Source organism: Acidisarcina sp., assembly GCA_035539175.1.
Classification (GTDB): Bacteria; Acidobacteriota; Terriglobia; order Terriglobales; family Acidobacteriaceae; genus JANXZS01.
This window is the reverse complement of sequence record DATLIY010000006.1, coordinates 173,015-230,685: the sequence shown is the minus strand read 5'-3', so window position 1 is coordinate 230,685 and position 57,671 is coordinate 173,015. Positions and strand designations below refer to the sequence as shown.

Genomic DNA, 57,671 nt, shown 5'->3' with positions numbered 1-57,671 from the left:
AGACAACTCCACCAATAGCAGAACCGAGAAAACGAAAGATCAGCTTCTGATTAAATGCTCCCGCGGAGGTCAGTCCTGCAACCAGCACCGTAATGACAGCGGTCGAAATGCCCTGCCATGCGATGGCGTTGTAGATGACATGGCAGATGACGGCACACAGCATAATCTTGGTAGCAAAGCTTGTGTACTCGAGGTTGGTGAAAGCATCGGGCAGCAACCAGGCTGTTTGTTTCGGCTCATTGGGCGTTTCGGGCTGAAGCACTTCGTCAGGTTCGGAAGCCTCTTCAGAAAAGCTGGCCGTCAGAGCCTCCAGTCCTGCTTCCAGTAAATCCAGGTCTCTGGTTGGTAACTGCGTTGATAATTCCAGAGACTGACGAGCCTGCTGCCACTTTCCCTCTCGAATGTCAGCAAGGCATTGCCGGATGCGATCCAGTTGTTCTCGGTTCGCTGAGGACGGCAAGAAGGCGTTATGAACGGCAAAGGCCGCAGCCTGATCCAGCACTCGAGCCAACATTGGAATCAGCGCTGAGATATCGACATGGGGGAAGATGTCCTTCTCCATGTGCCGCCCTTTGACCTCTTGCAATAAGCCTTGCATCTTCGCTTGCCCCGCGAAGGCGAAGCGCTTGACTTGAGATATCTGGGCCTTGAGTTGTATCGGATCCTGTTCCATCGAAGCATAGGAGGAAAACATCTGCTCCAAAGCAAGGAGGCGAGCTTCGATCTCGCGACGGAGTGCGTATACAGGATCGCGCCGGGTGAATGTGTACTCGACTGCAAGCTTGGAGCCTACAGCAAGGAACCCCGTAGCGATAGGCCACATGGATAGATGAACGGCCCGCTCTGCTGGCGTGCCGTACTCAAAGTAAGCGAGACATCCGATCCCAAAGACCGCGAAGTCAGTGACCGGAAAATAACGGATGGACGTGCGGCGAATAAATGCCGCGATGAAGCTAAAAAATGCGACTCCCAGGACTCTCGCTAGGGGATCGTTGTTAGTTGCGGCAATCAGCAGGAACGCAGCAGCGACCCCGCTGCATTGACATGCCAGCATTCCCAAATAACGCGTAAAGGTCAGGTAAGGGGTGTCATAGGAGATGAGGAAGATGAGATACATCCCCAGACCCATGACTGGCGTTCGAAGCGTCAGCATGAGGAGCGCTGCGATCGAAGCCGCAAGAGCGGTTCTTAGGGAGCCGGCCATACGTCCATGGCTCGGCTCAAGCTCCTGCCGGAACAGCTCAAGCCATGAAAGCGATCCTGTGCTCGACGAGGACAAAGGCTTATCTCACGACGCTTATTGCCGTTTCACCGATGCGGAAGACACGCGGATCAGGATTCTGAACGCGAATGCGAACGGGAAAGCGAGCAGCCAGGTGAACCCAGTTCAACGAGTGTTCTATCTGCGGAAGTCCATTGCTCAAGCCGCTGTCGTCCGGTGAGACGCCATAGCCGACGCTTTCCACCACACCATCAAACCGTCGAGAAGGATTGCTCATCAGGTAGAGATCCACGTGCTTGCCAGGCCAGATTGCTTTCAGATCGGATTCGCGGTAATTGGCGATGACATACCAATTGCGCTGATCGATGAGGGTAAAGATCGGCACACCAGGCTTTGCATATTCCCCTTCGGAGATGTTGAGGTTGGTGACGTAGCCGTCGAATGGAGCAATGACCGTGCAGCGCTCTAGATCCAGCCTTGCCGCTGCGACTCTTGCAGCACGCGCGGTTCGCTGAGCCAACAGGCTATCCAGCGTATCCACGGAATGGATGCTCTCATGCAGGCGCGCCTCCGAGCCCGCAACTGCAATGTGCGACTCCTCCTGAAGGGACTGTGCTCTTCTCTGCTGAGCGATCGCCTCCTGAAGCGATGCCTGTGCCTCCACGTAGGCATGTTCGGCGATTCGCGCCCTGGTTCGGGCTGTATCTACCTGTTCGGCGGTGACATATTGTTTTTCCAGCAAGGGCTCAATGCGGTTGAGATCGCTGATCGCCAGTTTCTTTTGAGCATCTGCTGAGTTCAAGGCAGCCTGAGCGCGTTGCACTGCCGCACTGGCTGCCTGCACACCACTGGCTACCGTGTGGGTTTGCGTTTGAGACGCGCTCAACCTGGCGCGGGCGGCTTCTACCGTGCTGGACTGAGCAGCGATCTTCCGCCGCTCATCCACAATCTGTTTCTCCAGCAGTTCCTGATCGGAGAGCGCCTGCTGCAGCGCGTATTCATACGAGCGAGAATCGATCGCGAATAATACGCTGCCCTGCTTTACAAAGGAATTGTCTTTCACCGCGAGGGATATGACTCGTCCGCTTACTTCTGGCGCGAACTGTACATAATTTGCCCGGACGCTGGCGTCATCCGTACGTGGATTGCGATTCATCTGCCAGAGAACGACCAGCGCGAGCACCACTGCAAATGCAGCCATGCCCACGGAGATGCCGGCACCCTTGGAAACTACAGTGTCACTTGACCGTTCCAAACATTCACCTCTTGCTCAGCGAAAGAACGCCAGCCACACCATGCATGCGACCACAACCACTAGGCTCGGATAGAAAAGAACCAGAAAAGAGACTCTCTTCTCCAGCCTGTAGTGGACAAGCAGCCAACGGACAAGTCCGGCTGCGGCTACGCCCAGGGAAATGCAGAGCATCCATGAGGGGAGGAAGGATCCCAGAACATCCACCGAAGGCGCTCGTGAGCACCCGCTGCAACAAATCGATACGACACCGGCGAGTGGCAGATATCTCTTGTTCCGAAGCACAGATCTCTTTCTTACCGGCACCATGGACGCTCCATACACGAGGCGCGATCAAGCTCCCCAGATACGTTGGAGCAAGAGGGAATATGCGCCAGGCAGCACTGCGTGAGTTTCGTTTTGTCGAAATGAGATTCCATGGGAGGCATGCACAGTTTTGTTACATTGTATATTATGTTTACGCTGTATACGTTAATCAAAAGACAGGTATCATTCGCGGGATACCGGACGAAACAAGAGCCGCTTTCCGGGCAACTATAGCATGGCCTACACGATGAAGAACCCAAGAAAACATACGAAACTGGAGCCGCAAAAATTCAAGGCCGGGGCAGAACTACGGCGGAAGGTTCTGGAGGCTGCGGGCCGGCTGCTCGACGAAGGTGGATACGAGAATGTATCGATCCGTCGAATCGCCGACGAGGTAGGATGCTCACAGATGGCGATGTACCGGCATTTCCCGGATAAAGATGCCCTGCTGCAACAACTCTGCGTCAATCTGTACCAGCAATTCACTCTACAGCTTGACAAGGAGCGGCTTGAGGATCCCCGGGAGCGATTGCGACAGGCGATGCGCCGGTTTATCAAGTTGTCCGTAAAAAATCCCCATCACTACAGGCTTGCCTTTTTAACCCAGGCACGGAGCGCACAGGGACGGGAGTTGCGCATCAAGGTGGCAAATCCAGCACTCGACTATTTTCGAAAAAATATGCAGTTAACACTTCCGCCCGGCACGCCGCTCTCAGTGGTTGAAGAGCGACTGCATCAGATTCTGGCCTGTCTGCACGGAATGTCGGTGCTGTTGATTACGCATCCTCACGTGTACGGTATAACCAAGGAATCGGCCCTCCGCGAACTGGAATGCGTCTTCGACATGCTGCTTACAGATAAGTGCCCGAACAAGGAAGCATATGAAAAGAGTGTTTCAGCTTAGCAGGAAGAATCGACTGTCTAAGGCGAGCTCACGACGGACCCAGTGCTCCTCACAGATTATATTGGCCAGGAAGAAACTCTTCTCCATGACGTCAAGTGACGTTCATCACAGAACCAGCTGCTTCGACGAGAATAGGCTACACTTGTAACGTCATGAGGCATCTCGCCAAACTCGTTGCAGTGGTTCTGCTGCTCTCTCTGGGGGCGCTCCCTGGATTCGCGGCAGTTCAGTGCCTCGGAATGGCGCCGTCTCCCATGCATTGCGGAGCAGCATGCCCCATGATGGCGAGAATGACAAAGACCTGTGCTACTGCTGAGATTGGATCAGCCGACACCAGCCGATCCTGCTGCACAGCCGCGCCAACCATCCCCGTATCCTTACAGGCATCAACTCAGGATCGAATCCAGGACGCAGTTCTAGTACACCATGCGACCACGAGTTCCTCAGTTACCCTGCCTCCTTATGTCGCGGAAGATCACCGGTTACCCGACCGATACTTGCGCACGAACTCGCAATCCGTCCTCTGCACCTTCCTGATCTGATTCTCCTCTTCTGATTGAGATGACTCAGGCCCTAACAGGCCTATGGCAGCTTCTATTTCAGACCCTTCAGGGGAGTAATTCCAATGAGAGCGATATGGCTCATGGCGGTGCTTTTGCTACCGCCAAGTGCGACCATGCTGGCGGAGGATTCCGGACCCGGTTCCGTAACAGCGGCACGAACAACAACGACCAGCCCGGAACCGACGCACGAGGTCCTGCTCTTAGATGATCTTGTCCGCGAGACACTGGAGAAGAGTCCGGAAGTGCAGAGCGCTCTGCATGCTGTCGGCGCTCTGGAGCGGCGCGTACCACAGGCAAAGACGCTGCCAGACCCGATGGCTTCCGTGGGGTGGATGGGCAACATCACGCCGTTTAGCGTGCAGCAAGGCGACCCGTCGAGTTATCGTTCGCTTGCGGTATCCGAGCAATTTCCCTATCCAGGCAAGCTGAAGTTGCGCGGAGAGATGGCAAGCAAAGACGCGGAGGCCGCGCACGCTGACTATGAAGCCGTGCGTCGAAAAGTAACCGCGGACGTGAAGGCTGCATATTACGACTACTTCTACTTTGACAAGGCAATCCAGACCACCACTCGGAACAAGGAGCTTTTGGAAAAGCTCTCGAAAATATCCGAAGCACGATATCGAGTTGGAAAGGCAATGCAGCAGGATGTGCTGAGGTCCCAGGTGGAAATCTCGCTGCTGTTGCAGAAGCTGACCGTCCTTGAACAACAGCGCGCCACAGCACAGGCAAGGATCAATACGTTTCTGCTTCGTGCTCCGGAATCGCCCTTACCACCCACCGCCGATGTGGAACCTGCAAGTCTCCGCTACTCGCTGGATGAGCTGTATGCTCTGGCCGCGGCGAATGACACCGCCGCTCTCCGCAATCAAAAGCTTGTCGAGAAGAACCGCCTGGGAGTTGCTCTGGCACAAAAGGAATACCGGCCAGACTTCGGTGTGGGCTACATGTATCAGCAGCGCCCCGCCATGATGGACATGCATGGCATCACTGTCAGCGTAAATCTTCCCATCTTCTACAAGTCGAAGCAACGGCAGGGTGTGGCGGAAGCAAGCGAGGATCTGCTAAGTGCCGAAAAGGGGAGGGACAGTCGCCTGAACGAGATTCGCTTTGAGCTAAAGCAGCAGTATCTTCAGGCTAAGGCATCGGAGCAACTGTTAAGTCTCTACACCAAGGCGATAGTTCCACAATCGTCGCTGGCCTTGGAGTCTTCCATGGCCTCCTATCAAGTAGGAAACATCGATTTCCTCTCGCTGCTTGCTAACTTCACAACCTTGTGGAGTTATGAGACGGACTACTACCGGCAACTTGCTGACTATCACACTTCTCTGGCGCGTATCGAAGTTCTGACAGGCTCGGAGGTAACCGATTCTGCAAAACCTGCGCTGCCAGTCTCCGACCATGAATCAGCGAAAGGAGACAACTAGATGCGCATGCAAACAAAGAAATGGATCAGCGGTGTTTTTCTTCTGCTGACGCTGGGATTGTTGTATCTTGCCTCAACTCATCATTGGTTCCGGCGTGTAGGTGGAGACACTTCCGCACCTGCGGGCGCGCATGATGCGAAGAAGGTTCTCTACTGGTACGACGCGATGAACCCGCAACATCACTATGATCGTCCGGGGAAGGCTCCAGACGGCATGGATCTCGTACCGTTCTATGACGAGCAACCATCATCGCCGACCAGCCAGGGAAACACCGTGATCCCCTCTGACGGCGGCAATGCACCCACAATGTCCAGCAAAGAGACTACTACGGAAGCACGCAAAGTCCTTTATTGGTATGACCCTATGCATCCGAAATACAGGGCAGATAAGCCAGGAATAGCTCCTGATTGCGGTATGACCCTTGTGCCGAAATATGCCGATGAGGAGAGCCTCTCCCAGATGCCAATGGGCACCGTGAAGATATCCGACGACAAGCAGATACTCGCCGGGGTGAGAACCACTCTAGTCGAACGCAAGCCGCTCATGCGCGACATACACACTACGGCACAGATCGTTGCCGATGAAACGAAGATTGCGCGTATCCATGTTAAGGTGTCTGGCTATATCGATCAGGTGTTCGTTGATTTTGTGGGACAACTCGTAAAGAAGGGCCAGCCACTCTTCACCATCTACAGTCCCGACCTGGTATCAACTCAGGAAGAATATCTGATTGCAAAGCGAGGAGAGACCACGCTGGGGAGCGCGCCCTTCGCGGATGTGGCAGATGGAGCCAAATCATTGTTGCGCTCCACCCGCGAACGCCTGAAGTTATGGGACATATCCGATGACCAGATTCGGCAACTGGATAAAACAGGAAAGGTCAACAGAACTCTTACCTTCTACTCTCCGGTCACTGGCTTTGTTACGGATCGCAAGGTATTCCCCCAAACATCGGTTACGCCGGACACAGAACTCTATACTGTCTCCGATCTATCCACGGTATGGGCTGAAGCCTCGATCTATGAATACGAGGTTCCGTACGTGCACCTTGGCCAGAAGATGACGCTTAGTTTGAGTTATTTCCCAGGGAAGACTTACACGGGAACGATCACCTATATATATCCAACCGTAGATCCGCAGACTCGAACGGTAAAGGTTCGCATGGAACTTCGCAATCCTGGATTTGCGCTGAAGCCCCAGATGTTCGCGGATGCCCAACTGCAAGTGAATTACGGGACGAAGATACTGGTTCCGCAAGAGGCAGTCCTCGATTCGGGCACTGAGCAGACTGTGTTTGTGGTGCATCCAGGTGGACTCTTCGAGCCTCGCAAAGTGACGCTTGGACCCATTCTGGACGGAAACGTCGCCATACTATCCGGTCTACAGGCTGGGGAAACAGTCGTAACATCGGGCAATTTTCTTATCGACTCCGAGAGCAGGTTAAAGAGTTCGATGAGTGGAATGAAGCACTAAAAGGCGGATTGCTATGAACGTCTCGCGCATTGCTCTCGCTGGATTTCTTCTCGTCGCGTCTATCGCAGCAGCCTTTGGCTGGTACCGGTTCGTGGGTCATCCTGCACCCGTCGCCTGCGGCTACTGTAATCGACCGCTTCACGCCAATTTGACTGTCACAGCGGAGATTGCAGGAAAGACCGCGCAAGTCTGTTGTGTACGCTGTGCGATTTCGGAGGCAAATCAGCAGCACAAGGCTGTTCGTCTGGTTTCCGTGCACGACTACAGTTCCGGTCGCATGATCGCGCCCGCAAACGCGTGGTTTGTAGAGGGGAGCCACGCGATGGCCTGCGACCACGATGCCATGCGAATGGATGAGATGAAGGGGAGTCAGGAGTTGGCATTTGATCGATGCTCCCCTGGAACCTTTGCCTTTGCCGACAGGCAGAACGCTGAAGCCTTCACCTTGCAAAACGGAGGTGTCGTGATTTCATACGCGCAACTGATGAGTGAGGCACACTTCCAATGATTAACAAGATCATCGATTTCAGCGACAAGAACAGGTACTTGATTTTCCTCTTTGTCGCGGTCGCGATTCTTCTGGGCTGGCGCTCCCTGACGAACACGAAGCTGGATGCCATACCCGATCTCTCGGACACGCAGGTTATCGTTTATGCCAAGTGGGACCGTAGCCCCGACATTATGGAGGACCAGGTCTCATACCCGATTACTTCGGCCTTACTTGGACTACCCAAGGTAAAAGATATTCGCGCCTTTTCGGACTTTGGTTACTCCTACATTTACATCATCTTTGACGAAGGCACGGACATCTACTGGGCACGCTCCCGCACGCTTGAGTATCTGAACTCCATCACTCCAAAACTGCCAAAGGGCGTAAGCGTTGAACTGGCGAAGGATGTGACATCGGTTGGCTGGGTATATCAATACGCGCTGGTGGATACGACAGGAACCTATAGTATCGAGCAACTGCGTTCCTACCAGGACTGGTACTTGCGCTATGCGCTGCAGACAGTACCCGGTGTTGCCGAGGTGGCCCCGGTTGGCGGCTTCGTGCGGCAGTATCAAGTCAACGTCGATCCCAACAAGCTGCTTGCTTACAAGATACCCATCAATGCAGTCAGCGATGCAATCCAGAAGTCGAACAATGATGTGGGTGGCAGGGTCGTCGAATTCACTGGGCGTGAATATATGGTTCGCGGTCGCGGATACATTCGCTCTCTGGACGACATCGGCAAAACCGTAATCATGAACAATGCACAGACCGGCACTCCGGTGCTCGTCCGTGATGTGGCCACCGTGACCTTTGGTCCGGACATGCGACGCGGCGCGGCAGATCTGGATGGAAAGGGAGAAGCCGTCGGCGGCGTTGTGATCATGCGCTACGGAGAGAATGCCCAGAAGGTCATTGACCGTACGAAGGCAAAACTTCACGAGTTGGAGCCGACCTTACCTCCCGGCGTCAAGCTGATTACGACCTATGACCGCTCCGAGCTTATCGACCGCGCAGTCGATAATCTAAAACACACGCTGCTGGAAGAACTCGTGATCGTCAGCATTGTGATCCTGATCTTTCTGTGGCACATACGCAGCGCGATTGTTCCTATCATCATCATTCCAGCAACCGTCATTCTTGCATTTATTCCGATGCAGATGATGGGGATGACAGCCAACATCATGTCCCTTGGCGGCATTGCCGTGGCAATTGGGGCGCTGGTGGACGCAACCGTGGTGGTAGTAGAACAGACGCACAAGAAGCTGGAGCACTGGGAAGCAGAAGGCCGGGTTGGACCGCCTCACTCGGTAGTGATTGCGGCGGTCAAGGAGGTTGGTGGTCCAAGCTTCTTCGCCCTGCTGGTGATTGCTGTCGGCTTCCTTCCCATCTTCAGCCTGGAGGGACAGGAGGGGCGCCTCTTCAAGCCGCTGGCATTTACCAAGAACTTCTCCATGGCAATCGCAGCATTACTCTCCATCACGCTGGCCCCGGCGGCGATGCGAGTGTTGTTTTCAAACATGGACAATTACAAATTCCGTCCTCGCTGGCTCGCGAGAATTGTGAATGCGCTTGTCGTCGGAACAATTCATAGCGAGGACGACCATCCAATTAGTCGTCCAATGATGAAGGTCTACCACCCTGTCGTGGAGTTTGTTCTGGATCACAAGTGGCTGACAATTGGCGTTGCATTGGCAGCGATGGCGCTAACCGTACCGGTGTACTTCAAGCTGGGGTCGGAGTTTATGCCTTCGATGGACGAAGGTACGGTTATGTACATGCCGTCAACCTTGCCCGGCATCTCAGTTGCAGAATCCAGTCAGCTGCTGCAGACACAGGACAGGATCATCCGCGGATTTCCAGAAGTAGAGCGCGTCTTCGGTAAGACAGGTCGCGCAGAGAGTTCGACCGACCCTGCGCCCTATTCGATGATGGAAACAACAATCGTGCTCAAGCCGCAGGATCAGTGGCCAAAGGTAGATCGCTGGTACTCAAAGGCCGCACCACCCAGAGTTCAATCCATTCTGCGAAGATTCTGGCCAGACCATCTTTCTACACAGGATCTCATCTATGGGCCGGGCGGATTGAATGAGGCTCTGCAGATACCAGGGGTCTCGAATGCGTGGACTATGCCGATCAAGGCGCGAACCGACATGCTCACCACGGGAATCCGCACGCCGCTCGGCATCAAGGTGCTTGGATCCGATCTAAACCAGATTCAACAGCTAGGCGAGCAGATAGAAACGGCGCTAAAAGATGTGCCAGGCACAACCAGTGTATTCGCGGAGAGGACGAGTGGAGGATACTTCCTGGACTTTGATCTCAAGCGCGAGGAGTTGGCTCGCTATGGCCTGACCATCGACGATGCGGAGAATGTTTTGATGTCCGCGGTTGGAGGCGACCAAGTCTCAACGACGATTGAGGGCCGCGAACGCTATTCGGTGAATGTTCGCTACCTGCGTGATTATCGCAGCGATATTTCGGCGCTCCAGAGGGTCCTTGTGACAACGCCTTCCGGGGTACAGATCCCCATGGGTGAGATCGCGAATATTCGCATGAAGACTGGCCCCGGCATGATTCGAGACGAGAATGGCCGGCTGAGTGGCTATGTCTACGTGGATGTCTCCGGACGCGACATTGGGAGTTATGTTCGCGATGCAAAGAAGGCGGTTGCCGAGCGAGTCAAGGTCCCAGCCGGCTATGAGCTCGAATGGAGCGGCCAATATGAGTTTATGCAGGAGGTTGCGCAGCGTCTGAAGCTGGTCGTACCTATCACGCTCTTTATCGTGTTCCTTCTGCTGTACTTCAATACCGGCTCGGCAATCAAAACATGCATCATTCTACTGGCCGTACCGTTTTCTGCGATAGGTGCAGTGTGGCTGCTCTATCTGCTGCATTACAACATGAGCATTGCCGTTTGGGTAGGGCTCATAGCGCTGCTGGGCGTCGATGCAGAGACCGCTGTCTTCATGCTTTTGTATCTGGACCTTGCCTACCATGAAGCATTGCAGAAGGGTGGCATCCATTCCTGGGATCAGCTAAGGGAGGCAATCGTTCATGGCGCGGTCAAGCGCCTGCGCCCCAAGGTGATGACTGTATCCTGCATGCTGTTTGGGCTGCTTCCTATTATGTGGTCGAACGGCTCGGGTGCCGATGTTATGAAGCGCATCGCCGCGCCAATGCTCGGTGGCATCCTTACTTCCTTCCTGATGGAGCTTGTGGTTTACCCGCCAATCTTTGCAATCTGGAAGTGGAATGCTGAAGTGAAGCCCGCCTTGAAGAATGAATCGAACTTAGTGACGGAGGGAAATCATGTATAGATCGCAACATGAACTAGCGATGGTTTGCAGACTATATATCCCACTGACGCTTGCTCTGTTAGCTGCGCCTGGTTTAGCGCAAAGCCAGATCTCCGTCACGCCGCTTTCCGCCGGTTCGGATGCCGATCGGCAATTCGCCGGCATTGGCGAATCTTTGGCGAGCACGGCGGATGCGTGGCTTGTCTCCGGCGGGCAGGATACAGGTGCCGTTTTTCTCCATACACCTGTTGAAAAGGAGAAGGCAGTTCTTTCGATGGATAGCCAAGAGACAAGCATGCCTGAAGGTCGAGGCAGAGCGTTTGCAGCACTGGCGAGGTTGGCCGTGCTGCGACCGGCTGTAGAACCCATTCTGCAAGAGGAAGGAGTACCAGCAGAATTAGCCGCCGTGATCCTGATCGAAAGCGGCGGACGCCCAATGGCCGTTTCGGCCAAGGGTGCGCGAGGACTATGGCAGTTAATGCCGGATACGGCTCGTCGTTATGGCCTCCGTGTAGATGCGGTAGAGGATCAGCGCCTCGACCTGATGCGATCGACTCGTGCGGCTGCCCGGTATTTGCATGAGCTTTATGTGCGGTTCGGTGACTGGAAACTCGCATTGGCAGCTTACAACGCGGGGGAAGCCAACATAAGTGCGGCGATGCTACGAGCCCGTACGCAGAACTTCGACCGCCTGGCATACCTGCGCCTGCTGCCGGCTGAAACGATGAATTATGTTCCCAATGTTTTTACTACGATGCTGTTGTTATCCCGCGAGAAATCATCTCGCAATTTCTTCTCGGCACCAGACAAGAGAGCCGGTCAAACATTGTTTGCATCTGCTGCATCTTCTGGAAATTAGCTGAGATGAATCCGCACCCACAATCACAAGCAAAACAGGAGGAAGTTCCATGCCCTTATCGAAATCGTTGCTACTGTCCACTCTCGCACTTATGACCGCGACCGCATTTGCACAATCCGACACCGTGGTAAAAGGTGTAGTTACTGACTCTATGTGCGGCATGCATCATATGATCCAGAACGTCACCCCAGCCGAATGCACGCGCCGCTGCGTGAAGGATGGATCTACATATGCCCTGGCAGTCAACGGCAAGGTATATGCACTCAAAGCTCAGGGTACAAATGTCTCGTTCGATAAATTCGCCGGACAAACAGCGACGGTCAAGGGTCAGGTAAACGGGACAACGATCCTTGTTAAATCAATCACCGCCGGCAAATCCTAGCCTTGTCTTTAGAATCGGTGGACACAGAACGCCGCGGCCGATTGATCCAATTAGGGCCACCGCGGCTGTAACTTCCCGGCGCGGGTCGGGTGCGGAGTGTGACGTGGGAGCAATGGGAGGAGATTCGCTCCGTCAATAGCCCCTACTTAGGCTCTATCGCTCTCTCGCAACCGGGCCACGCCGGCGGACGTGCCAGATGGAAAGTCCTAAGCGCTGGCGCTACGCCCGGCCCTCTTCAATGATTTGTAGAACAATTGCCTCGACCTGGTTTGCCAGATCCTCAATGTGCGCATTGGGATAAAACTGCGAAATAGCACTGGGAAGAAGCGTGCTGATACGTGTTTTTCCCTCTTGTACATAGACGCTGATCGGGCAGGGTAACATCACGGAAATCTTGATGTCCTTCTCAAGTACCTGACTCGCGAACTTAGCATTACAGATTTCGATAATCTTCAAAGGCTCGCGCACAAAACCTTTTTCCCGCAGTGTTGCTGCCACATCGTGCGTATGCAGGACACCAAAACCCTTTTCTGCCGATTTCTTCTCGATCGCAGCGACTGTCTCATCGAACGACTTCTCGGTGGTCACGGTATGCTCAAACGCCTTCATTATGAGTCTCCTCGTGAAAGTTATTCCCTGTTCCGGAAGTAAATGTCAAATACTGATAGATAATCGATTATTGGTCAACCGCTCTTGAGTTCGATATGATATCAATTATTGCGATGCATGCCTTCTCTCCAATTCGGAATGTTAGCAAGTCCTCAGAGGTTTTCAATAAGCTTCGTACCGCGATATGGTCCGGAGAACTCCCCCCGGGAACACCACTCCGCGAAGCTCGTCTCGCAAAACAGCTTCATGTAAGCCAGGTTCCCGTGCGTGAGGCCCTGCTGCGTCTTGAAAATCTAGGTCTTGTTGTTCGGATTGCGGACAAGGGGACTCATGTCACGAAACTGACTCGTGCAGAGATGGTGCAACTGCTGGAGGTACGCTCGCACCTGGAAGATCTCGCCTTTCGTCTGGCCTCAAAAAGGTTGACGCCAGAGATCGAAGCCGAGCTCGTCGAACGACTTGCCGATATAGAAAAGACCGCCCGAGCGAACGATCATTTTGCTGTGGCAAAAGCAGATCTCAAGTTTCACCAGGCCGTTTGGAAGGCCTCGGGAAATCCGCTGCTGGAGAAGACACTGGATCGCCTTTGCGTCTCTGTCTATGCCTTCATCAGCCTGCAGCGTCACACAGCACATGAAAAGCTAGCCACCGCTTCGCACGAACCATTGATGGATGCACTCCGGAAGCACGACGCGAAGATGATTTCGAAGAGCATCCGGGATCATCTCGATCCCGATCTATTTATTCCTGCGAGTATCGCTGATTGAAGTCGCGTTCCGGATGCCGTTGCATTGCTTCAAAGAACAGATAGCGCTCTGCCCGGCATCACGACTTTTTAAGGACACTAGAGAGTCATAAAAAGGGTAGTGGGTGGAGTCCTCCACCCACTGCCCTTTTTATGACAGATCCAGCGCTTATTTATGCTTTTCCTTTACCCATGCAAGGTTAAAGCGGGCAAAGGTGATCCGTTCTTCTTCAGTCGCCTCTCCTCGCTCATACAGGACTCCAATGTTGCCGTCTTTGAGAGGTATCACCGTTGAATAACCAGAGGGCCCGGCATTGATGGTCCGCGACAGGGGCCAGGTTCGCCCACCGTCGTAGCTTACCTTTACAGTTAGATTCTCACGACGTACGTTGCTGGCCGAATTGGTAAAGAGAATCGCGTCGGTTTTCCCAAACCGATATCGAGTGATTCCCGCATTACAGATCGCATCGATGAGAGCTGGGTCATGAGTTACTGGTTCGAAGGTCACGCCTCCATCATGCGATCGGGCAATCGAACGAGTCTTGCCACTCCGCATGTTTTGCAGAATGACGCCGTCCTTCAGCTCCACGTTGTGATTCTCATCCGTACCTACGCCGATAAACTCGCCCACCTTCCAGGTCTTTCCATGATCGTCGCTATATGCATTGACCGAATGGATGACGTGGTGGCCGTCCCGGACCACCAGAGGAACGAGAAAGCGTCCTGTGCTTGTCTGGATATCGGTACCGGAGGCTGCAAACATCGCCTGCCACGCAGGATCTTTCACTTGAGGAGTCAGATCTACCGGCTCAGACCATGTAGCTCCATCATCATCGCTATAGATCGCATGCAGTTGCAATGTTGTAGGCCCGGTTACTGCGCCAGGCAACGCATTGTGAAATCCAATTCCCGGAGGCCCGTAGTTGAAGAAGCACCAGACACGCCCATTCGAACGATCCAACAACAGCGAGGAATCTCCTACGCCGCCTTCCTTTACAGCCTGTAGAGTATGTGCCGGCTCCCAGTCCTTACCGTGGTTAAAGCTGCGCCGAATAACCAGAGAGATGTGAGCCGGCAAATCGTGGTTGTCGTCGGGACGAGCATCGGCCACCGCAAGGAGAACTCCTTTGCGAGTCTCCAGCAGGGCCGGAATGCGGTAGGTATGCACATGGTTCTCCCCCTGGTTAAAGAGATCTTCTTGTGCAAAAAAGCTGCGGTCCGACGACCACGCAGCCATAGGCAGCATGGCCATCCACAACGCTAGAATGCTAAATCTGTGCTTAATCAAGAATGTCTAACCTTCCGTTGTTGAAGTGAATCGTGCGTGACAAACCTCATAGTGCCGTATCTACAACCTTGGAATCTCTCTTCTCGAGAGCGCCCTATTTTGCGCGATCGAATGCCTCCATCTGCTGAAGGCTATAGAGGAGAAAGCGGGGAACGTGAAAGAAGCCTTTATAGTTATTTCCTTTGCAAAGGTTGGTCGGCGTTCCTTGTCTATCACAGTACCCAAACCACTCACCACCTACGGGGTCGTGAAAATGGCGAAATGCATAGGTATCGAGCCGCTCAAGATGAGTGAGCCACCGGCTCTCGCGCGTGAGTGTATATGCAAGGATCACAGCGTATAAAGCCTCTGTATGTGGCCACCATAGTTTCATCGTGGATTCCAACGCCAGAGTTGGACGCTGTTCAATATCCATGAAGTAGAAGAGGCCCCCGTACTCTTTATCCCAGCCGAATTCCAGCGAACTCTCCAGGATGCCGAGCACCTCGCGTTGCAACTTCGAATCTGGCAGCCGTTCGAGGGCTTTCAGAAGAAACCAGGTGACCTCGATTGAGTGCCCCGGATTCAATAACCGGCCGTCCGGCGAATCCAGCAGAAAAGTTCCGTCAGGACTGACCCTTTCGAGCAAAACATTGTGGCGTGGTTCACGATGCTTGAGAGCTGCTGCGATATAGCCTGCCAGCAAGCCCGGATAACGAGGATCGTTATCCACCGCCATCAACTCAAGCACCATCATCATCAGAACCATCACATCTGCAAGGTTGCTGGTGGCAGGCTGCCCCGCAAAAGACGGGCGGTCAAGAAGACTGGGATCTTCGATCCAACTCTTAATCTTCCAGAACAAATCGATGGCTTCATGGCGAAGTTCGGGATCTCCAACTGCCTTGGAGTACTCAAGAAAACCAGCTACGATGAAGACCGCTCCGAACGGCTTTCTCTGGAAAGAGACGGGACGCCCATCTTGTGTCAGGCTGAAATAGCATCGGCCCTTGTCATCAAAGGCGTGGCGCCGCAGAAATTCTACCCCTTGTGCCGCCGCTTCCAGCCACTCCTGCCGCCGCTCCACATCGTTATAGAGTTTGCTCAATGTCCACACCGCACGGCCTTGCAGCCAGATGTATTTTCGAGTGTCATATACATCGCCCTCGCGATCGAGACATGTGAAGTACCCGCCATACTCACGATCGATGGAGTGGTGCAGCCAAAAAGGCACCACCGATCCCAGCAATTCGTTCCGATATCGCTCGCGGTAACTCTCAAACATAATGTTGTTCGACTCCATTTATCTTTCCGCTTCTTATTGAAGCAAAATAGCTTTGGACGTATTTCTCTCGGCGCTCTTCTGGCCCGAAGTAGTGGTTGACAATTTAGACGATAGTATATTATCAATAATCGTGACTGGAAAGCACATTGTGATGATAGCTGGACTTAGCTCTGCTCTCGCCCTTTCTATCGGAATCATGCAGGTTCATGAATTACCTCCTCTTCCGGAAGCGATCGCCGGGCAGCTTGTGGGGACGGTCGGCGACGTGATGGTGGTTGCAGGCGGATCAAGGTGGACAGCACCTCCTGACCAGGGTGGCATCAAAGTATTTGATGACCGCATACTGGCTCTCAGTCCAGACCAGACTCACTGGCAGCAGGTTGCGCGTCTGCCGCAACCTCTGGCTTATGGTGGTGCTGCATCCCTTAAACATTCACTTGTGCTGGCAGGCGGTCTGGACGACGCTAAAGCGTTACGAAGCGTCTGGGCCCTTGAAAATCAGAAGAAGGGCTATCAGTTGACGCGATGGCCGGACCTGCCCACTCCAATGATTAACTTCTCGATGGCAATAGCAGGAGACCGGGTTTACGTCTTCGGTGGTCAGGAATCGAAAGACTCCCCTGCCAGTGCTCATCTTTGGAGTCTTGCTCTCGACGCGGACGAACATCCTACATCTAGCTGGCACGAAGAAGCTCCCCTGCCCGGTGATGGTCGAATTCTTGCCGCAGCGGCTGGCTGCCGGAATCAGCTCTATATTCTCGGGGGAGCCTCGCTCGCCCCATCCTCTGAAGGAACTCTTACGCGGCATTACGTGCGCCAGGCATGGAGCTTCAGCCCAACGAACGGATGGGTGCGGCTTCCGGATTTGCCCGCTGCCTCCGTCGCGGCACCAGCCGTTTGTGACGCGCAGAATAATGTGCTGCTGCTTGGCGGAGATGACGGACACATGGCAGGTGTCGTGCTCAAGCCCGGAGAGAAACATCCGGGATTCAGCCATACCGTATTGCGCTATAACTCGATCACCAAGACATGGGACATCGCAGGACAGTTACCAGTGGGCCTCGTGACCACCGGCGCGGGCGTGTGGAAGCACGGACGAATCGTCATTCCGGGCGGCGAAGACCGGCCAGGAAGCCGCTCCAATAGAGTTCTGGAACTAAGCTTTCATAAATAAATATTTCAAATTGATATTAATTAGGTAGAAGGAGTGTTCTCCCAAATGTCTGAGCTACATGGTATTTTCCCAGCGCTAGTAACTCCCGCCAATGCGGCAGGGGAATTTGAGGTAAAGCCCTTCGAGAAGTTACTGGAGCGCGTGTATCAAGCCGGGGTTCAGGGCGTCTACGTGTGCGGCCAGACAGGTGAAGGATTTCAACTATCGCTCAGCGACAGACAGATTGCGGCTGAGTCTGCGGTCCGGTGTTCGCCCAAGGGAGCTACAGTCATTGTTCACGTGGGCGCTCCTGCTACTCACGATGCAGTTGCACTGACAAAGCACGCGGCCAAGGCGGGTGCTCACCTGGTAAGCAGTCTGCCACCGGTAGGAAACTATTCGTTTGAGGAAATCCGGAGCTACTACACGGCGATTGCTCAGGCTTCAGAACTGCCGCTGATGATCTACTACTTCCCTTCCATGTCGCCGGCCATTCGAACGACAGAGCAGATTCTAGAGCTTTGTGCGATTCCAAACGTAATGGGACTCAAGTTCACCGACTCCGATTTCTTTCGCCTGTGGTCTATACGGCAGACTGGAACCGCAGTATTCAACGGAAGCGATGAGATGTTACTCTCTGGGCTTGTCATGGGCGCGAGTGGCGGAATTGGGAGCACCTACAACCTGATCCCAGAGAGCTTTGTGGAGCTCTATCAGCATGCGTCAGCAGGACGATGGGAAGAGGCACGCCTCGTCCAGAACAAGATCAATGAATTTATTCAGGTGCTACTCAAGTTCCCCATTCACCCAGTCGTCAAGCAGATTCTGCTGTGGACCGGAATTGACTGTGGAACCTGCATATTGCCACGTCGCTCCCTGACACTCGCCGAGCAGAAAGATCTGCGCGAAAGCGTTGCAGAGACCGAGCTCGGCCGTAAGCTGCTGGCATTACCAGCGATGTCAAGGTAACGATGAAGAAATCAATCTACCCCTGGATCGTCGTCGGACTCCTGTGGGTAGTGGCTGCCCTAAACTACCTGGACCGACAGGTTATATTCTCGCTGTTTCCCTTGTTGCGTACCGATCTGCATGTGACGAGCATGCAGTTGGGTTTTCTGGGTACAGCCTTTTTATGGGTGTATGGGGCGGTCAGTCCGTTCGGCGGATATCTGGCGGATCGGTTCAACAGGCGTAATGTCATTCTTGGCAGTTTTGCGATCTGGTCCGCCGTAACCTTTCTAGTTGGCCTGGCACACAGCTATCCCCAACTATTAACCGCGCAGGCATTAATGGGAATCAGTGAGGCGTGCTATCTGCCCGCCGCGCTGGCTCTCATCGCCGACTACCACGGTGAAGCAACGCGTTCGCGAGCCATCGGCCTGCACCAGAGTGGCCTCTACGTCGGTGTCGCGCTGGGTGGAGTCGGAGGTGGATGGATCGGGCAGCACTATGGCTGGCATCGGGTCTTCTACGTGCTCGGAACCATCGGAGTTCTCTACTCCATCGTATTACTCCTCGGATTGAAAGACTCACCAACGCAGCAGAAGAACAAAACAAACAGTGCCAGCATGCTCCCATTTACGCACGCGATCCGCGAGCTTGCATCCAATGGCTCATTCCTGCTGCTGGTGGTGGCAAATTGTTTTGCGGCAATTGCCTTCTGGTGCATCTACACCTGGTTGGCTCTTTTTCTGTTCGAACGCTTTCATGTAAGCCTAACGATGGCAGGCTTCTCTTCCACCTTCTATATCCAGGCTGCATCCTTTGCAGGAATTCTCGGTGGTGGGTGGCTTGCTGATGGCTGGTCGCGCACCAACCGGCATGCACGAGCCTGGACACAGGCAATCGGGTTGATGCTAGCGGGACCCGCACTGTTTCTGGCTGCCAGTACATCTTCGTGGTGGGTGCTCCTTCCCTGCCTGGTATGCTTCGGCATTGGTCGCGGATTCTTCGATTGCAACCTTATGCCTGTGCTGTGCCAGATCATTCCAGCAAGTCTGCGAGCCACGGCGTATGGAATATTCAATTTCACCTCCTGCGTATGTGGTGGAGTAATGGCAATGGCAGCCGGCATGCTCAAAGACCGCGTTGGCCTGGGGACGGCTCTGGAGATTTCCGCCGCGTTTATGGTCGCGGGTTCCATTTGCCTCTTTGCTCTGAGCGTCACAGGGCTTCGTCCTTGCGATCCGCATGCGCTGCAGGCGTCAGAGACCCCTACTTCGATTTAAGTATGCGAGATCTAAAACATAGGAGTGAAACCAGGTGGAAGAACGATTGTTTCCCCATGCCATGCTGCGCGAGATCTATGAACAACCGGAAGCTATAGCGCGTACCCTCAACTTTTTTGCAGAAGAGAATGTGCTGCGGGCAGAGAGATTTTCTGCTGCACTCAATGCCCTGGCTGGCAAAGATGCCATGGTGATTGCGGCGAGCGGCTCCAGCAGACACGCTGGATTAGTTGGCGAAATTCTTATTGAAGACTTCGCTGGCCTTCCAGTAGATGTGGAATACGCCAGCGAATACATCTACCGATCTACGCAGACGGTGCGGTCTCCTTGCTTTCTTGTCCTTTCGCAGTCAGGAGAAACAGCCGACACGCTGCAGGCACTTCGCGAGGCGCGTGTTCGCGGAACTCTGGCCATCGCCATTACAAACCATCAGAAGTCGCCAATGGCGCAGCTTGCGGATTGTTCCCTGCCGACCCAGGCAGGCATTGAAAAAGCTGTGCCAGCCACCAAGAGCTTTACCACGCAACTTCTGGTCTTGAACCTGCTTGCACTCTTCGCCGCCCGTGTTCGCGGACGGATGACTGCAGCAACGATCGAGTCGCACCTCAAGCACCTCGATACGATTCCTTCCTTGTTGCAGCACGCTCTGCCTGCATGGGAGAGCCAGATCTCTGCTCTTACAAAGACGCTGGATCAAGTTGAAACTTATCTGTTCCTGGGCCGGGGAATTCATTATCCCGTCGCTCGAGAAGGTGCACTCAAACTCAAAGAGTCTGCCTATGCACAGGCAGAGGGTTATCCTACCGGGGAATTGAAACATGGACCCAATGCTCTGGTCAGCCGGTCCGCAGTTCTTGTCGCACTTGCCACCAGAGATTCCAATTCCACCGACAGCCTTCTCCGTTATCAGAAGACCGTCCAGTTGCTTCGGGATATGCAACAGCAGGGCGCAAGAATCATCGCCATTGCAACAGAGGGTGATGACGTAGTGCCGTCTCTTGCCCAACATACGATTTTTATTCCTGAGTGCCCGGAACACGTCGCCCCCATGCTCGAGGTTGTTCCTTTGCAGTTACTCGCCTACTTCACAGCGATCGATCGTGGAATCAACGTGGATGCTCCCCGCAACCTCGTCAAAGCTGTTGTCTCTGAATAGGCTATAAAAACGGTACCCGCGGCCAGTTTGAATCCACAAATTTGAACTGGCCGAGGTGGTACTTCAGTAGCCTTCCTCAGTGTCTCCTTCCAAAGTCCTTCCTCCAGCAACTCGGCACGCCACCCTATGGGTCTCGAACGATAGCCTTCCTGAATCCTTTGTTGCAGAATAATTTCGTAATGCTCATTCCGAAGCTATAGTGATCTACGTTGATTTGTTGCAGTGAGTTTGAGCCAATGCCCCTGAAAGTATCGATAGGCCGCACTCCTCATCCAGGCGCCCGTCACCTGCTCTCTGCTGTGCTGTTTGCTTCGCTCCTGCCTGGAATTTCTCTACCTGCGCAGCAACTCAGCGCGCAGCAGATCGTTCAGCGTTCCATCGAACCAAACAATAAGGATTGGGATTCGGCACAGGATTACGACTATTTCCAGCGTAAGCGCGACGGAGGAACGACCAGGACCTACGACGTAATTATGCTGGAGGGATCCAGATACTACCGGTTGGTAGCCATCGACGACAGGCCGCTGTCTCCAGAAGACCAAGCCAGAGAGAAGCACAATTTCGCTGCAGCAATCGCGCAGCGAAAACAGGAAACTGCGAAGGCACGGGAACAGCGGATCGGGCAATACCAGAAAGACCGTGAGCGATATCACGTGCTGATGGGAGAGCTGACCAATGCGTTCGATTTTACCTTGTCGGGAGAGCAGATGCTGGGGTCGCATCGAGTCTACGTATTGAAGGGAAAGCCTCGGCGAGGGTATCACCCTCCGAACAAACTAGCCAAAGCATTGACGGGTATGCAAGGCACGCTATGGATTGATGCTGCTGATTTTCACTGGGTCAAGGGTGAAGTTGAAGTGGTTCACCCGGTTTGGATTGGAGGGCTCATTGCACGGGTAGATCCGGGAACGCGTTTCGAACTTGCACAAGATCCTATTGCGGATGGAGTGTGGATGCCGAGCCACTTTTCCATGGAAACAAGAGCGACCGTCCTTTTGCTGTTTTCCCGCTCTCAGCGCGAAGATAGCACCTACTTCAGCTACCACAAACCAGGCACTATGCCGGAAGACAAATGATTCGATTCCGCAACTGGAACATCAACCCGGCAATCAATCTCGGACAAACCGGAGTTCGACCTAAGGGGCTTTTGACACTGCGCGGAGCAGCTCTGTCCGCTGAGACTGCGGAACTCCGGATGCTATTGGCAGCCTGATCTCGCTTTCCCTTGAAATGGAGGAGTCGCAATCAGCATTGCGGACCGGGGTGTCGACATCGATGCAGCCGAGCAGCCCCTGATCTTTGAGCGTTTTTATCGAGCGCGCTCGCAATCGGATGGCACATCGGGTACTGGCATGGCCCTGGCAATTAGCAGGGCGATCGTCGAAACCCACGGCGGCAACATCACAGTAACCAGCCAGCCGGGCCAGGGTCGGTCTTCACGGTATGGATTCGAGCAACCCTTCCTGAATAGATCGCGGAGTATCTCGATCGAGAGGGTGACCTTAACAAACCTCGTTCTCGAGATCACGAGTGAAGACGACGAGGTTGGGGATTGCTCTGATCCGCTACCAGTTGCCCCATTTGTAAAGCTAGCTTGCACTTCCCTACCTCCGGCGAAAGACAAGTGCGCGTTGCTGTTCGAGCTTTCGCTACTCCTTTATACATACGTTCGCAGGGAGGCCGTACTCTCCTTCCAGATCGAAGGCACCCAGTCGTCGCTGTCCTTCGGAGCCGCCCTTAGTCATTACTAGCGAACTAAGCATTCCCCCTGCAGCGAGTAATAACCTCCGTTCACCATTGAAGCCGTCTATCAGTTATAGATGGGACGGATGAATGATCCCACTCGTGCTCAACAAGATGGAGGTCATGAGGCGACTTACCCAACCACCCTGATCTTCTACCGTGGATTTCCAAGACCCCTTTGTGGCTTACCTCCACGTAGGCCCACAGTGGATCCTGATAAAAAGCCATGTACTTGATCAGCGGATGAAGCTTCTCTGCCGCAGTACCGAAAGAATCGTTATTCACGTTCTTTCCACACCATTGATATGTAGCACTGTTGATCTGAATATAGTGAATCCCATTGATAAGGTTGTAGTAATCACTATGGAAATGACCGGAGAATACTGCTATGACCTTCCCTCGCCCATTTCGACTAGGCGTATTCTCCAGCAAGGTTCGAACTGACTCTCTGTTACGGACTGCAGTGTTATCAAAACCCTGGTGGCAAAAGACTATGGTGGGTAACCGGGTGCTGGATAGATCTTCACTTAGCCACTCCAATTGCTCTAGATCAATCCCTGACGGATAGCGCTCTCCGGGATTCTGGGGATCAGGGTCGTTTCCATCCATGACAACAAAGTGAAAGCCACCTCGATCAAAGCTGTAGTAGCGGCCCGGCATTCCCCAAAAACGAACCACTTGCTCCCGGGAACATTTCTGGTCCATCTCATGGTTACCGATCACGTGATACTTACGCCCATGGAAGTGGTTCCAAATGTCCACAATGGCCGTGTTGTTTTCGACTGGGCAGCAGAAATCCCCTAACTCCAGGATGAAATCAGGCTTGAGTCGATTCATTTCATCAACAAACGCCTGCAGCCGCTTTGGCGCATCGAACGTAAAGTCGTGATGCAGATCGGCAATGATGCCGAATCGAACGCTAGACGATTTATCTTCCGCCGGTTCAATCGAGGCCAGAGTGGAGGCACTAACCTGAGTCACTCCGGACGCTAAAACACTGAGGGAAGCACTGAACAAAAAATCCCGTCTTTTCAATATTTTTCTCCGGTAACATTGCATAAGTTTGGACATAAAAACACATCTCTGGAATTGATTGGCAGAATCAATTGACGGCATCGCAATCGTGAGCACAATGGCACAGGTTCCACCCTCTTCAAGACCGATCCTGAAAGTGAAACCCACCTCGCATTTCATCGGGGGGCCGACCATATCCCGGCAAATCAGCGGAGCGTCAAATCCCCCTGTAAAGGAAGGTGATCGGATGAATTCCCCAGCATAACCGTGAACTTCCCGGGATCGATCCTCCATTCATGATTCGCTTCATTCCAATAAGCAAATGCGCGTTTGTCCAAGGAAAAGCTGACACGCTTTGTTTCTCCAGGCTGGAGATGCACCTTTTGAAAGGACTTCAGTTCTTCAAAAGGACGCTTTACTGTGGCAGAAGGATCGCTTATATATAGCTCTGTCACCTCACTGCCTGCTATTTTTCCGATATTAGTTACATCCAGGGAAACGTGGATCTCATGCCCTTCCTCGGCCGATGCTGGATTTATCACAAGATTGGAGAATCGAAACGTGGTATAGGAAAGCCCAAAGCCAAATGGGAACAGCGGCTTGACCTGAGAACTCGTATAGTAGCGATAGCCGAGAAAGACACCTTCTCCATAGCGAATGTGTGGATTGACCGCATCAATGCCGCTTGTCGGATAATATGTATCGTGGACGGGGTTATCCTTCCATGCATTTTCGATACTTACCGGGAGTTTTCCTTCCGGATTTGTAGAACCGAACACAACATCAGCCAGAGCTGTTCCCCCTTCTTCCCCGGGATACCAAAGATAGACCAACGCTGCGACTTTCTCGATCCACGACGCCATATCCACTCCACCGCCAGCCGTCACCGCCACAATCGTCTTCTTGTTCAGCCGAGTTATCTGCTGAATTAGTTCGTTCTGTCCCCATGGAAGTTCAAATGTCCGGTCGTATCCTTCCCCTTCTGTGTTCTGGTCGTAGCCAACCGCCAGCACAACGGCATCAGCCTTGGCCGCTATTGCTTTTGCACGCTCGGTCACAAGGTCTGAAGTTGCGGCAATACCAACGCCTACCCGTTCGCTGAGGGGGACGTTCAGAAAATCTATTTCCACGTGAACAGATCTTCCCGGGCTGGCGTTGAACTCAGCCCATCGGGAAGATTGATCCATATTTTCCTTGCGTTCGATCAGGACCTTTCCGTCCACGGTCAATTTGTAAGCACCCCGGTGCGAAGCTGCAAGATAGATCAGCTGCGGGCCGCGCTTCGACGGAAGATACTCTCCGCTCCATCGAACACTGACGCGCGAAGTGTCATGACCAGAGAATGAGGAAGCAAGATCCTCCATCGTCAGGTGCTCTCTTTGTGCTTCCTGGACAGGCCTACCCGACAGATCGGGCGCGGCGAAAATTTCTTCCTTGAGCCCCCGCTTCGCGCCGCTGGTGAAATTCGTTTCACGGAAAAACTCGCCCTCGTCCTGAAGACCGCGATCATACAGAACCGACGGGCAACCCTGCTTCTTCTCTGCGCTGTGGGCCACCTCAACGAAATGCGTGAGACCGTTCATAACACTGACAGCGCTATATGGCGACGCGTGCGAGCTGCCTCCTCCGCCTGAAATGGCCGGCCATGCATCCGGCCCGATTACTGCCAACGAGCAAATGGATTTCGCATCGAGCGGCAGTAACGAAGCCTCGTTTTTGAGTAGGACGATGCTCTCGCGTGCCTCCTGCAATGCGATTGATCTTGCCAGACTGCTGTCAAGCGGAATGCGGTTTTCCTGCTGCGGCCTGTCGAGAAAACCAAAGCGCACTGCGGTACGGATGATGCGCCGCACTTTCTCATCGAGAACGGACTTAGGCAGTGCCCCTGATTGAATTGCGGGAAGAAGGTTTTTTGAACTCATATATGCCGCCGAGGGCATCTCCAGGTCCAGTCCATTTTTCGCCGCTGCAAGACCGTTGTAGGTTGCGTGCCAATCGGACATGATGATGCCACCGAAGCCCCACTCGCTTCTCGCAATCTGATTATTAAGCCAGTCGTTCTGGGTTGCATGAACGCCATTGATGAGGTTGTAGGAATCCATAATTGCTCCTACATTCGCCTCTTTGACGGCAGCCTCGAATGGAGGTAGATAGATCTCGCGCAGCGTCCTTTCGTCCAGGTCGGAACTCGTGTTATGGCGGTCATACTCTGAGTTATTTGCAGCATAGTGCTTTACAGTAGCGACGACCCCTGTACTCTGCACACCTTCAATAAACTTCACGGCAATGCGCGAGGCCAGATAAGGATCTTCTCCCATGTACTCAAAGTTGCGTCCATTCATGGGGGCGCGATAAATGTTGACTCCCGGCCCCAGCAAAAAGTGGACACCTCTCGCCCTGGAATCGAAGCCAAGCGATATGCCTACTTGATAGGCCAACTCAGGATCCCAACTGGCAGCCAGAGCAATACTTGCAGGATAGGCAGGCGAAGGTCCCCATGTGCGGACGCCGACGGAAGCGTCAGACATCTTGAGACGCGGCAGCCCGGCAGATGGAACTGCACGAACGTAAAAGCTATCTTCACCGCCGATGAGATCCAGCTCCTGCTGCACAGTGAGCTTCTTCAGAATCGATTCCACCCGGAAATCGACCTCTGCGTTAGGCTTGACTGCGGACATCTCCTGGCCACATAGATTTGCAGTGATCCAGATACATAACAGCAGGCCAACGATTGCAGAACGTTTCCGCATCTCTTCCCTCTCTTCTTGTTTCCTATCCTGACGCTGCTGGTGCTCAAGCTCTTCACTAAAAGCTCGAAATTGCTGCTCAGAGGATCGCCTAAACCGTGGGCGCTCTTCGCCGAACAAGCAGTCGCTTTGGGGATGCCGATCACGCCAGGGCCTAACTCCCGGCGTTGTACCGTGAGCATGGGCCTGACAAGAATAGGTCTTGTTTACGGAGAACGGGCTTCCATAAGGAAGCGCGGCAGATTAGCTTCGCACTGTGCCATGGTTGTTTGTAGCGGATAGGCCGGTACGCGCAGCCTTTCCATCCCCTCATGCGAAAACACCTTGTGGCGGCATCCGCTTCGCCACTGGGGTCAAGCGGATGCCGTTGTTGATAGCCGTTTCAGGCACGAGGCTCGTAACGCGTGAATACTTTGTGCTAGAACCTGACCCTAGCGGCCAGCGACAGGGTACGCGGATCGGTGGCACCAGTCACTTGTCCAAAAGATTGTGAGCTGGTGTTCGCGATTACGCTTGTATAAGACAAGTGATTAGGGAAGTTGAACAGTTCCGCACGCAGGTTGGCGGAGAGGCCATGCTCGAAGTCATAGGATTTCTGTACAGCGACATCCCAGTTTGAGAAGAGCGGGAGATGAGCCGCGTATGCACTCAGATTGCCAAAGGTTCCGGCCACGGGAGCCGTGAAGGAGTTGGCATTGAGCCACTGCTTGCGGTCCGCATGCAGATAGAAGTCGCCCAGGATGCGGTTCGGCCGCTGAGAGCCAGCCGTTCCGATGCCGGCAACATCGTTACTCATCGTGATGTTGATTGGAAGACCACTCTGAATCTTGTCCACACCCGAGACCTGCCACCCGCCAAATGCTCTCTGATACCAGGTCCGGCCGTGGAGCCAGAAGGGAAGCTCGTAGACATAACTGGCAACGAAGATCTGGCTCCTGTTATAGGAAGACGGACCGTAGTCATTCTTGAGGTTGTAACTATCCTGCGGAGTGTAGTTAAAGGAGTTCGCATCCGTCAGGCCTCTTGACCACGTATATGCAAAGTTCAGCGTTCCCTTCCTGGCAAATCTCTTGCGTAACTGGGCCTGCAGAGAATTGTAGTTGAAGGTGGCGCCTGTAGTGTATTCATAGATATTGGTATAACCAGCATATGGACGAAGGGCGTTCACGTTCACTCCTTTATTAGCAGGAAGCGTGAGAGTGCCTGCGCGCAACTGGTTAATGTCCGGCATATATTGAAGGTCCGCGGCTTTTGAACCGATATAGGTGAGATAGAAGACTGCAGAGCTTCCCGCCGCCTGCTGGATTCCGAAGCTATAGTTCATCGTGCGCGGAACCCTTACGTCCAGGCGGTGCGAGGCGTTGATCCCACCGGGAAAACTCTGGAGGGCCCCACCTGTTGGGTTACCTATGTTGCCATAGTACAGAAGAGGCTGCTGAACAAACGGCGGATTTGCGACAGAAGCGATAAAGGTATTCCCCTGTACGCGCTCGTAGAAGATGCCGTATCCACCCTTCAGCACGGTCTGGCCGTTTCCATAAAGATCATAGGCAAAGCCAATGCGCGGCTGCCACGTGGCCCACTGCGTATTGGCCACACCTTTTGGAAGTCCCTTGAATAGGGCCAGCACTGCCGGATCAGTCGCGCCCTGGATGTGGGGTATGGCCGACTTAGGAAAGCTGCTGCCGGGAAGCACCATGCCGTTATAGCGGTTTCCACCCGCGCTGGTAATAATGGCACCGGTGGATTTATTGATTTGAACCGCCTGAGCCGGATCGTAATACTCCGGCAGGAACATTGGGGTGTTATGCCAGAGGCTGTACTGCGGCTGCATATAGGCCCAGCGCAAGCCAAGGTTCAACGTGAGGCGGCGAGTTACACGCCAGTCGTCCTGCACATAGGGCTCGATCTGCGTAAAGCGGAAACGTCCCTGTTGAACGCCGCTGGCTTCCGTATAGGAGTAGAAGTTTCCGATCAAAGCATCGGCTACTGAGTTCCCAGTCGTCGCCGTCGGTCCCGCAGGGCGTGAGGTGGTATTAAAGGCAAGTGATCCGTTCACCACTGGGACATTGTTCTGATTCTTGTGATTGAGGTAGTAATCGACGCCCAATTTCAGGGTGTGCGTGGAAACAACTTTTGTGACGTCGTCTCTAAAGTCGTAGATCCCGATCGCGCCGTGATAGACGACCGGCGTCGAATAGAGCGTGTTGTAGCCAGAGATGTAGAGATTTGGAATAACGTTGATCTGTGAAGCATATGGGAACAGCGTGGGGTAAACCACGCCCTCGCCCGTGCGCGTGTCATCGGTCACAAAGAGCGGGTTTGGTGCATAGTGTTTGCCATTGTCGACGACGTCCCCCGAATAGCTCGCCTGCGCCACATTGATCAACGTAGAACTGGGAGCATAAGTCCACTGCAGGCTGATACTCTTACCCGGCATATAACGCTGATAAGTGTTGACGGCAGTCTGATTCAGGGTTGTCAGCAAGTTATCGCGGTAGTAATGGAACATCAACTGATTTTTGCTGTTGAGGTTGTAATCGATCTTGGCCAGATATTCATCCATGTTGATCGGAGCAACCGTATTGAAGACAAAATTGCTACCCGTCTTGGTCACTAGCTGCGGCAGGGGATGAGGATAGTTCTGCAAGAGGCGCGACGAGCTGACATTCCAGCGCGACTGTGGCACGATGCCACCGGGAAACGCCTTTCCCGTTAGCGGATCCTTGGGCCATGAAGCCGCCGGCAACGAGGAGAAATCACCTTTACGGAAGGCGTCCGATGGTACGGTCCACGTATTCGTACTTCCCTGGAGCTCCCTTCGGAAATCCACGCCGAAAAAGAAGAATAGTTTGCGGTCTTGATTGCGGAATAGGCCTGGAATGAGGACGGGGCCCGATAGGTTGCCGCCGAAGGAGTTGTAGCGAAGCTCCGGCTTGGCAATAGAGTTGAAGGAATAGGCCTGGATTGCATCGTTGCGGAAATATTCGTACAGCGTTCCATGAAACTGCTTCGATCCGGATTTCACGGCCACGGTAATCACACCACCTGAATTACCGCCGTTTTCCGCGCTGTAGTTTGCGGTCAGCACGCGCATCTGCCCGATGGAATCGGGATTGATGCTGACCAGAGCGCTGCCACCCGAGCCGGTATCCACGTTGCTGGCACCGTCGAGAAACCACGCGTTGGTCCCCGGCCGTTGTCCGTTGATCGAGACAGCGCCAATGCTGCCGCCATAATTGTTGTACAGGGAGAAACCACTATTGTAGGTCGTCGAAATCCCCGGGAGCATTTCCAGCAACTGGACGTAATTGCGTCCGTTCAGCTCAATTTCGTTCGCCTCTTCGCCTGTGATGAGATGGCTAACTTCCCCGCTTGTCGGATCTACCTTGAGGGCGCTATCCGTTACCGTAACTACTTCGCTGTTATTGCCGACGGCCAACATAATGTCGAAGTGGGCATTTTGTCCGATCGTCACTTCTACGCGTGAGGCCTCATACTTCTTGAATCCCGGCGCGGATGTGAGCAGGCGATAGGTCCCGACAGGGACATTGGGAATCAGGTACTCGCCATGGCTGTTGGTCGACGCGGCACGGGTAAGATTCGTGCCCTGGTTTATTGCGGTAACCGTAATCTGGGCCATAGCCGCCCCTGACGGATCGACCACAGTTCCTGAAATATATTGATCGGTCGTGGATTGTGCAGCTAGCAGACCCTCCGAACAGATCAGAATAAGCAGAAAAACTATGCGCCTCACTGGAACTCTCCCTTTGATGGTTCATGCCGCATGTATCTGGTGTGAATTGCGGTCAGCTGAGATCAGTCTGTCGAGGGGGGAACCCTCCGTCCAGTCACAACCTGGCTGTGACAATGTGATGTCACGTGCTGTAGACAACGAAGCAAGTCATTCAGAATCATCATCTTGGAGGGAACAAGGCACCTGAGCCGGAATCCGAATTTACCAATGATTCACAGTCCTCGCCCTCGATGATTGGCATGGAAACAGGCATTGATCGGCGACTACAATCCCGGTCCAGGAGCTGCGGCACGTCATGCCGTTGGCATATGGCTATCCGGAAGGTAGGGTACGCAAAGCAGGTGTGGGAGAGTCGGTGTCTGTCAGGAGTGGGTGCGATACGCAAGAATCTGGAGAGGACCAGCGTTTCCATCAACGCTGTTTGCCTTCAAGAGCAATTCGAAATATGGAAGAGAACCGTCTTTCCGCATGATCCGGACAAGGAATGCCTGCAACTGCGCATCGTTGAACAGGAAATCGTCAGCCGCCTCTCCCCCGCCGGCTGAACTGCCTTCAATAATTAGTACGTTGCCTTTGCCGTTCATGCCGGGAACGAAGGCTATATAGCCCAGCATCTCCGAACCGATCCATGGAACTCGATAGAAAGCAGGCTCCCCCTGAATGGGATGCTTATTCACAAACGTATAGGTATGCCCAGCTGTATCCATACTCCCGACGAAATTTAGCTCTGGCTCAAAGACTTCATGCCACGGATTTGAATAACGGGCGCCGCACAGGATGACGTTTCCCTGCTTGAAATCATCCATGCGCAGATCACGCGCAAATTTGGGCACCAGCGTGCTTCGATGATGCGCTGCCAAAGTGCTGAAATGTGCCGCCGATGCAATATCTACAACCGACGTGTACCGGCGATTGGCGATCTCCAGCGCGTCGGCGACTTTGTCCCGCGGCAAGTCTCGCATCTCATTTCTAAAGTCCCTTTGCAGGTATTCGGACAAGCTCATCGAACTGCTCTGCGTAATTTTGTGGAAAAGGACCAGTCCGCTATCCGGCGCGATATAGAGCGTCTTCTGGTTGGGCCGGAACATTACATTCCACAGCGTGTTGCTTCCCGAACGCATCTCATCGCCGAAATCGCGTCTGGAATGCAGATTAACAATGAGAGCGCCGACGCTTACCAATGCGATCGTGCTGACGACCACCAGAGCTAAGGCTAGCCGGAAGAATGAACGGCGCAGCCGCGCGATTTGAGTCTCCTGCTCGACCGTAGGATTCGATTCCTCCACTTGGGGTTGAATCAATGCAGGTGTTGAGTTTTTCTGCGTCTGTCCCCGTTCTGTCTCCTGTGAGCCGTCCGGAAGGTGGCCGTTCGGTATCTGTATGCCCTGCTCGAATCGAACCAGGTATTCGCCCTTGGGAATAACGATCCGGATACCTTCTGACATCTGGTCCGCCTCTGTACACTGCTCCAGTTTCTGACGCAATCGCATCATGTGTGATCGCACAATGGTGTCGATAGTGGGATCGAAGCCGTCGGTCCGCCCGAACACGTGAGCAGCAATAGCAGACTCGGTCAGGCGGTCCCTTTCGTCCAGAAGAGTGTGCTCAGCCAAATAGTTGAGCAACTGGGATAATCGCGGAGCCTTGCGAAACGCGGGCGACTGGATGACACGCTCAACAGTCTGCCAGCGCGCGTCTTGAGATAAAGCGAACTCAACCATTGCTCAATGCTGTCCTTCAATGGCAAAAGAAGAGAAACATCTGCCGAAAGCCATCCAACCGATCAAGTATGTCGCAACGATATGAATCTCAAATAAATTCGTGGGTCCCGGGAATGTATCCGGCGAACACTTGACCACATACCATCTTAATTATGACTTCCGCCCGTCTGGCCATCGGAACAGCTATTACGATATCTGTGACCTCATATGGAACTGGAACACTGATCTCACAGGGAAACTGCTTCACCTCGGCGTGTTGCTCTGAGGGCAACAGGGCCAGGAGAGGAGCGCCGCTCCGCTTGTCAGAGTCAAGAGCAGCTGTGGTTGCAGCGGTGCTGATGCTCAACGACACAGACGAGGTTCCGTCGGCGTTCTGGACCGGGGTGCCGAAGCTGCAAACGGATCCAGACGGCAAACCCGAGCAAGTGAATGTCACGGTCTGGCTGAATCCATTCTCCGGATTGATGGTGATTTTAGAGACGGCCGTCGAGCCACGCTTCACCGTGATTGCCGAAGGAGAAGCAACCATCGTGAAATCGGGAACAACAACGGTGACTGAAGCTGCTGCTGAGGTTGAAACGGCAAACGAAGAACTACCACCATACTGCGCGGTGAGGCTATCCGTTCCAACAGGCAACGCGGTCGTACTCAATACGGCTACTCCGTTGGAGAGTTGAGCCGAACCGAGCAGAGTCGTTCCTGTGTAGAAGTTCACCGTGCCTGTTGGGGTCGTTGATCCGGATGCCGGAGTGACCGTAGCAGAAAGGGTGACGGTCGATCCCTGCGCCACCTGAGCTGACGAAGGTGTCAGTACCGTGGTGGTGCTCACTGGAGTTGCCGCCGCTGCCGTTACCACAACGGCCGCGGAAGTAGACCCACTGAAGTTGGAACCGCCGCTATAGCTTGCAATCAGCTGGTGAGATCCGGCTGCAAGAGCATGAGTGGTAAGACTTGCCGATCCGTTCGACAGGGAAGCCGTACCGAGCTGCGCGCCACCATCAAAGAATGTGACCGTTCCGCTGGGTGTTGTCGTGCCGGATGCCGGCGAGACAGTTGCCACGAGGTTAATTGAACCACCGGCAGAGATCGCGGTTGCCGAAGGCGTCAGAGTTGTCGTTGTTGCCACCGGGTTGGCCGAATCGATGGTAACCGCAACGGGCGATGAAGTTGAACTCGCGAAGAGCGTGTTTCCTTCGAACGCTGCCGTCACCTGGTCCAAACCAACAGGCAGGGCCGACGTGTTAAACACGCCGCTACCACTCATGATCGTTGCAGTCCCGAGATGCGTGCTGCCAACATACACGTCCACAAGGCCCGAAACAGCGTTGGTTCCTGACACCGGCAGGACCTGAATCGAAAATCCGAGCGATATTCCCTGTGTCCAGTTTGTAACAGAACCGGCAGTAATGGTGGTTGTCGTCGGAGTCAGAACAATCTGTTGAAGGTTCTGCGACGTGCTTTGACCAAACGCGATAGTGCCGGCGTACATTGCGGAAACGCTATGAACACCACTGGGGAGAACAGTGGAGTAGGTAGCGATGCCCGCCGTGTCCAGAGAGCTAGTTCCTACAAGCATCGAATCAACATAAAATTCGACCGACCCTGTGGGAATTGAACTACTGCTGGATGAGGGCGACACGGTCGCGGTGAACGTGATGGTATTCCCATCGTTCGCGGTTGGAAGCGACGAAGAGTCTTACTGAAAGTCAATTGAATGTCCTGTTCGCGGATCATCCACGCGTTGGTTGGTTAAGGGATACATCGGCAAAACCTGATTGTGGTTGATTCCGTTCAGACTGCCGAGTACGAGTGCAAAAAAAGGTCGCATGGTTTACCCATGCGACCCACTGTACGACGTGTTGTGATGCAGTTCGAGACCTACGCCCCCGCTGGTGAGCTAATTTCTATTTATATCGACATTCCCATCAGTTTGATTAGCGGCACGATTCGACTGTAGAGGGTGATCTGCGCGGCGACATAGCGGATCGGCGACAAGTTTCATTCGGGTGTATTGACTCAGTACAGCCTAGGAGTTTGCTAGGTCCAGGGGGGTGGACCAAAACCGCAGAAGTCGTCCACTTCATAATGCCGGTATCTCCACGTGTGTGGGGAACGCGAAATTAGGTATCTCCCAATAACATCTCCTACCGGTTCATCCCCACGAAAGCTGCGCATGAGACGGATTGTTTTGTTTGATAGATGTCATTAATTATTATTTGCAATTAGCAAAAGCTTTATTTCGGAGGCGATTCCTGAACACCAGGCTATTGTCACTTTTTTGTGGAATTTTACTTTCGTTATTTGCCGTTCCAGAATCCAATGCTGCCTCGATCAAGATCGCTTGCATCGGCGACTCGGTTACCTATGGCCTCCACGTCGACGACCGCGAAACCAACAGCTATCCCGCGCAACTCGAGAAGCTTCTTGGTGCAGGCTATGACGTGAAAAACTTCGGGGTCAGCGGCGCTACCTTACTCAGGAACGGACATCATCCGTACTCCTCCACTGAGGCCTTCAAATCGGCAATCAAATTTGATCCCGATGTCGTGGTCATCGATCTTGGTCTCAACGACACCGATCCACGGGACTGGCCCGACCATCGCGATGAGTTCAGGGCAGACTATAGCTGGTTGATTGAACAGTTTCACAAAGCCAATCCAGACGTCCGGATTTACATCTCTATCCTCACGCCCATCTTTGAATCGCATCCGCGATTCAAATCCAGCACTCGTGATTGGGCGGAGGAGATCCGTGACATCATCCCGGTAATCGCGAAGGCAAATCATACGGAATTAATTGATCTGCATACTCCACTCTTTGCGCGTCCCGATCTCTTTCCTGATGCGATTCATCCCAACACCGAAGGCGCATCGATCCTGGCCCTTACCGTCTACCAGGCAATTACCGGCAACCATGGCGGACTGAAGCTAACCGAAGGCTATGGCGATCACATGGTGCTGCCGCACGGAGAAATCCTGCACCTTACTGGAGAAGCTGATCGCAATGAAGTCGTCACTCTCCAATTCGACCAGCTAACGTTCCATACCAGAGCTGACATGAACGGGCGTTGGACCGTTGCTCTGCCCGCACAACGGCCTGGAGGCCCGTACACGTTGCGTTTCAGCACTGCAACGAAGTCGGTCCAGCTGCAGGATATTTATTTTGGAGAGCTTTGGCTCTGCTCCGGCCAATCGAACATGGACTTCCCCGTATCCAGATCCGCTGAGGCGTCTCTTGCGCAAGCGATGATCAACCAGCCGACGATCCGTCTGTTGCACTATAAGAACGCCGCGTCAACCGACCCGATCTGGTGGAGTCAGGAGGTTCTGGACAAAACCAATCAGCTGCACTTCTTCTCAGGCCAATGGGAGACGTTGAACTCTGCCAACGTAAACGACTTCTCTGCCGTGGGATATTTCTTCGCGCAGCGGCTTCATCAGAAATTGAATATTCCCATCGGCATCATTCAGGTAAGCGTCGGTGGCTCAAATGCAGAGTCATGGATCGACCGGAAAACACTGGAAGACAATCCGCGGCTCGTCGATATGTTCATCGACTGGAGAGACTCTGACCTCATCATGCCTTGGTGCCGCGAACGCGCCGCTAAAAATTTAGCCAATGCGCACAACCCGCTGCAGAGACATCCCTACGAGCCGGCATATAACTTCGAAGCCGGCATCGCCCCCCTCTTGCAACTGCCGATCAGAGGTGTCATTTGGTACCAGGGAGAAAGCAATACCCATAACGTTGAGCTCTACGAGCATCTATTCCCAGTGTTGGTCAAAAGCTGGAGAAAGCAATGGAAAAGAGACCTTCCATTTTTCTATGTGCAGCTCTCGGAATTGAATCGCCCATCATGGCCTGTGTTCAGGGATGCGCAGAGACGGTTAGCTGATGTCACTCTCAATAGCGCAATGGTGGTCAGCAGCGATCTGGGAGAGCCTGACCAGGTGCACTATGTTCACAAAAAAGCGGTGGGTGACCGCCTGGCTAATCTCGCACTCGAGAAGGTCTATCATCTGCCCGGCGTTCACGGGGAAAGCCCGTTAGGATTCAAAGTAAGCAAGGAAGTAACAGGCCTGAAGATAGAGTTCAAGAATACCGGCGGAAAATTGCGGACTTCAGACGGCCTAGGACTGCGCGGATTTGAGCTGCAAGACGCCAAAGGTAACTGGCATACGGCACAGGCTCGGATTGAAGGAAACCATGTTTTGTTGGAGCGTGCCGACGTGAGAGATGCGGATGCGGTCGCTTATGCGTGGCAGCCCTTTCCTAACGCAAATCTAATAAATGGATATGGTCTGCCCGCCTCGACATTCATTCTGGACGTTCCGTAACCTGCCGTCTCTCAATCTCAGGATCAGAAATTCGAACGAATCGGGAGTCCTTGAGAACTTTGCTGCGTAAGATCAGAATCCTCTCCCTGCAGCGTTCGGGAAAAATTAGCGAGGGCCTTCCCTTCCCTTTCACGCAGTTGGATCCGGTCCGGATTCGCCTCCCGGAGGTGTTTTCGATGACAGGCGCAATCAACCAATCCTATTCGTGATCTTCAGCGCCGGGCTTTAGCGGATGGCGCAATGCGTGGTAGTTGCGGGTGTACTGCCTTGGAGAACACCCCATGACGCGGCGGAAGGCTTTGCCGAAGGCGCTCTCGGATTCGTAGCCGAGCGACTGCGCGATGGCGGAGAGGCCGTCCGAGGAGTCCTTCATGCGGTCTGCAGCCAGAAGCATGCGCCAGCGGGTGAGGTACTCCATGGGTGTGGTTCCGACGCTCTCGCGGAAACGCAGGGCAAAGACCGAGCGCGACATGCCGACGCGTTCGGCGAGCGATTGCAGCGTCCAGGGATACCCTGGGTCGTTGTGCATGCTCGCGATGGCGACGCTCATATGCTTGTCAGATAGCGCCGCAAGCCAGCCGCGTTTGGCGTTGACGGTGTCTGCCAAGTGCAAGCGCAGCGCCTGAATGAGCATCATGTATGCAAGCTGTTGTGCAATCAACGAACCGCCGGGTTGTGGGTTGCGGAGCTCCTCACGCATGCGCTCGAGCGACCAGCGTATGGCGGCCTTGTCCGCCTCACTACGGATGTGGACGACGGGCGGCAGCGAGTGAAGTAGCATCTCGGCATGGCGGCCGGTGAATCTGAAGAAGCCTCCGGCGATGTGTCCCGCGCCTGCAGTGACCTCCGGGGCTTCGCTCCTCATGCTGAGCCGAGCGATGGCATCGGTATAGAGAACCGGTTCGAGTGAGAGATCGGAAGCGAGCCGGAACGGAAATCCACGAGGCAGGATGAAGCAGTCTCCGGGCTGGAGCAGCACCGGTTCAGGCACGCCTTCGACGACCAGCCAGCATTGACCGGCGAGCACGGCATAGCATTTGATGCCCTGGTGCTTCGGGAAATAGATAGCCATATCGCCCGGCACCATGAAGCCGCCGGAGATTAAGCTCTGCGGTTTCAATAAGGCAAGCACCTCCGAGAGCGGGTCCATATGCTGGCTCGATCTCACACCTGTTTGTATGGGCTGAATCTCGGATCGTTGAGTCTCCGAGTTTTGAGGAGGCGGGACGATCGGACCAATCATACGGACTCAGAGTATAGATCGTCCGCTATTAAAGGTCATCTAGTAATCGACGGTCCTGATCGGCCATGGCTGATCGGCTGCGTATTCTGGATTTTTAAGGAGACATCATCGTGCGTATCTTTGTGACTGGGGCACCTGGATTCATTGGTTCGGCGCTTGTTCCGGAGCTAATTCAGGCAGGGCATATTGTGCTGGGGCTGACACGATCGGAGGCAGGCGCGGAGAAGCTGCGAGCGGCAGGGGCGGAGGTGCTTCATGGCAATATCGAGGACCTCGACAGCCTGCGCGAAGGAGCGGCCAAATCGGACGGGGTCATTCACCTGGCCTTTAACCATGACTTCGCGCAGTTTCAGAAGAACTGCGATGACGACCGCAAGGCAATCGAGGCAATGGGCGAGGTGCTGATGGGCTCGAGTCGGCCGTTCGTTGTCACCTCGGGTACGGCGATCGCTGCCAATGTGGACGGCAAGCCGTCGACGGAGGACAGCCCGACCGCTGCGTGGAACCCGCGCGCGGCTTCGGAAGCGGTGGTGAAGGAGTTGACCGCTCGCGGCGTGAACACCTCCGTGGTGCGGCTGGCGCAGATCCATGACACACGCAAGCAGGGGCTCGTACATTACGTTACAGCGGTGGCCCGCGACAAACGCGTATCAGCTTACATCGGCGACGGCGGCAATCGCTGGCCGGCAGCGCACGTTTCCGACGTGGCGCGGCTCTACCGTCTAGTGTTTGAGAAAGCGGAGCCAGGTGCAATCTACCACGCAGTCGGCGAGGAGGGCGTGTCGATGAAGGCCATCGCCGAGGCGCTGGGCCGCGGGCTGAAGGTGCCGGTAGTCAGCATTAGGCCCGAGGAGACGGAGGCACACTTCGGCTGGCTTGCCCACTTCGCCGCGCATGATATGCCTTCCTCCAGCGCGATCACGCAAAAGAAGCTGAACTGGAAACCAACGGGGCCGGGTTTGATCACCGACCTTGACAGCATGGACTACGCGCAAGCCTGAGTCTGCCAAAGGCACGCCGGTGGCCGCTTTCAGACTGCCGGTGCGCTTTGGGTGAATAATCCTAAATAAGCGTTGAGCTGGCTTAGTCTCTGCACAGCCATGGTATCGGGTGAATAACCGTCCTACGTACGAAGACGATCCGAGCTTGTTGTGTAGAACCCGCGGCGAGCAGATAGTGCTGATTTCTTTGTTTCTCAAGCACTAGCCGATATTTCAAGGTGGACGAACTACATCGCAGGGGTGAGCCAACTCTCTACACAATCAGAAGTTCTTTGCGGACAGTTACAGATTTCCTCTGCGCATCCGGACAAACGTAGCAGGGACTGTTTTATTCGCAACAACTGGCGCAGAAGTCGGGCAGGATTGAAGTTCAGGATGGAAGAAATGACCAACAGAATGGAAGAACATTCGACTGCTGCCCATGCCAGCGGCATGATGGCTCATGGAAACCACAATCGCCACGCCGGACATTCCGTCGCCATGTTTCGCGACAAGTTCTGGCTGAGTTTCGCTCTCACTATTCCTGTGATCTTCTGGTCGGACGATATTCAGCGCTGGTTTGGTTACAGAGCACCTTCCTTTCCGGGCTCGAAGTTTATTCCCCCTGTTCTCGGAACAATTGTTTTTATTTATGGCGGGATGGTCTTCCTCCGCGGTGCCGGAAACGAGCTTGTCGAACGCAAGCCCGGCATGATGACGCTCATCAGCCTGGCGATTATCGTTGCGTTTGGAACCTCTCTCGCCGCAACATTCGGCATTTTCACCATCGAAGTCTGGTGGGAACTGGCATCTCTGATCACGATCATGGTTCTCGGGCATTGGCTGGAGATGAAGGCCATCTCTCAGGCTCGTGGCGCGCTCAATGCACTTGCAGCTCTACTCCCTAATACCGCCGAACGAGTCGCCGGAACGGAAACGCAGACTGTTCCCCTGTCCGAATTGCGCCTGGATGATATTGTTCTGGTCCGGCCCGGAGCGCGCGTTCCAGCGGATGGCGTCGTCGTCGAAGGCTCGGCCGATGTAGACGAATCCATGATTACCGGTGAATCCCGACCCATCCTGAAAGATTCAGGCAGCAAGGTAATTGCCGGAACAGTTGCCAGTGGCGGCAGCCTTCGAGTCCGCATCACTGCAATCGGGGAGCAGACAGCCCTCTCCGGCATCATGCGGCTCGTTGCCGCGGCACAGGCTTCCGGATCTCGCGCACAAGCTCTCGCGGACCGTGCAGCCGCGATCCTCTTCTACGTGGCGGTAGCATCGGGCGCACTCACGTTCGCTTATTGGTGGCTTTCAGGAGACCGGGAGCATGCTCTGATCCGAACAGCCACTGTGCTCATCATCGCCTGTCCGCATGCATTGGGTCTGGCGATTCCGCTGGTGATCGCGATCTCGACCTCGATCGGGGCACAGAATGGTCTTCTCGTAAAAGACAGGCTTGCACTCGAACGCGCACGTGGGTTGGACATGGTGATCTTTGATAAGACAGGAACACTGACTCGCGGGTCACCTGCTTTGTCTGCGATTGCGACCGCACCAGGCACCCATGAGAACGAACTGCTGACTCTCGCCGCTGCCGTTGAAGTCAACTCCGAACACCCGCTTGCGAAAGCAATTATGACCGAAGCCAAGCATCGAAGCCTGGCCACATTACCGGCTTCCGATTTCGAGGCACTTCCCGGCCGAGGAGCGCAGGCAAGCGTCAACGGCAGGATGGTCCGGATTGGAGGACCGCATCTGCTGACGAATAGCAGTGTCACGACGCCGGCGGAAATTGAGAGGTCAGCGAGCGCCTGGGCGTCTGAGGGCAAGACCGCTCTCTATGTCGTCGTCGATGGCCAACTGCTTGGCGCATTCTCGGTGGAAGATGAGATCCGGCCCGAATCGCTTGAGGCGGTCACAGAGCTTCATCGGCTCGGCATACGTGTAGCCATGATCACTGGGGACTCGAAGGCAGTGGCCGATTCGGTCGCTCGGCGCATTGGTATCGATGAAGTTGCCGCTGAGGTCCTTCCCGCTGACAAAGCATCCGCGGTAAAGCGCTTTCAGGCGGGCGGGAAGCAGGTGGCAATGGTGGGTGACGGCGTAAATGACGCACCAGCGTTGGCAACTGCCGATGTTGGAATCGCGATCGGCGCAGGCACCGATGTCGCAATTGAGTCGGCCGGAATCGTGCTCGTTCGCAGCGATCCCCGCGATGTTGTGAGTGCTATCGAACTGTCGCGTGCAACCTATCGCAAGATGGTCCAAAATCTGATTTGGGCAACCGCCTACAATCTCGTCGCCATCCCGGTTGCCGGCGGTCTTTTTGTTAGATGGGGACTGGATCTCCCTATGAGCGTGGGCGCGATTGCGATGAGCCTGTCTACCATTATCGTCGCTGCAAACGCGCAGTTGCTCCGGCGTCTGAAACTGCAGCGAGCAGTTCTCTGAGGCTGCTTTCGAAAAGGAACGCCTTTGCTAACGGCGCCCAGAAGCAGCGACAGAGTTCGTAGGGTCTGCACCTGACCATGTGACATCCGCAGTAGGGCCATAAGTAGACGGAACAGCGCGGCCGAGCAAGCGCAACATGACGGTGAGCTGCGTGCGATGGTGGGCAGTATGCAGCACGCGGCGCCAGAATATCCAGATGCGCTGGCGTTCGACATCAAAGAATGGAACAGCTTCCATCCACCATGGCTCCTGCTGCCGGGCAAGGAAGTCAAGCCGGCTGAGAACGAGATCGATGAAACACTGACGAGCGGTTTCGACGGTAAGGGTCGGGGGTAGAACCTTGTCAGGAGCGGGCTCGGGCGTACGGAGAAACTCACCGAAGAAACGCCGCTCGGAGAGAAGCTGATGGCGGAGGATCTCACCGACACTGCTCGAGCGAGCGTGAGGTCTGAAGTTGAGGTCAGCGTCTGTCAACTCTTTCCACACGGACGCAACTTTGTTCGATTCGCTGACATAGGTATCGAGAAGGTGCTGGAAGATGGGGTTGCTTGTGCGCGGAATTGCGGTGTCAGGGATAGCGGTCCAGTCATAGTGCATGACGACTCCTTGCGAAAGACACATCAGCAAAGAACGGCTAAATAACTAGCTCAGAGGGCAGCGAGGCATTGATCCACACTATTGATCCACACTATCGATCCTCACTATTGATTCGTACTAGTGATCCATGCTATTCGCCAGGAGAACAGTGAACGAAGTCCGACATTGCATCAGGCGCTTCCGGCAATGCCGTGTCCCTGAAAGATTCTCGGAGGCAGGCCCTTAGATAACGCGGAAGCTGTGATTCATCGATAGAGCCAGGGTCGAAGAAATTATTGATGGCGAACCCATCCATGATGGCAGCAACGGCCAACTTATGACACGCGTTCTGATGATTCAATTCCGGAACACACGCTTCAATTTCAGGAATCGAGCAGTGGCGCTGCATGGCGGCATATAGCGTTGCAAGCCGCTTCCGTTTCTGCGGATGCCGGATCGCGTACATCTTAAACTCCAGTTCAAGCAGCCTTCTCTGGCGATCGCTGTTCAACTCTCCCAGGTAGGTAATCACGGCCTCCACTCGTTCCTCCAAGGTAGGGAGCTTTTGCAGCAGGCGGCGAAGGCTCGTTATATTGCGATCCAGTTCTTCTTCAAAGATGGTGAAGAAAAGATCCTCCTTATCTTTAAAGTTCGCATAAAAAGCACCGCGCGTCTTACCGGCCTTGGCGGCAATATCTTCGAGGCGCGCATGCTGGTAGCCGTCCCGTGCGAAGATGGCACGGGCTGCCCGGATTAGATGCTGACGCGTGATCCAGGCGCGCTGCTGCTTGTGAGCATCCGCTTTGGCTCGCGTCGCCGCCAATCGCCGCTTCCTCACGTTTTTGGAAGTTCTTGACACATCACGAGTTGGGAGGGAGGGCGCAATCAATACGTCTCGCGAGATACCGCCTTCCTTATCTTTTGAATCAGTCATTCTCGCCACCGCATCTCAAGCACAAGAACATACATGAATGTATATTCATAGTATACCCGGAACAGTTCAGCATAGAGAACGGAAAAGCGGAGAGATTCAATGAGAGAACTGGACATTAGCCAGCCGGCAGGGACAGCCCTGAATGGCGCAAAACGCGCGAGTGCACTGTTGGTAGTAACCGTCATTTCAGCCATGGCAATTTCCGGCTGCGCGCGAAAGGCCCCCGCAACGGCAACGAATGGTCCCATGCCAGTGAGCGTGATAACCGTGCAGCAATCCGACGTTCCCCTGACCGGCGAATGGGTGGGCACGCTGGATGGGAATGTGAACGCACAGATTCAGCCGCAAGTAAGTGGCTACCTGATCCGTCAGAATTATCGCGAAGGTTCGACCGTCTCCAAAGGCCAGGTTTTGTTCGAGATCGATCCGCGTCCTTTTCAGGCTGCGCTCGATCAGGCACAGGGACAGCTTGGTCAGGCGAAGGCACAGTTAGGCTTGGCGCAGATAAACGTGAAGCGCGATACGCCACTGGCCGAAGCACACGCAATCGCAAGAAGCCAGCTGGACACCGAGACACAGCAGATGATTCAAGCGGAGGCTTCCGTGAAGGCGGCCGAGGCCGCAGTGGCTTACGCGAAGCTTAATCTCGGATTTACGCAGGTTCGGTCGCTGGTCGACGGCGTTGCTGGACAGGCGACAACCCAGGTCGGCAATCTCGTGAGTCCGCAATCGGTACTGACTTCCGTTTCCCAGCTGAACCCTATCCGGGTCTACTTCTCGATCAGCGACAGCGAATATCTCGCATTGACAGAACAATCTCGCAAGGGCCATGGAAGCCTGCTCAGCAACACCGCGAAGATTCCCCTCACGTTGACCTTGGCGGATGGCGAAACGTATCCCCGCAAGGGCACCATCGCATTTGTCGACCGACAGATGAACTCGCAGACAGGTGCTATCCGCATCGCCGGCGTGTTCCCAAATCCCGGCAATATTCTGCGCCCCGGACAGTTCGGGCGCGTCAAGGCCGAGACGGAAGTCCGTCGCGATGTTGTGCTGGTGCCGCAGATCGCTGTACAGGAGCTGCAGGGGCAGGAGCAGGTATACACGGTAAGCGCCGATCACAAGGTGCACGTGGTTGACGTGCAGCTGGGGCAGCAATTCGGCAATGACTGGATTGTGAACAGCGGGCTGGCAAGCGGAACCACTGTGATTCTCGACAATCTGCAAAAGCTCCGCGAAGGTGTACCGGTAAATCCGCATCCGGCGGCTACCACAGCGAATCCTAACCAGTCTGCGGGGAAATAATCGATGTCGAAATTTTTTATCCGACGGCCTATCGTTGCCATCGTTATCGCGATCCTGACCGTCATCCTCGGCACGGTTTCCATGCTCACGCTGCCGATTTCGCAATACCCCAACATCGTCCCGCCGGAAATCATGGTGCAGGCGATGTATGCGGGAGCCGACGCCAAGACGTTGGTGCAGTCAGTTTCGACGCCAATCGAGCAGCAGATGAACGGCGTCGACAACATGGCCTATATGTATTCGGTCAATGCCAACAACGGGCAGGCGGCCATTTATGTAGATTTCGATGTCAAGACGAACGCGGACACCGATCAGATCCTCTCGCAACTGCGCGTGTCGCAGGCGCAAGGGCAACTTCCGGCAGAGGTAACAACCGCCGGCGTAACGGTGCTGAAGTCGCTCGCATCTCCACTCATGCTCATCGGGCTCTCTTCGCCGAGTGGCAAATATGGTGCGGACTTCCTGACAAATTACGCGATTATCAATCTGCAGGATGAGATTGCCCGTGTAAAGGGTGTCTCCCGTGTGCAGGTCTTCGGCGGTCAATATGCAATGCGCGTGTGGGTGCAGCCAGAAAAGCTGGCAAATCTCAGCGTAACCGTACCAGAGATCATCAATGCGCTGCAGACGCAAAACACCGTTAACCCAGCCGGGCAGATCGGCGGCGAGCCGGTTCCGCAGGGGCAGAAGTTCACCTATACGGTGCGTACGCAGGGCCGCCTCACCACGCCGGAAGAGTTTGGCAACATCGTCCTCCGCGCCAATCCCGATGGCTCCATCCTGCACCTCAGGGATGTAGCGCGCGTCGAGCTTGGCACGCAGGTTTACAACGTATCGGCTCGATATAACAATGGGCCCGTTGGCATGATGGCCGTCTATCAGTTGCCGGGCTCGAATGCCGTCGACACAGCCAAGGCCGTGAACCAGCGAATGAAGGAGCTAGCGCTCCAGTTTCCTTCGGGAATCAACTACAGTGTTCCGCTCGATACCACGACTGCAGTGACGGCCGGTATTCATGAAATTGTCGTCACTCTGTTTCTCTCTCTGGGCCTTGTCGTCCTGGTGGTCTTCATATTCCTGCAGGGGTGGCGCGCAACGCTGATTCCCCTAGTAGCGGTGCCCGTCTCGCTGATCGGCACGTTCATCGTCTTTCCGCTGCTGGGATTCTCGATCAACACACTCTCTCTCTTCGGCCTGGTACTTGCCATTGGTCTTGTTGTCGATGACGCGATCATCGTAGTGGAGGCCGTCGAGCACCTGATCGACCAAGGTTTGACGCCGCGCGAGGCAACAATCAAGGCAATGGAGCAGGTCTCCGGACCAGTCATAGCCATCGCTCTGATTCTTGCGGCCGTCTTTATTCCCACCGCAGCAATTCCGGGCATTACCGGACGCTTGTACCAGCAGTTTGCAATTACCATCGCCATCTCCGTCATCATTTCCGCCTTCAATGCGCTGACGCTCAGCCCGGCTCTCGCTGCGCTGTTGTTGAAGCCTAAAGAGGAAGAACACAAGGGGCGCTTTTTCCAGTGGTTCGATAAGATCCTCGGACGCACCACGGACCGCTACGTCTCGACCTCTAGCGTGCTGGTGCACAAATCCGGAGTGACTATGCTTCTCCTGGCCGGGATCGCGGTGATTGCCGTGTTTGCCGGTGCGAAGCTGCCAACAGGCTTTATTCCCCAGGAAGATCAGGGATATATCTTCATGGCCCTGCAGCTTCCAGATGCCTCCTCTCTGCAGCGCACCGATGCAGCGTCGCAGCATATCGCCGATGCATTGTTGAAGACGCCTGGCGTAAAGGGCGTGGTCGCTGTCAACGGATTCAACCTGCTATCGCAGACCCAAAGCACGAATACAGCCTTCTTCTTTGTACCGCTGAAGCCATGGGACGTCCGCAAAAGCAAGCAGGAACAAGTGGATGCAATTCAGGCAAATATCCAACAGCAGCTTGGACGGCTGAGTGAGGGTATCGCCTTCGCATTTCCGCCACCAGCGATTCCCGGTGTCGGAACTTCAGGCGGTGTGACGTTCATCCTGCAGGACCGTTCCGGCAACGAAAGCAATTCGGAGCTGACCAAAAACCTCGGCGCCTACCTGGCGGCGCTCTCCAAGCGGCCGGAGATCGCGGTCGCAATCCCCACCTATCTGCCCGCAGTCCCACAGATTTATGCGAGTGTGGATAGAGAAAAGGCGATGCAGCAACAGGTCAGCCTCAACGATATCTATGCCACGATGGGGACGTTCATGGGAGGGTATCTCGTGAACTACTTCAATCGCTTTGGCCGGCAATGGCAGACGTATGTTGAGGCGGAAGGAAGCTCCCGCACTCAGATCGAGAACATCAACCAGTTCTATGTACGAAGCGCCAACGGAAGCCAGGTGCCGCTGGCATCGCTGGTGAACGTAAAGCAGATCGCCGGTCCTGAGTTCATCATGCGCTTCAATGAATACGCCTCGAGCCAGATCAACGTTACCGCCGCGCCGGGATACAGCTCTGGCCAGGTAAGGGCGGCGCTCGAAGAGGTCTTTCACCAGACGATGCCGGCTACCATGGGCTTCGACTATCAGGGCATGTCGTTCCAGGAAGCAAAAGCGGCTAAGGGAGTCCCAACGTGGGCAGTCTTCGGACTCTCCATCCTCTTCGTCTTCCTGATCCTCGCCGCTCAGTACGAGAGCTGGACGCTGCCATTCAGCGTGTTGCTCAGCACGCCAGTCGCAATCCTCGGCGCATATCTTGCGCTTCATATGCGCGCCTATGAAAACGACGTCTTCGCGACGATTGGTCTGATCATGCTGATTGGGTTATCCGCGAAGAATGCGATCCTGATCGTCGAGTTCGCCAAGGCCAATTACGAGAGCGGTCAAAGCATCGCGGAAGCTGCCTTGAACGCTGCCCGGCTGAGGTTCCGCCCCATCATCATGACGGCCCTGGCATTTGTTTTTGGTTGTCTGCCACTCTGGACAGCCACTGGTTCCGGCGCTGTTTCACGACGCATCCTCGGCACGGTGGTGATCGGTGGAATGACTCTCTCCACGCTGATCGGCATCCTGATGATCCCTGTAACCTTCGCTGTTGTCGAATACATCTCGCATCGTTTCGTCGGCGATGGCAAGTCAACAACGATGGACTCAAAGCATCCCGCGAAGCACGCTGAAAAGGACGAAGATCAACCTTCGAACCAGAGCGCGGCTCCAGCAACCGCGCAATCGCTGACCGAAGGAGACCAGGCATGAGAAATTCACTGAAGAGACTCAAACGCAGCAACACGCTGGCCCTGTCCACCTTGGCCCTGGTCGCATCGCTTGTCGGCTGCACCGTCGGGCCAAAGTACTCAAGGCCAAATTACCCGACGCCCCCCTCCTTTCGCGAGCCCGACGATGCCGCGGTCAAGAGCGAGGCGCAGAACGCGCTCGGTGACGAGCGCTGGTCCGAAGTCTTCAAAGACCCGGAACTCCAGGCACTGATTCGCACGGCGCTGGAGAATAACTACGATGTACGCATGGCTGCAGATCGTGTGCTCGAACAGGAAGCACAGGTTCAGATCACTCGCTCCCAGTCGTTTCCGCAGATCTCGGCCGGAGGCAGCGGAATTGGAGCCGACCTGCCTTCGTCCCTAAGCAAGCAGATCTCCAGCCCCATCGCCAGTGGAAGCTTCAGTCTTTCCGGCTCATGGACACCCGACTTCTGGGGTTTGTATCGCAGGCAGAACGAAGCAGCACGAGCCCAGTTGCTCGGCCAGGTCTGGGCGCAGCGAGCAGTACGCATGACACTGGTGCAAAATGTGGCAACTGCCTATCTCCAGCTTCGTGCTCTCGACCAGGAACTGCAGATCACGCGGCAAACGCTGGCCGTCCGGCAGGATTCGGTCAAGCTGACCAAGACCCTCGAAAGCGGAGGGTCGGCACCCCTCTCCGATGTGCGGCAGGCGGAACAGCTTCTTTACACTGCATCGTCCGAGATTCCGCAACTGGAGCAGCAGATTCAGCAGCAGGAAAACGCCATCAATCTTTTGTTAGGTGGCAACCCCGGGCCAGTGAAGCGCAACATGGACTACACCTTCACGCCACCGCCACAGAATCTGCCCGTGGGCCTGCCTTCGCAGCTATTGGAACGGCGGCCTGATATTCAGGAGGCCGAACAGACGCTCATCTCTGCAAATGCGAGAATCGGCGTTGCCAGGGCCCAGTTCTTCCCTCAGCTCTCCATCAGCGGATCGGCTGGCTTCGGCGGTGACGAGTTCTCGAATCTGTTCGACCCATCCGGCAAGCTTATCTATGGCATCGGATCGATCGCGCAACCCCTCTTCGAAGGCGGCAAGCTTCGCGGACAGCTCAAACTCTCCGAAGCAACAAAGAAAGAGATGGTCGTGAACTACCAGAAGACCATAGCCGGAGCCTTTCGCGATGTCTCGAATTCGTTGATTGCGCTCAACAAGCAACGCGCATCCCGCGAACAGCAACAGCAGCTTGTGGAAGCTGCCCAGGACGCAGTCCGTCTCGCAAGGATTCGCTACCAGGGCGGATCGACAAGCTACCTTGAAGTGCTTACGACCGACTCCAACCTCTTCTCCGCGCAACTCAATCTGGTGAACGCACAGCAGGGAGAGGCTTTGGCCCTCGTCCAACTCTACAGCGCTCTGGGCGGTGGCTGGAACTGAGCCACCACCCAGAAATAGATCCTGGGTTGCGACAAGATTCAGGTCGTTCCGATCGTCTTCTCGCAACCCATTAGTATGGGTAGATCGTCTACTTCTTTGCCTGGTGGACGAACGCCAGGATCAAAATAAAAAACAATATGCAATCTGCAGCAGCGGCTCCTCCCCCGTGCCACTCTGTCGCTAGCCGTTGCTCTGCTCCATTTTGCGTTCTGCTTCGAGGCACGCTAGATCTCGGCCAATCGTGGCAACCGCAAGGACCTTACCGCCAAGCTGATACTCGATCGCACAGCTTCGCTCTGCAAGAGATCCGTCGATGTGGATGCTATCCCACCGCTCAGCATGACCCGTGTAATTTATCGTGACATCATAGTGCTGACTCCAAAAAAACGGGACAGCATCAAAGGGCACTTTCTGGCCAAGCATGTTTCTTGCAGCAACCTGCCCCTGGCGTTCTGCGACAACCCAATGCTCCACCCTGATCGAGCGCCCGGTATGCGGATCCGGCCAGCAGGCAATGTCGCCAGCCGCGAAGATTCCCTGGCAACTCGTCTCCAGGTATTGATCCACTAACACACCATGGTCAAGATTCAGGCCAGCGAGTTCCGCGAGTGTTAAGGACGGTCGGACACCAGCTCCAACTACGATAAAGTCAGCGGCGATGGATGTTCCATCGCTCAGAACTGCGCCTGTAGAATTCACGCTGGCAACAGTTCGCTGCAGGTGGAATACGACGCCATGAGACTCATGCAACGTGCGAATGAACTCGCCTACTTCCCTTCCCAGAACCTTCGCCAGAGGCTGCTCCTCCGGCGCAACAACATGCACCTCAATGTTCCGCGCACGTAACTATGCCGCTACTTCGAGGCCGATGAAACTTGCGCCGATAACGATAACCATGCGAGCAGCCGAAGCCTTCTCCGCGATCAACTTGCTGTCGTCAAACGACCGTAGATAGTAGACCTGAGAATCGGATGCTCCGGAAAGCGGCAAATGTACTGGATCGGCTCCAGTCGCCAACAGAAGCGAATCATATTGGAATGATTTTCCGGACTCGCTTACGACCTCTTTCATCTCCGGCTTAATGGCCGTGACACGCGTCCCTAGCATCAGGTTGATCTTCAAAGAGGAATAGAAGTCAGCAGGCTTCAAGGGAATCCACTCGGGAGGCGCGGTTCCAGCCAGATAGTCTTTCGAGAGATTGGCCTGTCACACGGCACGACATCATCAGAACTGAGCATCGTCAGCTCTCCCTGGTATCCCTCCCGGCGAAGCATCTCTGCAGCAGAGAAGGCTGCTGCACCGCCTCCGATGATGACGACGGATTTTGGTGCGCCAGCAGGAGCTTTCAACTCCTCCACGGGCCGCGATATCTTTTGGCGCACGTACACCATGTCTTGGACAATCTCGGTCGCCCAGCAATCAATGCTGTCAAACGCTGGAGCTCGAAGTGCCTCCCCCGTTCGCAAGCTGAAGCATGCATGGTGCAACGGGCACCGGAGCGTGTCATCGACCACAAGCCCGTCCGCTAACGAGCCGTGATAGTGAGTACAGAATGCCCCAACTGCAAACACCTCGCTTCCATGCCGCACGAGGAGTACATCGTTGTCCTCGACCTTACCGGCAACGGGTCGCCCGTCCAGAAGGTCCTTTAAAGGAAAACCTGATCTAAAGTCTGGCATAGTGCACGCTCGCTTATAGGATGTGGATTGCCGTATACAGAGATACAGCCACGCCGCGAATAACTCTGGCATCTCACTGTATAGATAGAGAGAGAACAACTTCACCAATGTCTTCCGGCTCGGGCCATTTGGCGAAATCCGCCTCGGTGGGCCAGAAATCATCGAGCGGCTCAACTATAAACCGAGTTGCCCTCTCCTTCGAAGTCTCGCCAATCCCGGGATGCCGTGAGCCACACAAACCCTACAAGTCCCGCTTCCTCAGTTGGCACCCGACGGTTTCGGCAGGTTGAAAGGAACCAGGCTGCCGACAGCATGTTTTTGCCGCTCCAGCCACTTGCGAGTCTGTGCCTCAACTACGGCTTCGTCTCGACTGTGAAGCATGATGTGGGCAAGCTCATGGGCGATCACGTGGTCGGGAGCAGCCTCGGGAAGATCAGGATGCAGCAGCGTCGTGCCCCGAAGAAAGGTTGTGCCGGCATCAATGTCGGTCGAGCTATAAATAGTACTCACCGGTAACACCTGGCCCGAATGTTGCAGATAGAGTTTCCAGGCATTGTCGTCACATAGGATGAACCACGACCACTTCTTCGGATGGGGGAACTGCGGGGCTATGGTTCGCCAAACGGCGACCTGATCTTGGCACACCTTAGAGATGGGTTGTCCGGGTTTTGTGAACGTCGACGAAACGGTCATGGTGTTTTGAGCAATCGCCACAGCACCCAAAACAAATAGCGCAAGGGGACAGAGTTGAAGGATTTTCACGATGTTTTAATAGTTGTCGACAGGGGCCGCCGACAACTTTAGTCAGTGCCAGAGCGCAAAGGTCCCGGAATGCGAGGCTATCTTCTGTGAAGCATGCATGGCAGAAATGCGGGGAGGGTACGCGATGGCGCGTTATTTATGGTGGGTTCAGGAAGGTCGCTCGGAATTCCGATTCTTTCAGTTATTGTGGGGAAAAGGTTATAGCAAGCCGAAACATAGATTTATTCTGCATCCGTTCGCTCAAGGCGCATTCACCACGCGCGCGGCGACGACCGTGGTTGAGCTCGGAGCCCCCGCAATCACTTGAGTTCGGATCAGTGCCTCAAAAAACACTGGTTTGTCCGGTGGGCGCGAAAAGCCCAGCGCCTTGAGCAGGTCGCGGCGGCGATTCTCAGCTCCCAGATACAGCAGCGTACTTTCCGTCCCTTCCTGTTGGCACCCCTGAAGGATGAGGACGTACCCCTTCCCCGTCCGGCCCGGAAGAAATGCGATGTCGGCATAATCATCGCCAGACGTCCCTGTCTGCTTCAAACATTTAAATGAGGATTGTTCCCCTGGCCTGGGTGACTTATTCTTCCAAATGTATCCGCCGCTCGTATCCTCCTCTTCTTCGAAGTTTGTCCGGTCCAGATACTCTGAAACCCAGGGATTCGAAGTGGGACTACCGAGAAAGATAAAATTACCGAAATCAAGATCACGCGGGCGCAGATCGCGGGCAGAGCGAACCGATACTTGGCGGTGCGACCCCGCCATCAGGGACGAAAGCCCGGCAGCGATCACCGCATCTGCGGAGGAAGTCAGGCTCGAGAGGCCAATGTAGCCGAGCAGACTCTGGTCCGGGCCTGATGAAGTAGCCGTTCCCGCCTCCTTCGTCAGGTACTCCTGTAGCGTCCGATGCTTCTGCTGGATCAGATTCATCATCCCGTAATTCACATCGGCAGTCACAATGGCGGTTGGCTCGTCTGAACTTACAAAAAATGAGAGCGGCCAAGGCGTGTGCGTGGGTGGCGCGGACGTTTGAAGCAGAAACGACAGATAGGCGATCACAGCGAGCAGGAGCGCGATCGTACCCAGCAGGCTTGGAATGATAAAGCGGGACCTCGGCCTCACCTCAGCAACTGTCGCTGGCGATTCCGCTGGCGGCGCGTCGGCTAAGGACGGAGCCACCGTCCGGACTCCCTCCCTAAAGATAGGTACAAACCCACCCTTAGGAATCTCCAGCAGGATCGATTCTTCGCGGCCGGCTACGTCGAAGTATTCGTGGAGTTTGAGCCGGAGCTGACGTACATGAACTCGAACTGTGCTGTCTTCGGTAGGACTGTAATCGGGTCGCTTGCCAAAGACAGCCTGTCCAATATGCGTCTCGGACAGATCTTCCGGGTGATTGGTAATGGCGCGCTCGACAAGATAACGAAGCAGATCGCGATATCGGGCCGAACGTCGAAATGGCTCCGTCGCGACAATCCTCTCCACGAGTTGCCAGCGCGCGTCCGCGAGAAGCCCCTGATCCGTTAGCTCCCGCGCACTCACCATCTAAAACCGACCTCTCGTAATGGGAACGATACCATACCCCGGTGAAAAATCTCACTCTGCAGCCCGCGCTGAAGTGTAGCACGTCTCCGTTGGCACCCGTAACTCGTTGAAAATAATAGCTCCATGAGGAAATTACATGGATTTATCCGGGATTTATCCGGTTCATCCCTTTTCATGAATATCGCATGAAAGCTTTTATTGGCAAGCACACCAACCTCGCAGTTTCCTATGCACCAAAAAGGAGGGCAGCATAAATGGCTTTGGAAGCTACACCTCACAGCATCAACGTACCCGGGGGACGACCGATTTTCCAGCGTTCAGCCAGATTCAGTTCAAGGATCCCAAAATGGTCACGACTCCTCTTGCTCCTTTTGAGTGTCATACTCCTCACCCGCGGAGCCCTGGCGCAGATCAACCTCGGTGGCATCACGGGAAGCGTCTCTGACCTGACCGGAGCCGTAGTTTCCGGGGTGAGCGTTACCGCAAGAAACGTCGCCACCGGGGTCACCTTCAATGGCGTGAGCAATGACACCGGAACATACCGAATCTCCGACCTGCCGATTGGCGTGTATTCGGTGAGGTTCTCGAAGAGCGGCTTCAAGACTGTCGAGCAGACTGGTGTCGAGCTCCGCATTGGCCAGGTTGCCGAGTTGAATGAAACACTCGGGATCGGCAATGCCTCCGAGACGGTCGTGGTTTCTGATGCATTGCCGATCATGGAAAGTGAGCGCTCTGTCATTAATTTTAATGTCGATGCAGACGCCCTCGTAAATCTGCCGCTCTCGGTTAATGGGGGCCGCGACATTACGTCGTTTGCATACTCGCTGGCTCCAACAACGACCGGCGGTAACTACGCAGGTCACATTGCCGGCTCGCAGGATATGACCAAGAATGTCATCGTGGATGGCACAGACGCCTCCGCAGGCCTGGAAGGATTCGTCCAGGTGGTCGGCATGGAAGCCGTCAAGCAGTTCGAGGTGCAGACCAGTGGCATCACCGCCGAAGCCGCCCGCACCGGCGGAGGCGACCTAATCATGGAACTCAAGTCGGGCACCAACACCATTCATGGCAGTGCCTACGGGTTCCTGGCAAACGAGGCTTTGGACGCCAACACCTGGAGCAATAAATACTTCCTGTCCAAGTGCGCCCCCGGAGACGCTACCTGCGCGCACAAATACAAGCGTCCATTGGACCGCTTCCATGACCAAGGCTATAGCTTAGGCGGCCCCATCTGGAAAAACCATACCTTCATCTTCGGAGACTGGGAAAATTATTTTCAGTCACAGCTCGTTTACCAGCAGAACGGTACCACCGTTCCCACGACGGCCTTCCTAAATGGCGACTTCTCCGCCCTGCTGAGCACGCCGCTGTCAGTCATCAATCCCTGTACGGGGCAGCCTTATGTGAAGGGCCAGATCTTCGATCCATACACTGCCCGGGTCATTAACGGTACAACCTGCTATTCGCCTTTCGCAGGGAACGTCATCCCTTCAGCGAACATTAGCCAGATATCCGCGAAGGTAGCCAACATATACAAGCAGTACTACCAGCCAACCAACAGCAGCCTGCTCAACAACTATCCTGCATTCTCAGGCATTCCGTCGCTCACCAACCAGCACCTCGATCTGAAGTTCGATCACCAGATCACGGAGACCGAGCGACTGACATCGTCCTACAATTGGTGGTCGTTGCCGCGGATTAACGGAACCAACCCCTGGCAGACGGGCTCCGCCGATGGCGGTCCGCTAGGTCAGGGGCAGAAGCAACGGCAGGTGAACCGTGCACTTCGCGTGCAACTCACCTCCACGCTTTCCCCGTCGCTTCTCAACTTCGCATCGGTAGCCTACAACGAAAATATGGCGGCCGACCAGCCAGACCACTCCGTCGATGCGGCTTCCCTCGGCTTCAGCCAGACCCTCGGCATCAAGAACATGCCGGTCATCAATTTTAGGGATCAATCGCTTGGTTACGGAGAACCGTCTATCGGATCCCGCTTTGCGGACGGCTACGTCTTCTCGGCCATGATCTTCAACGATGCCGTTACTTGGACGCACGGACTACACACCTTCAAGTTCGGTGGCGACTTCATTGCAAAGATCGTCAATAGCCGCACGACTGGGGGCCAGCAGACATACAACTTCTCCAACCAGACTATGGGGCCGCTCGACCCGAAGGCGCAGCCGTTCGTCGGCTTCGCATTTGCCAACTTTCTTCTGGGCAACGTACAGAGCGCCAGTAATTCGGCAGAGTTCCTGCTCCACGGCCGCCGCAAGTTGTTCTCGCTTTATGCGCAGGACGACTGGCGTCTTCGTCCTAACTTAACGCTCAACCTGGGCCTCCGTTATGAATTCAACGGGCGTTTTCATGAGAAGAACGGCCATTGGATGAACTTCGACATTACCGCGCATAACCCGAACTGGGGCAACATTCCTGGCGCCTACCAGTTCGCTGAGAGCGGCAGCGCCAGCTTCGAGAAGAACCAGAGCTATCTGCAACTCGGACCACATATCGGTGGCGTGTATCAGCCATACAAGAAACTGGTGATTCGTGCAGCCTACGGACTCTTCTATGTGCCGCTCGGAATTAATGAATTCACCGGCGTTCCGCTGTCGGGCAGCGGCGGCGCGGTTGGCTATATCGCCACCAACAACGTCCTGAACCCTTCCCAGAATGCTATTGCCTTCAACTGGGATGGCGGTTATCCCGGCCAGCCAGTGTATAAGCCGCGTACTAGCACTCTCACCGATGTTTCCGGCGGCGCAGTGTATGTTTCGCCGGATCAGTTGAAGCTCGGCTATACCCAGAACTGGAATGTCGGCTTCCAATATGCTATTTCAAACAATGCCGTGTTCTCGGTGAACTACATTGAGAACGCAGGAAAACGGCTGCACGACCCCAGCCTTGTTGGCCTCGATTACCCGACGCTTAACACCTATCTACCGCTGCTGCAGAGTGGCCACGTAAACGATAAGGTCACTGACGCGGCCAGCGCTGCTGCCGCAGGCGTGCCGTATCCGTATGCGGGATTCTCGGGCTATGCATATCAGGCCATCAACCCGTTTCCGCAACTGGCCTCAGCGGGACAATTACCGCGCTTCGTTGGGACTCCCGGAGGAAGCAGCCACTACCGCGCCCTCATCGCTGAAATCGAAACCAACCACTGGCACAACATTACCACCGACTTCAACTACACATTGTCGCGAGCAGAAGGCAACGTGAGCGACGGCGGAGCCTACCAGGACGGTCCCGGGCCTGCTTATTCGCAGAACCCCTATGACGCCGCGCAGCGTGTGCACGACGTACTCGACTACAACATGACTCACGTGCTGAAGGGCTACCTCAACTATGATCTGCCGTTCGGGCGTGGACAGCGCTTCCTTTCCAACTCGCGCGCCCTCGACTACGTCGTCGGCGGAGTCACTATCGGTTCGAAGTTCTCCTACAACACCGGGACGCCGTTCGCTGCAATCGTGTCGCGCAACTCGTATCCCGGGTGGATCCGCGTTTTCGCCAACCGTGATCCGAACGTGAGTACCGGACGCAAGTTCAAGACGCTGAACCTGTCGAACCTTTCGGACCCAAGCGGACTCTACTTCAATCCTACGATGTTCAGCGATCCACCATATGGCTCGTTCGGCAATCAGCCGGCGCGCTACACGGCTCTCACAAATTGGGGTTATGCCGGCGAAGACATGAGCATCATGAAATCGTTCGGCTTCCTCGGAAAACAAGAGCACCGCATCCATGGATCACTTCGCTTCGATGTGTTCAATGTCTTCAATCGTCACCACTGGGGCGGCCCGAACACGAGCATCAGCAGTCCGCTTTTCGGGCACGTAACAGGCGTCTCCGGCCGTCGTACTGGACAGTTGGGAGTGCGCTTTGAGTTCTGATATCCCAGCCCACTTGAAGGAGATGCGCTCTGCAAAGAGCCCATCTCCTGTTCCCCACAGCGCAGGAGTAGAGAGGCGATATCTCGCCGCTCTTCTCCTGCTGCTGTGTTTTCCTTCCAATCTTCCTGGACAGTCAACTCTTCCTGAACCTGGCCTTCGCGGGAATCGTTCCGCAGCCCGGCCAGCGGCCGCTTCCATCCAAACGCAGCCATCGTCCGAGCAGGCAGGAGCCGCGCTCGCCGTGCAGAAACTCGAAGCGCAAATCGCGCAGAAGGGACCCTCGGCCGATTTATATTCCACGCTTGGAGTTGCGCTCTACCAGAATCATCAGTTCGACCGCTCGCTCGATATGTTTTCGGCGATCCTAAAGTTTCGCCAGCCGAATGCCGACGAGCTTCGTTTTATCGCGTTGGACTATGTTGCATTGAAGGACCTGGCATCAGCCGAAAAATGGCTGCGTGCCTCGTTGCAACTTCAGCCCACGGATTGGCGGACCTGGCGATACCTGGGTGGTGTCCAATATAGCCAGGACCGGGCAGCGGACGCGGTGGCAGCCTTTGAAGCATGTCTGAAACTCGCTCCGCACAATGCCTTGGCGGAAGACGGTTTGGCCCGGTCGCTGGAGGGCGAGGGAAAGTTCACCGACGCTTCACGCCACTACCAGCGTGCGATCGAGTTCAACCTGCAGGAGGCCAAGCCTTCCTCTCTGCCTTCGCTGCATTATGGCGAATTTCTTTTTCGACAGCATGACCTCAGCAATGCTCTGAGACAGCTGCAGCAGTCAGAGCGGCTTGCACCCGATGATGCGGAGACTCACGAATTCCTGAGCCGGGTGTATCAGCAGACCGGCGATAAGAATCAGGCATTCTCAGAAATGCGCACGGCATCCTCGCTGCGACCGGAAAATCCACGCCTGCATTTTCTGCTGGCTCAACTCTACAAAGAAGCGGGGAACCGCGATAAAGCAAACGAGGAGATTAATCGATATGTATCACTTTCTCGCCAGCATAAAGATGACTGGGATCGCTAGCAGGTTGCGGGCGATGAATTCCTTGCTTTTATTGGTGACTTTGATTTTGTTGAGTGGGCTTTGTGCACGGCCGCGGTACGCAGACGCTCAGGATTCGGCAGCAGTCGCAAACCATGTCGAGCGCCTGTCTGTCCACACCGACCGCATCTTGGTCCCTTCTTTCCAGGGATTTGGCGTGCAACTGGATCCGTATCAATATCCACCAACAGAAAAGCAATGGGAACAGATCAGGGCGCGGCTGGACATACTGCATCCTGCGTTTCTTCGAGTGATGTTTAGCGCGAACATCTACTGCCGCCGGCTGGATGCCGGAGGCTGCGGCGATTATGTGTGGCGAGGCGATGCTAACCAGGTGCCGGAGGAATTTGGACAACTTCTGCGGATCCTCGATTACGCGGAGTCGAGAAAGACCCCCGTCATGCTGGGCGAATGGTCATGGCCTCACCTCCCTCACGATGAGGCGGTAGCTGCCATCAATGGACCGGGTGATGCACGCTGGGCAGAGATCATTGCGCCGCTCTTGGTGTATTTGACGCGGGAGAAGCATTACACCGTGCTGCGCTTCTACAACTACATGAACGAGCCCAATGGCGGCTGGATGTGGCCGGGCGGAGGAGCGGGTGTGGATTACCAGGCATGGAAGAAAGGCTTCATCCATGCACGTCAGGTATTCGATCGGGAAGGACTG

At 54.8% G+C, this 57,671-nt stretch carries 39 protein-coding genes and 2 pseudogenes (2 of these 41 running past the window's edge); 22 read left to right on the top strand and 19 right to left on the bottom strand.

Going from position 1 to position 57,671, the window contains the following annotated elements:
- Both VM554_02660 and VM554_02655 read right to left on the bottom strand, forming a co-directional pair.
- Nucleotides 1-1,117 carry the 5' portion of an FUSC family protein gene (locus tag VM554_02660; protein HVJ07259.1) on the bottom strand. It extends 785 nt beyond the left edge of the window, so 1,117 of the gene's 1,902 nt are visible here — the first part of the coding sequence; the start codon lies at nucleotides 1,115-1,117; its stop codon lies off the left edge, out of view.
- Nucleotides 1,118-1,283: 166 nt separating this feature from the next.
- Nucleotides 1,284-2,477 carry a biotin/lipoyl-binding protein gene (locus VM554_02655; protein HVJ07258.1) on the bottom strand — a complete coding sequence of 398 codons (1,194 nt, stop codon included), beginning with the start codon at nucleotides 2,475-2,477 and terminating at the stop codon, nucleotides 1,284-1,286.
- 538 nt (nucleotides 2,478-3,015) lie between these two features.
- Here VM554_02655 and VM554_02650 point away from each other — a divergent pair.
- Entirely contained in the window at nucleotides 3,016-3,684 is a 669-nt protein-coding gene (locus VM554_02650) for a TetR/AcrR family transcriptional regulator (GenBank protein HVJ07257.1), read from the top strand.
- Between the two features lie 226 nt (nucleotides 3,685-3,910).
- Here VM554_02650 and VM554_02645 read toward each other — a convergent pair whose 3' ends face one another.
- A complete protein-coding gene (locus VM554_02645) occupies nucleotides 3,911-4,051 on the bottom strand; it encodes a hypothetical protein (protein HVJ07256.1) in 141 nt (46 codons plus the stop codon).
- 258 nt (nucleotides 4,052-4,309) lie between these two features.
- On the opposite strand from VM554_02645, the gene VM554_02640 reads away from it, so the two are divergent.
- Genes VM554_02640 through VM554_02615 form a run of 6 tightly spaced genes read left to right on the top strand, consistent with a single transcriptional unit; the run spans nucleotide 4,310 to nucleotide 12,174 of the window.
- Entirely contained in the window at nucleotides 4,310-5,671 is a 1,362-nt protein-coding gene (locus tag VM554_02640; protein ID HVJ07255.1) for a TolC family protein, read from the top strand.
- Nucleotides 5,672-5,677: 6 nt separating this feature from the next.
- Nucleotides 5,678-7,144: an efflux RND transporter periplasmic adaptor subunit gene (locus VM554_02635; protein ID HVJ07254.1), complete on the top strand. Its 1,467-nt coding sequence runs from the start codon at nucleotides 5,678-5,680 to the stop codon at nucleotides 7,142-7,144.
- A 13-nt stretch (nucleotides 7,145-7,157) separates the two neighbouring features.
- Nucleotides 7,158-7,652 (top strand): hypothetical protein, encoded by a 495-nt coding sequence (locus tag VM554_02630; protein ID HVJ07253.1) that lies wholly within the window; start codon nucleotides 7,158-7,160, stop codon nucleotides 7,650-7,652.
- Nucleotides 7,649-10,954, top strand: a complete 3,306-nt coding sequence (locus VM554_02625) for a CusA/CzcA family heavy metal efflux RND transporter (protein ID HVJ07252.1) — start codon at nucleotides 7,649-7,651, stop codon at nucleotides 10,952-10,954. Before VM554_02630 ends, VM554_02625 begins: the two co-directional genes overlap by 4 nt.
- Nucleotides 10,947-11,792 (top strand): lytic transglycosylase domain-containing protein, encoded by an 846-nt coding sequence (locus VM554_02620; GenBank protein HVJ07251.1) that lies wholly within the window; start codon nucleotides 10,947-10,949, stop codon nucleotides 11,790-11,792. The genes VM554_02625 and VM554_02620 overlap by 8 nt, the downstream gene beginning before the upstream one ends.
- A gap of 49 nt (nucleotides 11,793-11,841) precedes the next feature.
- On the top strand, nucleotides 11,842-12,174 hold the full coding sequence (locus VM554_02615) for a hypothetical protein (protein HVJ07250.1): 333 nt from the start codon (nucleotides 11,842-11,844) through the stop codon (nucleotides 12,172-12,174).
- 219 nt (nucleotides 12,175-12,393) lie between these two features.
- Here the strand turns inward: VM554_02615 and VM554_02610 are convergent, their stop codons facing one another.
- The gene (locus VM554_02610) at nucleotides 12,394-12,783 is read right to left on the bottom strand and encodes a DUF302 domain-containing protein (protein HVJ07249.1); all 390 of its coding nucleotides are present in this window, start codon (nucleotides 12,781-12,783) and stop codon (nucleotides 12,394-12,396) included.
- Between the two features lie 95 nt (nucleotides 12,784-12,878).
- Between VM554_02610 and VM554_02605 the strand changes: the two genes are divergently transcribed.
- Nucleotides 12,879-13,550, top strand: a complete 672-nt coding sequence (locus VM554_02605; protein ID HVJ07248.1) for a GntR family transcriptional regulator — start codon at nucleotides 12,879-12,881, stop codon at nucleotides 13,548-13,550.
- A 147-nt stretch (nucleotides 13,551-13,697) separates the two neighbouring features.
- On the opposite strand, the gene VM554_02600 is transcribed toward VM554_02605, so the two are convergent.
- Nucleotides 13,698-14,774, bottom strand: a complete 1,077-nt coding sequence (locus VM554_02600; protein ID HVJ07247.1) for a sialidase family protein — start codon at nucleotides 14,772-14,774, stop codon at nucleotides 13,698-13,700.
- Between the two features lie 136 nt (nucleotides 14,775-14,910).
- Nucleotides 14,911-16,098 carry an AGE family epimerase/isomerase gene (locus VM554_02595; GenBank protein ID HVJ07246.1) on the bottom strand — a complete coding sequence of 396 codons (1,188 nt, stop codon included), beginning with the start codon at nucleotides 16,096-16,098 and terminating at the stop codon, nucleotides 14,911-14,913.
- A gap of 133 nt (nucleotides 16,099-16,231) precedes the next feature.
- Between VM554_02595 and VM554_02590 the strand changes: the two genes are divergently transcribed.
- The 5 genes from VM554_02590 to VM554_02570 all read left to right on the top strand — a co-directional run bounded on the left by VM554_02590 (nucleotide 16,232) and on the right by VM554_02570 (nucleotide 21,693).
- Nucleotides 16,232-17,254, top strand: coding sequence for a hypothetical protein (locus tag VM554_02590; GenBank protein HVJ07245.1), 1,023 nt, complete (start codon nucleotides 16,232-16,234; stop codon nucleotides 17,252-17,254).
- Between the two features lie 45 nt (nucleotides 17,255-17,299).
- On the top strand, nucleotides 17,300-18,202 hold the full coding sequence (locus VM554_02585; protein ID HVJ07244.1) for a dihydrodipicolinate synthase family protein: 903 nt from the start codon (nucleotides 17,300-17,302) through the stop codon (nucleotides 18,200-18,202).
- 2 nt (nucleotides 18,203-18,204) lie between these two features.
- Entirely contained in the window at nucleotides 18,205-19,461 is a 1,257-nt protein-coding gene (locus VM554_02580) for an MFS transporter (GenBank protein HVJ07243.1), read from the top strand.
- A 34-nt stretch (nucleotides 19,462-19,495) separates the two neighbouring features.
- Complete coding sequence (locus VM554_02575; GenBank protein HVJ07242.1) at nucleotides 19,496-20,617, top strand: SIS domain-containing protein; 1,122 nt, start codon at nucleotides 19,496-19,498, stop codon at nucleotides 20,615-20,617.
- Nucleotides 20,618-20,853: 236 nt separating this feature from the next.
- Nucleotides 20,854-21,693: a hypothetical protein gene (locus VM554_02570; GenBank protein HVJ07241.1), complete on the top strand. Its 840-nt coding sequence runs from the start codon at nucleotides 20,854-20,856 to the stop codon at nucleotides 21,691-21,693.
- A 715-nt stretch (nucleotides 21,694-22,408) separates the two neighbouring features.
- Here VM554_02570 and VM554_02565 read toward each other — a convergent pair.
- The 6 genes and pseudogenes from VM554_02565 to VM554_02540 form a co-directional block, all read right to left on the bottom strand.
- Nucleotides 22,409-23,542, bottom strand: a complete 1,134-nt coding sequence (locus VM554_02565; protein ID HVJ07240.1) for a metallophosphoesterase — start codon at nucleotides 23,540-23,542, stop codon at nucleotides 22,409-22,411.
- Between the two features lie 38 nt (nucleotides 23,543-23,580).
- A complete protein-coding gene (locus tag VM554_02560) occupies nucleotides 23,581-26,241 on the bottom strand; it encodes a glycoside hydrolase family 3 C-terminal domain-containing protein (protein HVJ07239.1) in 2,661 nt (886 codons plus the stop codon).
- Between the two features lie 298 nt (nucleotides 26,242-26,539).
- Nucleotides 26,540-29,878: a carboxypeptidase regulatory-like domain-containing protein gene (locus VM554_02555; GenBank protein ID HVJ07238.1), complete on the bottom strand. Its 3,339-nt coding sequence runs from the start codon at nucleotides 29,876-29,878 to the stop codon at nucleotides 26,540-26,542.
- Between the two features lie 362 nt (nucleotides 29,879-30,240).
- The gene (locus VM554_02550; protein HVJ07237.1) at nucleotides 30,241-31,599 is read right to left on the bottom strand and encodes a hypothetical protein; all 1,359 of its coding nucleotides are present in this window, start codon (nucleotides 31,597-31,599) and stop codon (nucleotides 30,241-30,243) included.
- Between the two features lie 88 nt (nucleotides 31,600-31,687).
- Nucleotides 31,688-32,389: an Ig-like domain-containing protein gene (locus VM554_02545; protein ID HVJ07236.1), complete on the bottom strand. Its 702-nt coding sequence runs from the start codon at nucleotides 32,387-32,389 to the stop codon at nucleotides 31,688-31,690.
- A 54-nt stretch (nucleotides 32,390-32,443) separates the two neighbouring features.
- A pseudogene (locus tag VM554_02540) lies at nucleotides 32,444-33,265 on the bottom strand (Ig-like domain-containing protein).
- Between the two features lie 526 nt (nucleotides 33,266-33,791).
- On the opposite strand from VM554_02540, the gene VM554_02535 reads away from it, so the two are divergent.
- Nucleotides 33,792-35,936: a GDSL-type esterase/lipase family protein gene (locus VM554_02535; GenBank protein ID HVJ07235.1), complete on the top strand. Its 2,145-nt coding sequence runs from the start codon at nucleotides 33,792-33,794 to the stop codon at nucleotides 35,934-35,936.
- Nucleotides 35,937-36,135: 199 nt separating this feature from the next.
- Here the strand turns inward: VM554_02535 and VM554_02530 are convergent, their stop codons facing one another.
- Complete coding sequence (locus VM554_02530; GenBank protein ID HVJ07234.1) at nucleotides 36,136-37,086, bottom strand: AraC family transcriptional regulator; 951 nt, start codon at nucleotides 37,084-37,086, stop codon at nucleotides 36,136-36,138.
- Nucleotides 37,087-37,289: 203 nt separating this feature from the next.
- Between VM554_02530 and VM554_02525 the strand changes: the two genes are divergently transcribed.
- Together VM554_02525 and VM554_02520 are read left to right on the top strand one after the other, a co-directional pair.
- Complete coding sequence (locus VM554_02525) at nucleotides 37,290-38,180, top strand: SDR family oxidoreductase (protein ID HVJ07233.1); 891 nt, start codon at nucleotides 37,290-37,292, stop codon at nucleotides 38,178-38,180.
- Between the two features lie 384 nt (nucleotides 38,181-38,564).
- On the top strand, nucleotides 38,565-40,610 hold the full coding sequence (locus VM554_02520; GenBank protein HVJ07232.1) for a heavy metal translocating P-type ATPase: 2,046 nt from the start codon (nucleotides 38,565-38,567) through the stop codon (nucleotides 40,608-40,610).
- A 27-nt stretch (nucleotides 40,611-40,637) separates the two neighbouring features.
- Here VM554_02520 and VM554_02515 read toward each other — a convergent pair whose 3' ends face one another.
- Together VM554_02515 and VM554_02510 are read right to left on the bottom strand one after the other, a co-directional pair.
- Entirely contained in the window at nucleotides 40,638-41,207 is a 570-nt protein-coding gene (locus tag VM554_02515) for a DinB family protein (GenBank protein HVJ07231.1), read from the bottom strand.
- A 130-nt stretch (nucleotides 41,208-41,337) separates the two neighbouring features.
- Nucleotides 41,338-42,009, bottom strand: coding sequence for a TetR family transcriptional regulator (locus tag VM554_02510; GenBank protein HVJ07230.1), 672 nt, complete (start codon nucleotides 42,007-42,009; stop codon nucleotides 41,338-41,340).
- A 210-nt stretch (nucleotides 42,010-42,219) separates the two neighbouring features.
- Here VM554_02510 and VM554_02505 point away from each other — a divergent pair, with 210 nt between their 5' ends.
- Genes VM554_02505 through VM554_02495 form a run of 3 tightly spaced genes read left to right on the top strand, consistent with a single transcriptional unit; the run spans nucleotide 42,220 to nucleotide 48,086 of the window.
- Nucleotides 42,220-43,425 (top strand): efflux RND transporter periplasmic adaptor subunit, encoded by a 1,206-nt coding sequence (locus VM554_02505; GenBank protein ID HVJ07229.1) that lies wholly within the window; start codon nucleotides 42,220-42,222, stop codon nucleotides 43,423-43,425.
- A 3-nt stretch (nucleotides 43,426-43,428) separates the two neighbouring features.
- Nucleotides 43,429-46,662: a multidrug efflux RND transporter permease subunit gene (locus VM554_02500; protein ID HVJ07228.1), complete on the top strand. Its 3,234-nt coding sequence runs from the start codon at nucleotides 43,429-43,431 to the stop codon at nucleotides 46,660-46,662.
- Nucleotides 46,659-48,086 (top strand): efflux transporter outer membrane subunit, encoded by a 1,428-nt coding sequence (locus VM554_02495; protein HVJ07227.1) that lies wholly within the window; start codon nucleotides 46,659-46,661, stop codon nucleotides 48,084-48,086. The genes VM554_02500 and VM554_02495 overlap by 4 nt, the downstream gene beginning before the upstream one ends.
- Before the next feature lie 180 nt (nucleotides 48,087-48,266).
- On the opposite strand, the gene VM554_02490 is transcribed toward VM554_02495, so the two are convergent.
- From VM554_02490 to VM554_02475, 4 genes and pseudogenes are all read right to left on the bottom strand, one after another.
- Entirely contained in the window at nucleotides 48,267-48,509 is a 243-nt protein-coding gene (locus VM554_02490; protein HVJ07226.1) for an oxidoreductase C-terminal domain-containing protein, read from the bottom strand.
- Nucleotides 48,510-48,539: 30 nt separating this feature from the next.
- A pseudogene (locus tag VM554_02485) lies at nucleotides 48,540-49,208 on the bottom strand (NAD(P)/FAD-dependent oxidoreductase).
- An 815-nt stretch (nucleotides 49,209-50,023) separates the two neighbouring features.
- The gene (locus VM554_02480) at nucleotides 50,024-50,275 is read right to left on the bottom strand and encodes an ImmA/IrrE family metallo-endopeptidase (GenBank protein HVJ07225.1); all 252 of its coding nucleotides are present in this window, start codon (nucleotides 50,273-50,275) and stop codon (nucleotides 50,024-50,026) included.
- 492 nt (nucleotides 50,276-50,767) lie between these two features.
- Nucleotides 50,768-52,060 (bottom strand): hypothetical protein, encoded by a 1,293-nt coding sequence (locus VM554_02475; GenBank protein ID HVJ07224.1) that lies wholly within the window; start codon nucleotides 52,058-52,060, stop codon nucleotides 50,768-50,770.
- A gap of 371 nt (nucleotides 52,061-52,431) precedes the next feature.
- Here VM554_02475 and VM554_02470 point away from each other — a divergent pair, with 371 nt between their 5' ends.
- The 3 genes from VM554_02470 to VM554_02460 all read left to right on the top strand — a co-directional run.
- Nucleotides 52,432-55,953, top strand: a complete 3,522-nt coding sequence (locus VM554_02470) for a TonB-dependent receptor (protein HVJ07223.1) — start codon at nucleotides 52,432-52,434, stop codon at nucleotides 55,951-55,953.
- A 241-nt stretch (nucleotides 55,954-56,194) separates the two neighbouring features.
- A complete protein-coding gene (locus VM554_02465; GenBank protein HVJ07222.1) occupies nucleotides 56,195-56,983 on the top strand; it encodes a tetratricopeptide repeat protein in 789 nt (262 codons plus the stop codon).
- Between the two features lie 271 nt (nucleotides 56,984-57,254).
- Nucleotides 57,255-57,671, top strand: the 5' portion of a protein-coding gene (locus tag VM554_02460; protein HVJ07221.1) for a hypothetical protein. 849 nt of this gene lie beyond the right edge of the window; the window shows 417 of its 1,266 coding nt (coding positions 1-417); the start codon lies at nucleotides 57,255-57,257; its stop codon lies off the right edge, out of view.

What these genes read in the sequence shown, in the direction of transcription:
- VM554_02550 (HVJ07237.1), bottom strand. Translation starts at nt 31,599, where the DNA reads ATGGTTGAGTTCGCTTTATCTCAAGACGCGCGCTGGCAGACTGTTGAG.
- VM554_02620 (HVJ07251.1), top strand. Translation starts at nt 10,947, where the DNA reads ATGTATAGATCGCAACATGAACTAGCGATGGTTTGCAGACTATATATC.
- VM554_02635 (HVJ07254.1), top strand. Translation starts at nt 5,678, where the DNA reads ATGCAAACAAAGAAATGGATCAGCGGTGTTTTTCTTCTGCTGACGCTG.
- VM554_02580 (HVJ07243.1), top strand. Translation starts at nt 18,205, where the DNA reads ATGAAGAAATCAATCTACCCCTGGATCGTCGTCGGACTCCTGTGGGTA.
- VM554_02605 (HVJ07248.1), top strand. Translation starts at nt 12,879, where the DNA reads ATGATATCAATTATTGCGATGCATGCCTTCTCTCCAATTCGGAATGTT.
- VM554_02625 (HVJ07252.1), top strand. Translation starts at nt 7,649, where the DNA reads ATGATTAACAAGATCATCGATTTCAGCGACAAGAACAGGTACTTGATT.
- VM554_02640 (HVJ07255.1), top strand. Translation starts at nt 4,310, where the DNA reads ATGAGAGCGATATGGCTCATGGCGGTGCTTTTGCTACCGCCAAGTGCG.
- VM554_02595 (HVJ07246.1), bottom strand. Translation starts at nt 16,098, where the DNA reads ATGGAGTCGAACAACATTATGTTTGAGAGTTACCGCGAGCGATATCGG.
- VM554_02600 (HVJ07247.1), bottom strand. Translation starts at nt 14,774, where the DNA reads ATGCTGCCTATGGCTGCGTGGTCGTCGGACCGCAGCTTTTTTGCACAA.
- VM554_02650 (HVJ07257.1), top strand. Translation starts at nt 3,016, where the DNA reads ATGGCCTACACGATGAAGAACCCAAGAAAACATACGAAACTGGAGCCG.
- VM554_02515 (HVJ07231.1), bottom strand. Translation starts at nt 41,207, where the DNA reads ATGCACTATGACTGGACCGCTATCCCTGACACCGCAATTCCGCGCACA.
- VM554_02505 (HVJ07229.1), top strand. Translation starts at nt 42,220, where the DNA reads ATGAGAGAACTGGACATTAGCCAGCCGGCAGGGACAGCCCTGAATGGC.
- VM554_02590 (HVJ07245.1), top strand. Translation starts at nt 16,232, where the DNA reads ATGATAGCTGGACTTAGCTCTGCTCTCGCCCTTTCTATCGGAATCATG.
- VM554_02645 (HVJ07256.1), bottom strand. Translation starts at nt 4,051, where the DNA reads ATGGTTGGCGCGGCTGTGCAGCAGGATCGGCTGGTGTCGGCTGATCCA.
- VM554_02495 (HVJ07227.1), top strand. Translation starts at nt 46,659, where the DNA reads ATGAGAAATTCACTGAAGAGACTCAAACGCAGCAACACGCTGGCCCTG.
- VM554_02570 (HVJ07241.1), top strand. Translation starts at nt 20,854, where the DNA reads ATGCCCCTGAAAGTATCGATAGGCCGCACTCCTCATCCAGGCGCCCGT.
- VM554_02530 (HVJ07234.1), bottom strand. Translation starts at nt 37,086, where the DNA reads ATGGACCCGCTCTCGGAGGTGCTTGCCTTATTGAAACCGCAGAGCTTA.
- VM554_02500 (HVJ07228.1), top strand. Translation starts at nt 43,429, where the DNA reads ATGTCGAAATTTTTTATCCGACGGCCTATCGTTGCCATCGTTATCGCG.
- VM554_02615 (HVJ07250.1), top strand. Translation starts at nt 11,842, where the DNA reads ATGCCCTTATCGAAATCGTTGCTACTGTCCACTCTCGCACTTATGACC.
- VM554_02520 (HVJ07232.1), top strand. Translation starts at nt 38,565, where the DNA reads ATGACCAACAGAATGGAAGAACATTCGACTGCTGCCCATGCCAGCGGC.
- VM554_02585 (HVJ07244.1), top strand. Translation starts at nt 17,300, where the DNA reads ATGTCTGAGCTACATGGTATTTTCCCAGCGCTAGTAACTCCCGCCAAT.
- VM554_02630 (HVJ07253.1), top strand. Translation starts at nt 7,158, where the DNA reads ATGAACGTCTCGCGCATTGCTCTCGCTGGATTTCTTCTCGTCGCGTCT.
- VM554_02610 (HVJ07249.1), bottom strand. Translation starts at nt 12,783, where the DNA reads ATGAAGGCGTTTGAGCATACCGTGACCACCGAGAAGTCGTTCGATGAG.
- VM554_02490 (HVJ07226.1), bottom strand. Translation starts at nt 48,509, where the DNA reads ATGCTTGGCCAGAAAGTGCCCTTTGATGCTGTCCCGTTTTTTTGGAGT.
- VM554_02475 (HVJ07224.1), bottom strand. Translation starts at nt 52,060, where the DNA reads ATGGTGAGTGCGCGGGAGCTAACGGATCAGGGGCTTCTCGCGGACGCG.